Here is a 57,671-nt window from a genome sequence, read left to right on the forward strand (position 1 = left end):
TTTTGCGGTGTAAGAAAAAATAAATATATTGCCGCACTAACCTAATTACACGAACTGCAAGCAAGCAGACTCTTCTATCTTTTACAATTTAAGGATTTCAATTACCAGTGAATGTGGCGGCATAAGATCATATTACCAGTTTTAGCATTACTACTGATAAACATCAATAGTTTTGCCTGGAATGCAAACAGCAGAAATAAAGCCTTGCTTGCACCTGAGATTTATAGTTTTTTAAAAGATGATTACAATGGTGAAAGGCAAAATTGGGACGTTTCAAGCTCAAGCAGTGGAGCCATGTATTTTGCCAATACACTAGGTCTGCTTAAATACGATGGAGAAGACTGGAGCCTTTATAAAACATCCAATACTTTAAGAGCTGTATACTGCTCCAACGATACCATATATGTTGGAGGCAATGGACTAATGGGATACTTCCTGGAAAAAGAGCTAAACAGAGGTTTTCAACCACTAACAGAAATTGAGAACGACATTTGGAAAATATTCCGGCTTAACGAACTGATAGTTTTTCAATCATTTGACAAAATTTACCATGTTAATTCAGATGGCTTAGTTGGCATTGAGCGATTTAAACACGGTAATACAACCTTCACCTACCCTATTGGTGAAAAAATTGTCTATCAAATAAGTTATGGCAAGCTGATGGCCCTTACCCCCAATGGAAATGAGCGTGTCATTTGCGATACACCTGAAATGAGTAAGCTTTTGGTAAAATACATTACTCAATTGAGTGCCGATACTATTTTGATTGGAACACTTGAAAACGGCTTATTTACTTTATCCAATAACAAGCTGACTCCCTTTAACACGCCCATCAATGATTTTATTAAAACCAATAAACTCAATAAGGTAATCAGGATAGACAAAGATAATTATGCCTTTGCTACGATGAATGGAGGTGTAATCATTGGAGATCTAAGTGGTCAAATAACCTATGTATTAAACCGCTCGAATGGTTTATCAAACAACCGGGTACATGCCATTTACAAACAGCAGGATCGTTTTTTGTGGATTGCCACCAATAATGGCATTTCATTAATCGATCTGAAGAATCCAGTCTTATTTTTCAACAATCAGTTCATTGAGTTGGGGTCTTTCTACGATATCGTGATGCTGAACAATAAATATTATGCAGGCACCAACCTTGGGCTTTATGAAATAACGCCTCTTAAAAATCAATCATCAGTTTTTGATATCGAACTAATCAAAGGATCAGAAGGACAAATATGGAACCTTGATGTTATTGACAACACCTTGTGGGTTGGTCATAACAATGGTACCTACTTACTTGAGGGCTCACAACTCAAACAACTATCAAAGGCAGCTGGTGGATACACCATGCTTCAAAGTCGGTTTAACCCTGATATTGTTTACCAAACATCGTATTTTGGGGTGGCTGTTTATAAAAAAACAAACAAGCAATGGCAGCTACACTACTCCATTACCGATATTGATGAACTCACAAGGGATGCTGTTGAACTGAGTGATGGTTCTCTCATTATTACAGGAGCGGCCAATACGCTGTTTCAGATTTGGCCCGACAATGAAAAAAGAAAATATACCTTCAAAAACTTAAGCTTGCTTCCGCAAATGCGCAACACAACCTGGGTGCGTGCGTTTGACATTAACGGTCAAGTGCTAATTACCTCAAACGACACCTCTTTTTATTATGCGGCTGATGAGACAACTCACCCTTGTCCCTCAGCTTTTGACAAGGCAAGTTACATTTCCGAAGTTATTGATGACCACATATTTATTAGAAAGAACAAGCACTTAATTCTGTACAATCTGAAAACCGATACAATTGTACCACTTGCCTATAACCTGAATAACATTGAAGATGACCTGATTTTTAAATATGAAAGAATCACGCAATCTGCAAACGAACAAATAATGCTATGTTTATCGGACCGCATTGCTTATACGAAACTTAACAAACTTAAAAACGCACAAATTAACAGTGTTACCCCATTGATAACCCGCATCCAATGCACCAACGACCGCACAGGTAAAGAAGGTACTTTTAGGGCTGATGAGGCGATACCCTACAAATACAATACCCTGCAATTTACCTTTACCGCCTTCAGCTATGGCCTTAAGTCATCGTACGAGTACATTTTAGAAGGCTACAACAATAGCTGGCAAAGCCGGCAAGATAACCACGCCATATTTCAGAACCTGCGCGAAGGCACATACACCTTTAAGGTGCGCGAAAGAGACGGCTCTCTAATAAACAGCCTTACCTTTACGATTGCGCCGCCACCGTTTCGTTCGAAACTGGCCTATGCAGCCTACGCCGTATTAATAATCATTCTGAGCATTGTATTGCGATATACCTTCAATCAAATACACAAGAAAAAAGCGTACTCAAGGCTTCAAAAGGAGCGAAAACGTTTAAACGATTTGCGCATGTTAAGCTCCCAACAGCAGCTGGGCGAAGAAGTTAAACAGTTGCAAGAGGAAGTAACCAGCAAATCAGACAAGCTTGCCAACCTCCTTATTCAGAACAACAAAAAGAAAGAGATAATTGATAAAATTAACGGGGAGTTAAAACACATCCGTGAGAATCACCGATTTGTTGACGGACGCCAAATTGATCGGCTCTCCAAAATGATTAAAGTGAACTTTGATGAAAAGAAAGACTGGCTGGTATTTGAAGCTGCCTTTTCTGAAGCCCACACAAACTTTTTTAAAAAGCTGCGAATAAAACATCCAAACCTTACTGATTTGGATTTAAAACTCTGTGCATACCTAAAAGTGAACCTTTCGTCAAAAGAACTGGCACCTATTCTTAAAATCACCACTCGCAGTGTCGATTTAAAAAAATATCGACTTAAAAAGAAATTAAACCTAAGTAAAGAGCAAAGTCTTAAGCAATACATCATGGACTTTGATGACTGAAGCATGCAGGGCGAAGCCTTACGGGCCAACGTTGTGCTATTTCAATTCCAGCATGGTGCGATTAGAAGTCACCTTGAATTGTCACTGAGAAAGTGTTATTCTCATTTCAATTCCAGCATGGTGCGATTAGAAGACCTTACGATCTATCCGCATAAGGAGAAAGAGTTCATTTCAATTCCAGTAGGATGCGATTAGAAGGGATAAACGATGAACATGCCATTGTCGGTTTCGTATTTCAATTCCAGCATGGTGCGATTAAAAGTCTTAAAAGGTCACCAATTCCCGTTGCAATAAGGGATTTCAATTCCAGTAGGATGCGATTAAAAGCTAAGCTCGTCCGACTCATAAAAAAAGTATTCGATATTTCAATTCCAGCATGGTGCGATTAGAAGATGATAAAATGTTCTTAAACTCTTCCGCTGTGCTTCATTTCAATTCCAGTATGGTGCGATTTAAAGGGTCTGTGCAGCCGTTTGAGCAGCGTTGGCCTTACATTTCAACTCCAGTATGGTGCGATTAAAAGCGCATAAATTTGAAAAGAGAACGATCTTTACTTGATTTCAATTCCAGCAGGATGCGATTAAAAGTCCAACTTTCTCGGATACGAAGGCGACCAATATATATTTCAATTCCAGTAGGGTGCGATTAAAAGACTTCATTGACTGTTTGCTTTGAAACTGTTTTAAGTGATTTCAATTCCAGCATGGTGCGATTAGAAGTCACCTTGAATTGTCACTGAGAAAGTGTTATTCTCATTTCAATTCCAGCATGGTGCGATTAAAAGAATTAGCTGTATATTTCGCTCCAATCCTTCATAAATATTTCAATTCCAGCATGGTGCGCTTAGAAGCCTGATTCCCTCAAGTCACTCAGCTGAGGTTCAGGGTATTTCAATTCCAGCATGGTGCGATTAAAAGTTCCTTGAATGTAGAGACGCCCGCTCATGGGAGGAAGTTTCAATTCCAGCATGGTGCGATTAGAAGCAGACTAACAACTCAACTTCCATCTGCCTTAACCTAATTTCAATTCCAGTAGGATGCGATTAAAAGACAACGAGGACTTAACGCTGAATCTGATTATCAAATTTCAATTCCAGTAGGGTGCGATTAAAAGTTAATCATACACGAGTTATCAATATATCAAAGAACGGAGGCCCTTATTTTTGCGCCGGGCATATTGGCTATTGAAATCAAGCAGACTAACAACCTTCCGACTAAAGCAAAGTGGCCAACAACTTCTTTATCTGGCGGGTTTTAAAAAGACTTACTTCTTCACGGCCTCTTCCAGTTCGTATACCTCTTGAGCATACTGATGAGCTCCAATCATATATAAATATTCATCCAGTAACAGAAGTTGACCAGCTTCCAGCCTCAACAAGTTGTCCAGGTAAAAATCAGTCAGCGCTTGTTTCATTGCATGATGAATACGGTGTACAAAATGATTGGCCTTCATGTCCCACTCAAAATCTTCCCATACTACCTGGCGCCATTCCTCCGGGTCAACATCCGGATATTCGCGAATAAACTTCTGCACCTGATCCTCCGCATCCTGCGCTGTCAATGGCTTAGGAACCGGACGTACCTTAGGAACCGGATCACCTGTACGCCAATAATATTCAGCGACATTCAGGCATTCCATCGCTTCATGGGCACTGCGAGTCGCCAAGTCCAACAAAGGCTTTTCCATTTCCTCACGATAAGTCTTCAGCTCCGGCCAGTGCGCAAAAACCAAGTCGAACAAATCATGCCGAAGCTTTTGATGAAAAGCCTGCCCATTCGCTTCCATGGCTTTCATCTGATCATCAAAGCGCTTGAAAAAGTGATACAATTCTTCGTGGTTCATGGTGCTATCGTTTAATCTTGGGTTCAGTTGCTAATACGGTTTCCTCCCCCTGACAGGTTTTAGAAACCTGTCAGGCATATAAATTCAGGATAGTTGGTTTTCGTAATCGAACGCCATCATCCGATCGATCAGCTTTTGTTCTGCTCTTTCAAGAGCATCGGCACTTTCGTTTACGGTAACCACGTAATTTGAACACGGAAGACTTACAAAAACATCCGCTCCGGCAGTTTCATCAATGATGGGTTTGGCTTTGGGCCGTTCGCCATCTTCGATTAGTTTTGCACGAATAGCACCCGCCAATTTATTGGCATTGTCGCTGATTGCAACAGCCAGGGTTTCCATCAGACTAAAGGTTCGTGACTGGTTCGATGTAATACGCCAGTTCAACAAGGCACTTGCCAAAGCTGGTATTACTTTTTCACGTTCTTTTGGGGGAAGTACTAAACATTTTCCAAACACATTTTCACTTTCAATCCAACCTTTTGCTTTCAAATCCTCAATCTTATCCGTAGATAATTCAGGCTCATGTTGATTGGTAGAAACAGCAAAGAGAGTGCGAAGGTCAATGGCAATATCATAAACAAAAAGGCCACCAGTACGAACATTGTCCGGAATCCAATTCCTGCGGGGCAATGTCCGGTTGTTGTTTGCCAAAAATTCATCAATTTCTTCATCAGTCATCAGCTGATCGCCCCAACGAACATTCACCGGATGACGGTCGGGTTTATCGCTTCTGTCAAATGTAAGGTTTTCTTTGTCCGTTCCGGCAAGCAAAGGATGAATTGGACGCATAGCCGAAATAGATAATGGACTTCGTCGTTTTACTGTAATTCCATCGCCAGCACGCATCCAGCCCCCTAGCAACTGATCGATATAAGAAGGATCGCAGGGCGACCAAGGCTCTTTATTTTCCAGCTCCTTTTTCGCATTCACTTTATAATTGAATGTAATGGGTGCCATTTGAATATTCAAATTTGATGTGAGCGCATCAAGAATTGAGCGTTTCACCTGCTGTCCACTTGAATAAGCAACAACGCGGTTAAACTGAGGATCGAAATACGTTTTCTGACCATCTTGTACACAAAATACGGTATGATCTGCGTGTTTTAACGCTCTTAAATAGATGTAAGCATTCATAATTATTTGTTTAAAGATTTCTTATTGACTACGGCATATTGAAAGCGGATTAAGGTTAGGAAGTAAGGCACATTATCGACTGGCATCGTGTGGATTATTTCGGCAATATCGGCCAGTTGATCTATTTCAGGACTTCCATTTACAATTTCAATTAATGATTCGATAAACTGCTTTTTATTCACTGAAGCCAACAGGTTTGTAACTTCCTGGCTTTTCACTTTTTTGGCATTTTTTTCGCTCAAAGAGTACGTGTTGAGGGTAATCGCAACCTGCTGCGCTTTTTCCCATAATTGTTCATTGTTCAACATAGCTAATAACCATATTTGATAAGTGTTAAAATTGATTGTTTTTTCTTCATTGGCAGGAGTATATTTAGGCACAACTCCTTTGTCCATACAATCGCGAAACCCTTTGGGCTCAAGTGCATTTACCCCAATAGCTCCCATCTGGCAAGCTTTGGTAAAGCCCATGGCTGTTCCAAACAATTGCTCAACCTGTTCGCGTCTGGTTGTTCCAAAATACTTGTTGTAGAGTTCAAAAGGTTGTCGGATACGAGGCAAATCAAAGGGAACAAACCCTACAGTTGTATTCATTTGCCCCAAACTATAAACATAAGCCATTAGCGATGTTTCGGGATAATTGCGGGCAATACCAACAAGCACTTTTGTCCACGATTGGGTATTTACCTCCATCCCCCCATCTTTCATGGCACCAAACGGATTAAACGATGCTGTTGGGTTCAACTCGTCATAAGTAAGTTGATCGTAACGGTGGGCAATCCATTGACCATTCCATGTGTTGATCTGGTTTCCTCTCAGGGCAGGGGTACTGTTTAAGTAATCGCGATAAATCTGCCAGCCTTCAAACAGATCAAGCAAAATCTGCGGGTTACTGAACAGGAGTGACAAACCGCTTTGTACCCCAATTCCCATACCACTTCCAATCCACGATAAATAAATTTCATCAGTTTTGATGGGCAAATCCAGGCTGGTTACCTGTCCCGACGTAGTGGCTGTTAAATCCAATGATGGAAAACCAATGGCAATACTGGCATCCGCTATACCTGTATCGATCTTATCTACCGTTTTTGTAAAACGTTCATTTCTTTTTGCAACTGTTTCATACGGTATCTTTCTTGTCCTCATCTTATTCCAACTTATTTTGGGATTTTCTAAGGGGGAATTACCGGCAGACATCATGTATTTGTTGTGATTAAAGAAAACTTCGTAATACTTCTCAACAAAAAACTCCTTTGCAGAGTAATTGCTTTTAAATTTCTTGTTGTAAGCATCCAGAAAGATTTTTCCAATAGTTGCTGCTATCATATCAGTTGTATTTTATAAAAATCATCATGAAACATTGTAAAACTCAGGTTTGGCAAGTTCAACCAGAAAGCCCAATTCCTTATCGTATGCCTTCGATGGAATGATGAAGGGTTTCGAGCCACAGGTGGATTTGTCCAACCTCCGATAAGCCACAGAGCGGAAAGAAACCGGTATTTCCATTTTAGACCTCTCTTCATAAGTAGCCGATTCGTATACTTCCTTGTCAGATTCTTCAATGCAGGACACTGAGTCGATATCCAGTGTTTCCAGAAGAGCCGATTTGGAGTTGTGCCATAGTTCTTTAATCATCCATTTTCCTTCCTTAAAAACAGCATTCAAATCAATGTCAATAAATTCAATGGAAGGATAAACGGTATCGATCATCGATTGCGCATCCCGTTCTTTCATCAAATTGCCATCGGGCAAAGCTTCATAAGTGCGTTGCAAAACTTCCAATCCATAAGGCAAAGCATCATTTTTATCAGTGGGCGGAGCAAGCACATAAATGGACTTATAGTGTCCAATCGATTCGTTCGATCGCTTGCGGTTGATCCGGCCAAAGCGCTGAATCAACGCATCAATTGGGGCACATTCGGTAACCATCAGGTCGAAACTAATATCCAGACTCACTTCAACAACTTGGGTTGAAACCACCAAACAAGCCTCGGTGCTATTGTTGTAAATGTTTCGTAAATCGGATTCTAATTGGCTTCGGGTTCCCCTTTTGTACCGGCTATGCACCAACATTTTTGCCACATGAGGATACCTTTCCGACAGATCGTTAAACAGAGACTGAGCCCGTTTCACCTGATTGCAAACCAATAGAATCTTTTGATTTTGGTGAATGGCTTCATCAATAACGTCGCTCAGCGATTCCATTGAATCCGCTTTGTGAATCATGTGCCTGTTGAACGTATCCAAAACCTCATCGGGTAGTTTTACCTCGTAAATCGTGTCGGTACCTCCCAGTATATCAATCAATCGGTCATACAAAACCGATGGCATGGTAGCGGTTCCAATGTGCACACGGCAACCAATGTTGCAGAGTATTTCGACGATCTTTAAAACGATGGCTTGTGTTGTTTCGGAATACGTATGTATTTCATCGAGTATGATATCACAACCTCTAATGTCAGCAATCATGGCTTCGTAGCCTTTTGTCCCAAATACCAACGATGCCATTTGATGTGGGGTTAGTACCTTAACCGAGGCGCCAATGTGGCGTTGAAGTATCTTTTCTTCAACCGTTCCATTTTCCAACTTGATGCTTGAAGCTGCATGTAGTAAACGAACATCGGCCCCGGTATTCTTCAAGTCGGCTCTAATCCGCTCATACATGGCGTTTATCGATGCCTGAAAAGGCAAAGTATAAAACACGCGTCCGGTACAACGACGTAACAAAAAATCGGTTTTCCCGGCTCCGGTTGGAGCTGTAACCAAGGTATGTTTGCGGGTATCGTCTGTCGCAATCAACGATAACGGATAGAGTTCGCTTTTTCGGGAGTGGTAATAGCTCAGATTGGGCAAAACAAAAAGCTTTGCCTCGAGTGGTCTTACGTAACCGCTCATGGCAGAGGCCAGATGGTCTGCGGCAATTAAAACACCCTTCCATTGGGAGTAACCGTACTTTCTGGATTGGCAATAATCAACTACTTCGTAGAAACTCTCCTTAGCTTGATCAACAGATATCGGCTTGGTTTCAATATTGAAATGTTCTAGTATTGATCGGGCATCTTTGCTCCAAACAGCAAACCCACTGATGTGCTTTTCAAAAACCGCTGGTTCGTTTTCATCCAAATCGAGCAACCCTTTACCGCCTGCATCTTTGTATATTGATTTGTGGTGAGCCACAATCATGTCGATTACAGGGGATTTTTCTTCATCATTCAGGATTGAAATGAAAAACAGCGAAGCCAATTCATGCCGGAACAAAAATCCGGGGGGCCGTTGAAAGTTCTTATTCAGCGTTTTTTGAAAAATTGAACTTGCCTTGCCAATATCATGAAAAATAGCCCCCTTCCGGGCAATCGAGGATTCTAACCCAAGATGCTGTGCGACCTTTTCGGCAAGCAATGCAACTTCAGATAAATGCTGAACCAAGGTAAGATGTCCGTTTACTTCTCCTTTGGCTAATATCTGGTTAAGTTTCCCCATCACATTCCACTAACAGGTTTACCTGCAATTTCTAACCATCCGTACATGGGTTTAGCATCGTTGAACCGATTAAAGCCAACGAAAAACGACTTTTCATTTTCTCCAAACCGCAATTCAAATCCGGTTAGTTGGTCAAATTCCGCATCGTCCATGGATTTTATCTCTGGTTCGGGAAACAGCACATCTTCATTACGGCACAGACAAATGTGTTGCTTTGCACTTTTTCGAGCATCTTCTACATTTTCAAATGCGAGGTAAAGCGTCGGATTTATCATTACTCCTCGTTCAAGCACCGAACGTTTACGAACCATGATTTTCTGTTGTGTTTTCTTTTCCCAACCCCGTGTTTGAGTTTGTTCTTGTTGCACGCTGATTGACGAATAGGTCAACTTGTGCCGAACGATGGAAGAAACCTCCAACTTTTGTCTTATTCCCTCAATGATTGATGGAGTAAGAAATTGCTGGCTAAATGTTTTCCCATCTCTTACCGCTGTCCAGGGTTTTATAAAACCGAACGGGCCGGTGTATTTTACGACAAATATCTTTCCCATAATTCTTCATTTTATAGCTCCAAACCCAATTCCCGTTGAATTTCCAAGTCCTACATTCCAGGCAAATCGCTTTGTTTCGGGTTTGCCTTCGATGATTACCGGACACCAACTGGCTCGGTTTTGTATCCCATTGTAGTTTATTTTCTTGGTGCCTGCTTTAGGATATTTATCTTCAAACCAAATTCGTAATGATTCATCATTTATTCCAGCCTTTTTCATCTTTGTAAGCAGAGTCTCCTGAAGACAAGTGTTGGCACGTAGGTCATCATAGGTAATGTGGTCTACCCTTTCGCCATCCTTTCGTTTAATGAAAATAGGGCTTGCGACAAAAAATAATTCGCGGCCCGAAAAGTCAGGATCTTCCTGAAGTATAATCTCCTCTACCTGCAGGCCATGAAACAGACTTGAATCTTTCTGGATTCCTGCAATGAGCTTTTTAATCAATTCTGGTTCATGAGAACTAAAGAAAAACGAAGTTCCTTTATCGAATTTTAATCCATCAGGAGTCGCTCTTCCTCTTTCGAGCCTTGAAAATGAGTATAGTGAAACACGTCCATGTTCGTTATTCCATCCCAACCACTTATGGATAGCTCCGGTTAGCAAAGGCTGATGATCAAATGGAATGAGCTCGCCTGTTGTCTTAATTTTTAAATGTATCCTCATATTTTTTCATTTTCGTTTATTGCGCTAAAAACACATCGCCTGTTGGCCTCGTCAGCCACCCATAGTCAATCGTTTTGTAATTTTGTTTCATATCATTTCTTTATTAATCCGACAGGTTTTAGAAACCTGTCAGGATTAGGTATCATTAAATTTCCAACCATTTTTCGATTTCAAATACATCCACCTTTTGGTTATGCATTGTTTTAAAGTTCGCCTTATCATCAAACCACCCGATCACAGCCTCGCGGTGCAATTTGGTTGGTTTCATGGAAATACAGCTTAGGTAGCTGCTCCAGGGGTATTCAACCGGATGTTCGCAAAAGCCGTGGTGAACGGGGTTATTGTGGATGTAAAGAATGACCTTGCGCAGGTAAGTTTTATTGTCGATAAGTTTTCGTTTAAAAGGCCTTTCGAACAGGGCTCCGCGTGTTTGATGGTATTTATTGAAAGCCTGGGCGTAGGCATTAAATAATTTCGAAAACTGTTGCGAAGGAGTACCTATTTTCAAGGAGTTGTCGTTTTTATCGCTGATAGGGTTCAAAACCCTGTCTGGGGTAGGAGAAGCAACAACTTCCTCTTTTATCCGCACCAATAAGTGAAAATGATTTTTCATCAACACCCAGGCATAAGTCCGGGCTATTGGCGAAATGTATTTATCGTACAAGGCCAAAAAATAGTCGTAGTTGTTGCTATCCCGAAACAGGTCGCGCCCGCCTACCCCATGGTTGTAGATGTGATAAATCCCTCGGCGTTTAAGTTGTTCAAACGGTTGCATCGTTTCCTTTTTATCCTCTCCTTTTTAATCCTGACAGGTTTTAGAAACCTGTCAGGAATGCAATAAACTTAATAATCCACCACAATACGTGCTTTCTCGTAGCCGGCGTAGAGTGCGGGGTCGCGCCGTTTGAAGATTTTCATCAGGTTGTCGAGCTGGTTGGTCAGCAAGTCGCTGGCTTCCGAAAACAGCTCATCTAGGGTGAGGGTAGCCACGCCCGACTTAATCTGGTACTCGCGGGGCAGGCCGCTCAGCTCCAAAAATCGGTCGTAATCGGCCTGCAGGTCGGCAAGTTGTTCGGCCGTAAGGCCATAGCCATCGGTAAGAGCCTGCTGGTGTTCGGTAGCCGCATCTATAATCAGTTTAATTTGCCGCAGCATATCATCGTTCTTCATCTTAAACAGGTCGGAGGCACTTTGCCCCATGGTTTGCTTCAGGGTCTCATCACCGGTCATTACGGCAAACACCTCAACCATGTCGTTCAGAATATCGCCTTTCTGACTCATGGTGCGTTTCAGTTCGGTTTTCATCTTTCCGGCGTTCACCTGTGCCTTTAGCTGTTCGGCAGCAGCCACATCAATGGCCTGACTTACTTCGCTCAGCTTGTTTTTTACTTCGCCAATTTTGGCAATGCTCTGCCATAGCGGCGATTTTTCGTCGAGGTAGCTTAAAGTTGCCTCGATCATGTTCTTACGGTTAATCTGAGTTTGTTTCATAGTCTATTCATTTTAATTAGTAATTCACCGGGCTCCGGGCCTTTCGATCCAGTTAACGGCTATTTCGGTTTCATTAGCAGGCATTTCGGTACAGTCCGCAAATATTTCGGTCCAATCCGACGGTATTTCGGTTCAATCCGCAGGCATTTCGGTTCAATCCGACGGTATTTCGGTCCAATCCGCTGGCATTTCGGTGCAATCCGACGACATTTCGGTGCAGTCCGGATTCGTTTCGGTCCGAACCGGGCAAAACGCCCGTTGGAAGAGGTTCAACCCATCCGAATCCACCGCTACTTTTCTCGCTAATGGAATGAATGGCTTTTTGAAGAATGTAAGCCTCATCTTTCGAAAAATGAAGCAATTGGCTGATCTCGCAAAAATACAGCGAGTCCTTATCAATATAGTAATAACCATCAATTGGTTTAGAAATAATAAATCCGGCCTCTCGAAAACTTTGAATGTAGGGGAAAGCTGTTCATTCGGAGATATTAAACCCATGAAATATTTCAAAAAGCTGGTGTCGGATTCCACTGGATAGAAAATCATCACCTCCAACATTTGCTGTAATTTATGCTGATCGCTCATTCCTATTCAATCTTTAAGTCAGACATTTATGACATTAGAAACATAAATATACTCATTTACACTAGCTACATACAAACAAGCTGAGCGGAACGTACTATGTTTATCAACACGTTTCCAGGCAGTACCTGATTTAAAGCAATAGTTTTACTGGGTCGTTAAATTTTCCGGAATACAGCAAACAATCATAAAGTGGCAATAGGAAATAGTGTTCAACTTACGGGAATCCTTTTGGCCTGCATTCAAGCCCTGAAGTGGCCCTAAAAAAAATTCTTCCCAGTCGTAACTAAGAAGAATTTCTTATAAAAAATAGGGCAGTTGGTTGATCGTTCAATCCGACTTATTCTTTCGCTTTAACTTTGGTTGCAGCCAACTCCATGTCGCCTTCGGAGGTTTTTACTGTTCCGGCCATCTTTTGGTCTTTAATTTTTGCCGTTAGCTTCACATATTCATAATCGACGTACAAGCCACATTTAAAAACACCATCAGTAAAAGTTAAATCTTTCAGCTGAATTTTGTAGCCATCAGCAAATTTAACTTCCCCGGCCAATTCGCTTTCCTTTTCACTAATAACCAAGGTTCCTTTTTCGTACCCATAAGGCGCTGATGGCACCTCGAAAGTCCACTCGCCAATGACTTCTTTAACGGAGGCGGTTCCTAAACTTTTTCCTGACAAAGGAATAATTCCAATCATAAAAATAACAACCAATAACTTTTTCATTTTATTTGATTTAAAAGATTAACTGGTACAAAAGTGACTGGGATTTTTCTTTTATCAAAAAATTAGGGTTCAAGCCCCTTATTTGGGGCTAAATCACCTCCTGCTGGGATAAAAGGTCTAAAAACAGGGGTGAATATTTTTCCGAAACCGGGATAATTTTATCATAATGGCTTAGCTTAAGCTGCAATCGTTTCCCGTTTAGCTGCACCATTTCAATCTGGGTCCAGTTCACAATAAACGAACGATGGCAACGAACAATCCGGTTTTTAGCCAGCATTTCCTCAACCCGCTTAAGCGAGTTCCGAAGCAGCTTTCGTTGTATTTTTTCCTCAGCCAAATAGTATACCGTAATGTAATTATCAGTCGATTCCAGGAAAAGAACATCTTGTGTCCGCAGGGAAAACTTAATCCGATCATATTCATCCTTGAAAACCAACATTTCCTTTTTAACCGGACTGCCAAGCTGGTCTTTCAGTGTTCTTATTTCCGCCCGTTGGTTCTTATAGTAAATAATGAAAAGTGAAAACAAGTAAGGCAGCAAAATGCCCAACAAGGTGTATTTTAAAGAGAAAATAAAATCATTGCTAAAGTTACCTACCGGATTTCCGTACAGAAAAATATACACCAGGCTAATCAATAAGATTTCGATCAGCAGCCAAAGCGCATAACTTTTGATACTAAAGGCCTTTACTTTAAACAATTTTCGCAGTGGAAACTGGGTAAATAGCAACACCAGCGACACCACCAAACCATAACTTGAAAGTCGTAAGAACTGAATGAAGCCCGAATCGGAGAACCAACGGTTAATGTTAAAAGGAACAAATACATTGATATACAAAACACTAAAAACCAAGCAGACTAATATCAAAAGGTACCGATCTGACCTTTGGTCAAGAAGGGTAAACCTGTTATCCAAAAAACTGAAGTGCTTAAACATTACTCCCATCCAAACTACCGTAAAAAAAGTGATGGCTAAATATAACTAAAAATCATCTGCCACACACCTACGAATCATATCCTGCCGAAATTAATACCGTTTAGCAGCTACAACCAAGCCATCCCTGAACCGCATAAGTTCAGGGATGGCAGCCAGCTTAAGTATCATTTCTTCAAGGAAATGATACCAGGATCACCCAAGTTGTTTAATGGCTGCTCCCAAGGCATCCAAGCCAATGGATTGACAAACTCCGTCTTTATTCTGAGGCTTCATTTTCTCCAGGTCCCAGGTCAGCACATCATCTGCAGTTCCCCAAAGTTTTCGGAAGTGCTGAATGTATTTTTTATCATTTTCGCTATTTGTAAATTCCGGTTGAAATTGATTGTTCTCTGCTTGTCTGGTATTCCAAATAGCATTTGCGGTGGCTTTGAAGTTCTCACTCAAAGAAGCGCCCAGCAATGGACTAATCTCCTCATCGCCTAGGTAGCGCATCAAAATTCCACGACCAGCCAGGTAGTCATTGCCATGCACCGGCCCAAAACTCGACAAGCATGGTGCTTCCCGAATAAGCTGATCATCCGGAAAGATCAAGCCTTGCTTCACTCCTTGCCCGATGAGCTTAATCAGCTTTCGAAGCTTGCGCTCAAAAGTCCCCGGATCAAACGCCGGGTCGATTCCAGCCGTTTTCACCCAAGCTTCCAGTTCTTGCCGAATGGCCAATAAATCAGCCAAAGCAGCAATCAACATGCCTTGATCTCCGGTCCACACCCAACCTTCAGCCCAAGGTGGGTGAATCTTTTCCTGATAGTCGGACCCTTCAAAAAATGCCATTGGCCGTTCCTGAACCAATGCTGCAGATTCTGACAGTTTTTTCAGATATTGATACTCTTCCAGCTTGAACCAGCCATCGAACCATTGCCACTGCCGATAAGCCATCTCCAAGTATTTATCCCGATCTGAAACGGATGAATCAGCTAAGGATACCCGATAAATCCGTGAAGACAACAAAAACAAAAGCACATTAGTCACGGTGTTTTTCACCCCTTTGCTGTCGCCATTGGCATCACCATTCCGGCATCCGTGAGGTACAGGCTTAGCTTCCGAGCTAGTATCATAAGCAGTCTTCTTTTTATACTCCCAACACAAACTGGTTGAAAGTTTCCAATATTCATCAGCCAAAGCCGTCTCCCCTGTCCGGAGCAAATGGCTACGGGCATTCAAGGCCATTAATCCCCACCAACCAAAATCATCCGCCCACAATGAGCCCGGGTCAAAACGCTTAAAAAAAAGAAGATTTTCTTCCAACATTTGATTGATATCCAATTGCATTTGTTTCACCTCCGGATCATCCGGCCATTGTTGATACAAGGCGCTGCTGAAAACCAGGCAAGCATCGAAGGTATTTCCCCGTTTCCAGAAATCATTGAAATCCCAAACCACCTTGAAACGCGCAAACGCCTGAATCGAACGTTTTTTCAATTCCTCAGGCCATGAATCGCTCATCGGGTTATTACAAGCCCAGAATGTTCCCGTTCCGGCAAGGGCAGAGCAGGTTCCTGCAATTTTTAAAAATCTTCGTCGTTCCATCTTCTTCAATTTTGGTTGACACCCCAGTATTCTTTACTTATTTAGCTTTTGAAACAGTGTTAAAACGCACCACCTCTACATCATTATCCTGCACTTTCCCGGGGGTGCTGCGGCCACGAACAATCAGCTCTTCCAACAACGCTTTCATCTCCTCTGCCTTTTCAGGATACTCCAATACCAAATTGGTTGTTTCACCGGGGTCGGTCGTAAGATTATAAAGCTGGATTTCCTGATCGCTCTCACCTTTGGTCCAACCACCCGAGCCTGAATCCAGAATCAGTTTCCATTCTCCCTGACGTACTGAAGGCACTCCACGGATAGAGCTATTTACTGCATTATCTCTTACAGGCCGATCATTTCCTTTCAATAAAGATACCAAGCTGAAACTATCTTCGCCTGCATTATCCGGCAGTTTCACACCAATAACATCCGCCAGCGTAGCCATAATGTCGACCTGTTGAACGAGCTGATCACTAGTACTTCCGGCTTCCACCACGCCCGGCCATTTCACAATAAAAGGTACACGATGCCCTCCTTCCCATACATCCGACTTATAGCCACGCCACGGACCACTGGGGAAATGGCCTTTAGTTTCCAATTCGTTTGCTCCAATATAATGGGCACAGCCATTGTCGCTTGTAAAAATGATCAGGGTATTGTTACTTTCGCCGCTTTTCTCAATTGCATCCAACACTCGCCCAATATGAGCATCCGTTTCCATTACAAAATCAGCATAGCGGTTCAGCTTGCTTTTACCATCCCAGGCTTCATTTACAGCCAAAGGCGTATGTGGAGAAGTCAAGGGTAGATAAAGCAAAAATGGCTCGTCTTTTTGAGCGGATTCGGTAATATACTTCGCCGCACGAGAACATAATTCAGGTAAAATATTTTCCAGTTTCCAATCGCTAACGGCGGGCCCAGCCATGCTTGCCATATTGTTTCCCAGTAGTTTTTTAGGAAGAAACTCACTCGGGATTCCAATGGTACGATCATCCTCAATAAAGCAGTAAGGAGGCCAGTTAGGAACATCTGTTCCAAAATAGTGATCAAACCCAACGGTTGTAGGGCCACCATCAATCGGGTTAGCGTATACACTCTGCCAAGCTTCTTTTTGTTCGTCTGTGGCTACAAAGGATTCATCATCCTCTCCTTCGACTGTTTTATTCACTTTCCAAAGCGGACGCATCGCTTCATCAATTGGCCAGTCCCAGCCAAGATGCCATTTTCCAATGCATGCCGTTTGGTATCCCTGCTGCTTGACTAAACCGGCCACCGTAAGTCGATCAGGTGTAATCAGAGGATCATCGAAAAGCCCGACAATTCCTTTCTGGAGCCGTGAGCGCCAATGATAACGACCAGTGAGTAATGAGTAACGTGAGGGTGAGCAAACAGCCGAAGACGAATGCGCATCTGTAAAACTCATTCCCTGTGCTGCCAGCCGATCAAGATTCGGTGTTGGGATTTTTCCACGTTCCGTATTGTAATGTTGAACATCACCATATCCGAGATCATCAGCCAGGATGATAACAATATTGGGGTTCTGAACAGCATCTGGTGCCTTTTCAGTGTTACATGCAACAGCTAAAGCACCGATTGCCAAAGTATAAATATTTCGTTTTCTCATTTTTTAAAGATTTTTGTAGCTATTCGTATTTACTTCACGATACCTCCGGTACCGACCAAACTAATGGATTTTTATCCTAAAAAAGGTCAATCAACGAACTTTCTGTTTCATTCATCTGACCTGTAAACGCAGTCTTTCATTGCACATAACGAACATTGGTAATCCTGAAACTCAACATCCTGACCAATCCCAATTACTCCACTAACCGATTTCACCGGATTCATCAAGGCGGACTCTGTCAACGAAACACCACATGGGTTCTCGTCGAACAGTGAAAATAATTTATGCTGATCACTTACATTCCAATGACAATATCCCGGGCTATATCGGTTCGTTATTTTCGCTCCCAGGGGTAACATTTGTTGTTCAATATGGTGCTGAACTTCGTCAGCAACCGCTTCAGCAATGGCGCTTCCCATAATATCATAAACGTAACCAAACACCGGATCCTCGCCTTTTAGCAATGAGGAAGCTTTTTCACTGATTGTTTTTCCTGCCGTGCAAACAAAGAAAGCCATTTTATCAGCCTTCCGAAGTTTTTGAGCTATTGTTCTTCCAACCTTAAACTCTGCACCGTCTGCGAAAAACGAACGTTTATTGTCTGCAAACTGAAGCTCTTCGCAAATGCGAAAAGCACCACAAATGTCAGTTAGCCCTCGGCAATCTTCCTTTACTTTTTCCAAATAGTCGATAAAAAGCTCTGGAATTGGCTCTTCGGAATACCCTAAGCCTTTCCGAAGTCGATCCATGTCAATGGCAAGTTCCTCAAACTGATAAGTAAATTCAACTTTCATATTCCAACATATTCATCAAACACAACTTGCAGATTTTTCGTTCTGTCAAAATTACCGATCATCACCAGTTCCGCCGGGCCTGCAAAATGACGATGTTCTTCAATTCTTAATTCATCAAAAACGCCCTGCACAAATACCATTTTTCCACCCTCAATTTTTACAAAGCCCTTTATTCGAATACAATCGTTTTTCATTTCCTGTAAAAACTGTTTGAGTCGAACCAAGCTAATTTCCCGACTACTGCGGATAACGCCCGAAGCAATATCCGGACGTCCTAAACCCTTAATCTCGGCAGGGTAAAAGCTTAAGGCTTTTTTTAATCCGTTTAGGCTTACCTTGCCGTATTCCCCCTGTAATAGGCGAGCAAAAGGGTTTATTTCTTGTACCTGAGCAATCACCTCATCTAATTTAATATCAGCCAAATCAACCTTATTAATAATGATCGTATCGGCCGTTCGTAACTGATGGTTCATTCGGAGTTTCAAGGCCGGTATTCTGTTATAGTTACAAGCATCAACTAAACACCAAACATGCTCCAGAAAAACCGTTCCTTTCAACTTTTGCGCCTGAAAAATTTGTCCTACACCAATAGGGTCAGAGAGTCCTGATGCCTCCATGATGATAAGATCCGGCTTTTTCTCCTTTATAAAATCAGCCAGCGAATCGATAAATGCCCCTAGCAGGCAAACACAAAACACCGAACCATTATTAATCTCCAACAGATCGTAAGACGCTGTTTCCCTGAGCTCTGCCCCATCCACATTAACTTCAGAAAATTCATTCTGAATCACTGCAATTTTCCCTTCACCTTCAAAGCTTTTAAGAAAATGCTTGAGAAAGGACGTTTTTCCACTTCCTAGGAAACCAGTTACCAAGTGCAATGGAATACTCATTCGGTCAATTCGTTCTTAATGGCCTCCTCAATTTCTACTTTAGCCGGAATTTGGCTGATAAACTTTACTTTGCCATTGATACAGGTCGTCGGTACATTTTGAACTCCTAAGGCTAACATCATCCTGATACCATCTACGTCTTTTATTTTGTGTTCGTTCACCATCACCCTATCGCCAAAACTCTGCGAAGCCTTTTTTACGGCCTCCACCATGTACTGGCAAGGAGCACAGGAGGCAGAATCCAAGGTAATGATATCAATCACCACTTTGCCTGTTTCAAAATGACCTTTCAAATCAGCCGGCTCTAAAGTCGACTGATGATCCATCTCTTTAGCCACCTGACGGGCATAGTCATCATAAACAATTTCGGCTACCGCCTGTAAGTTTGCAACCGGAGTGTCCATCGGCAGGTCACATCCCGGAGCCAGCACAAATCCGTTATTTCCCCCTTGTTCAAGACAGGCTACCGTTTCTTTTTTTGCATCCATTTCATTACCCAGCAAAAGGACACTGGTTAGTTTCATATTGCCTCCAAAGCTGATGCCTTTCGCAAGTGCCACATTCTTGACATAGTCCAAAGGAATATTTTCATCGATCGACACATTATCTGGCTTGCAATCACACATCACCTCGATGTTCTGCTGAGCATGGCCACACACGAAAAAAGAACTGTACTTATTTTGAGAGCGAACAAATTCAAAAATCTTCGTTGCAAACGGGCTTACAAATGTTTCAAATGATAACGGATCGATTTGGCTTGTCATCGGATCAACAACTGCAATTACATCGCAACCGGCATTCATTAACATTTCAGCGTGTTTAATTCCAACCTGGCTGCAAAACTCCATCAGCTCATTTACGTATTCCGGATCCTCAAACAGTTTCATGAATATGTCGGTCCCCAACAAGTGCAAAGCCAAGGTAAAAGGGCCTGTTATCAAGCCATATAGTGCCAGATCCGGAAATTTTTTACGCAAAGTCATAGCAGCATCCAAAACAACAGGAATACGTCCGTCGGTTTCTTGGGGCAGCTGAAGTGAACTAAGCTCCACCCCTTCGCTTAACGGATGAGAAACCACAGCTGGAGGGTTATCTTTACTCCACACTAACTTGCAGCCCAATACTTCTGCCTCAATTTGCAGGTCGAAAGCAACAGGAATACCATCAGGATGATACAATTCCACGGCCTTACTGATACCAGCAACAAGCTTTTCAGCATCCTTCAAATAGCTTTCTGCATCAACCCCAACTAATTTGCCTCCGTGAACTCCCACAAAAGGAACCCAAGGCGCTCTCTCAAGTTCCTCTAAATGAAATGCCTTCTCAAGCAACTTAAATCCTTCCATGATAACTATGCTATTTTAGTGTTCAAGAAATCGACGACTCCCTGAGGATCAGCCGAGTAATTATCAGCTCCTATTTTCAAGCAGAAATCATCATTAACAGGAGCTCCTCCAATGGTTACCAGTGTTTCCGGAAAGACAGCCTTAATATCCTTTGTTATCTGCTCCATGTTTACCATCGTTGTCGTTAACAAAGCTGATAGGCCAACTGCAGCACCCGGATTTTCCTTTATCGCAGCAATGTATTTCTCAGCCAGACAATCAGTCCCCAGGTCAATGACTTTGTACCCACTTCCTTCAACCATCATGGCCACCAAGTTTTTGCCAATATCGTGCAAGTCGCCTTGAACAGTTCCAATAATAAACGTTCCTTTTTGCTTGGCTGCCCCTGATGTGAAGAATGGTTTTAAATGAACCATCGACATGCCCATGGCCTTTGCCGACATCAATACCTGAGGTACAAAAATTTTATTCTCCCGAAACTTAATTCCAACTTTCTCCATTCCTGGCATCAAGCCTCCCGTTAATATCTCTTGTGCGCCAACGCCTTCATCAAGCAATTGGCTGGTAATTTCATCCGCTCCATCCTCGCCTTTCATTTGCGGTGGATAAAGCGCGGCCTTGTTCGTCTTTCCAAACTCAACACAAGCCGATAGTTTCTTCAATAGTTCATCTTTCATTAGGTATTCAATTTAGATGTTAAATTTTAGATGATCTGGATTTTCAAAAAGACGATATCGCCTGTAAACGATTAGTCTAAATGAAAAACCTCTTCCATATTGGCCCACCATTCACCCTCCGAGCGATTTTTTACCGGTTGCTGCATCGGTTCCATGATGGCCCACCATTCTTGTGTTTTTGCATCTGCAGCCATTTTCTTCATGTCCGCTTCAAAATCATCGCCCGTATATTCGAAGTAGGCAAACAGCTGATTATCCTTGTGGAAAATAGAATAGTTTGAAATATTACACTCTTTGATTTTTTCAAGCACTTCGGGCCATACCTCTGCATGGTATTCACAATATTTTTTGAAGTGCTCGGGCTTTATTCCTATTACTTGTCCAAAACGTTTCATCTCTAAATATTTATAAATTTATCAATCACCGACTGTCCGAAATTTTCATTGTGCAAGTCCTACTTATCCTGCTGTCAATGCTAAAATTATTCTCCGTGCTATCGGTTGTTAAACTCTTGAATAGCATCAAACATAGCAACAATGTTCTGCGGTGGAACATCGGGTAAAATATTGTGCACCGTATTAAATACGAAGCCCCCTCCGTTGGAGAAGGTTTCCAATCGCTCAAGAACCTGCTCCCTGACTTTCTCCGGTGTTCCAACATTCAACACGCCAGCCGTTTCAATTCCACCACCCCAAAACGTACAGTCTTGACCAAATTCTTTTTTCAGAAATTCAGGCTCCATTTGCCAGGCATTGGTTTGTATGGGGTTAAAAATCTCGATTCCCGCCTCAATCAGATCAGGCATTAACGATGAGATGGAACCACATGAATGAATGAAGGTGTGCATCTGACTGTGTTCTTTCACATAATCGCACAATATTTTATGACGTGGTTTAAAAAGCAACCGATAAGTATCAGCATCCATAAACGGACCGGAAGTCATTCCCAAATCATCGCCAAAACGGATAATATCCACTAGATCTCCTACGGCATTGCATACTTTCTCTAAGGTTGCTAAATGACGCTTCAATAATTCATCCAATAACCTTTCAACATTTGCCGGGTCGCACAGCAAATCCATCAGGAAGTTATCCATACGCCGAAGAAAAGTTCCCCATTCAAACAGGTTGCAGCCGCAAACCACCAACAAAGCTTTATCCGTTGTTTCACGTAAACGCAAGGTTCGCTCTCGCAGTTGTTCCCAAAAACGATCTTCACCTGCATGATCCCAGGGGCTATGAGCATCACGCGCCCACATGATCCGTCCCATTTCAGCATCCAAGTTCTCATAGCTATCCGGATAACCGTCGACATACGGAAAATAAGTTTGATCAAAAAAGGTAGCTCCCACAGGCATTCTTGACAGCATTGTTTTACCGTCATCGTCAAACGTTACGTACGAGCCATCTTCCCTTTTTACGGGCTTAAACCATTTGGGGTAAAAAGCAGGCGCTCCATTAGCCAAAATCGTTGGTTCCCAATCCGTCGGTTTTTCATTAAATGTTCGGCCAATATCCAGAACATCAACACCAAACCGATCAAGAATCGTCCTATCCGGTTGCGCCAGCTGTTGCACTACGTCGTATATCTGTACGGGCAGTTCAGCATTTCCGATATGGTTTACCAGATTACTGTACGCAATCGCAGAAATACCAGAACTGGGAGTAGCCCCCAAGTCCACCGGGACCCTGTCAGGAGTTTGGTGGTTGATTGCTGCCAACACTCTTTCCCGTGACGTCATTGATTTTTTATTGCTCATCATATCATTTACTTTATTATTCTGAACCACTAATTCCGATCATAAATGAGGCTGCTATAAGGATTAGCAGCGAACAGGCCATCAATACATATACTTTTACTGAAGCTCCCTTCCATTCTTTTCGGATAAGCCCCCAAACGGTAGCAAAGGCAATTGTAAGCGCCATTAAAATTCCCCACGAGGTGAAGGTAAATGGGCCCATCTTGCTCTTTCCCATACTGAAAAATATGAATTGACTGAACCATAAAAATCCTGCGAGTAGGCCAAAAGCATAGTTTAGCGTTAATACTCGTTTGTTTTTAGGCCTTACATAGTTTTGGAGCGATTTATTCTTCACGCCAAGAAAAACACACCAAATAAGGGTCGTAATCAATGTGCCAACAAGAAAAACAACGTAAACGGGCATCATCGAAAAAAGTGGATCAACCCCAGATTCTTCAGCAATGGTAGCGATTGGCATACCTTCTTCAAACCCAAGAGCCATTGCCGAACCGGCAAAGCCAACCAGCAAAGCTGACAAGATTCCTTTTACAAGGTTAAACTCTCCAATTGTTTCCTGCTTCTTTTCGGCAGACACCGTTCTGTCTTTTAATATTCCGGCCCAGGCCGAAAAAATAATCCCCACTACAGCAACCACCACACCAGCGATAAGCAAAGTGCCTCCCGAAGATTGAAGCATTAACTGTAAGCGGCCATCTAAAAGAGGAGGAATTAAGGTTCCAATAGCCAGCATTAATCCGAGCGAAAGCGCATAACCCAATGAAAGCCCCAGATAGCGCAAAGCCAATCCAAAAGACAAGTTTCCAACTCCGTAAATAGCACCTAATAGAAAGACTGAAAGTAAAACTCCGGATCCGGTTTTAGAAAATACCGAAAACATTCCCGGTGCAAAAATGCAGCAGGCAATCCAAGGGAAGATAATATACCCTCCGAAGCTGAAGATCATCCAATAAGTTTCCCAGTTCCAGCTTTTTATTTTGCTAAAAGGAACGGCAAAGCTTCCAGATGAAAAAGCGCCGATAGCAATCAGCAAAATTCCAAATACCACGCTAGTATTCATCAAGTTTGGTTTTAATTAGTTAGTTGACTAAATTTTTTCTTGGCTCCATGGCTTGAACTCCTTCATTCTATTGCTAGTTTCCTTTCGAAACGGATGATTAAAAGCTTCGAGAGGAACACTTTCGCAAGAAGTCAGCTCCATGGAACTAAGGTTTTTGACTTTAGTTCATAAAATTAAGAACGCAAACAATGATATTACTGCATTAACCCGTCGCTTTATTGCACAAATACGACTTTCACAATCCCACGTAAATTCTGTAATTTTGAAACTCGAGGCTATAACTATTTTATTTTAACAAGAAATGCATATAGAAAAGATTGGGCGATCGATAAATTTTCAACTAAGAAATATTGCATTATTGAAGTTTAGTGCAGATTCGCGCTATAACAATATTGTGAGTCCGTTTACTCGGTTGTATCTTATTACCAAGGGGACTGGGCAGCTGGTTTTGGATAGTAAAAAATATGAACTAACAGCAGGGCACATGTACCTGGTTCCGAGCTTTGCCCCTTGCTCCTATTTCTTTCATAAAGACCTTGCTCATTACTACATTCATTTTAGCATGGAAATGCCTTCCGGACTTACGCCTTACAATTTGTATTCGATATCGAAACAAGTTGAAGCAACTGCTTTAGATGAAGTGTTATTTCAACGATGCGTTGAGTTGAATCCGGGGTCTGAGTTACCGCATCACGACCCAAATGTTTACCAAAGTAAACCGTGGGTAAACAAGCAAATGCGTTTTAATTCGATGGGACACTACCTGGAAACAACCGGAATCATCAGGCAGCTTTTTTCCCGCTTTATCTGCGACGAACTAAATACCGACATCAGTCAATTGACAAACCACAACATGCAGGTTATTCTTAAGTACATACAGGGAAATATAGCCAATGAGATCCCCGTAATTAAATTGGCTGAAATAGCTTGCTTGTCAAAAGATCACTTTACCCGTTTATTCAAATCGATTACGGGATTACCCCCCAGTGAATTTATCATTCTTAAACGGATTGAGAAGGCTAAGTTATTATTATTGACAACCGACTACCCTCTTGATGAAATCATCACGCAAACGGGATTCAAAACATCGGCCTATTTTTGCCGCATATTTAAGCAATGGACCTCATACACGCCCATGGCCTTTCGAAAAAACAGGGAATAAAAGTGTCGTTTTCAATCTCATGCCTTCCCTCAAATATGATTAAGGGCAAAGGCATGAGAAATTAGAACCAATGATTTATGCTAAAAATCAGTAATCAGATTTTTTGCTTGCTGATTACGCATCATGTTGATGGTGCAGTTCTTTTTGGATTGTAGTCCTTGAAGTAACTGCATCAATTGCTCGAAAGTCTTCACTTCCTGTTTGTTCACCCCAACAATCACATCGCTGGTATTAAACCCTCTTAGGCCTAACTCAGAATTGGCGGGAACATCCAGCAACAAGATACCACTCATGGATGAAAGTCCATTAGCCGACTGCTCGCCAAGAGTCTCAACATTTTTCACTTTAGCTCCTAACCAAGTGTAAACCTTGCCGGTAACGGTATTCCCTGATACGATTTCCTGTGGAATATTCGGCGTTTTAGCAATTTTTCTCAGCTTTTCAGAAACAACCCCAAATTGGTCCATATCGAAGTTTTTAAATCCAATCTTCAAGGCCGGAGAATCCTCTTTCACAGTAAAGTTTCCTTCTTTCGGGTTAATAAACATCGGATCGCCAACCATGGAGTTTTGATCACATCCATTAACTTGGAACTTCTCCCGATCTTCCTGGTTGGTTGCAAACAGGTTGTAATCCAATTCCTGTCCCCATTTGCCATCAGCGGCAATTGCCCGCTGCATAACTGCTGGTCGGTATGCGCCAAAAACAATGTTGTGCTTAAACACATCGCCACTTTCAGGATACCAAACATGAGGATGCAAACTGTTATTTATAATGATGTTATTGGTAGCTGTGCGATGATAGCCTTCGCGCATTTTCAAGCCGCCATTCAACAACAGATTATTGTAAATCGTGTACCACGATGAGCCATCATCCAAGTCAATATCCCAGCCATGATCACAACGCCAGCGACTGTTTCGGATCGTATTTGGAGCAAGCATATCGAGCTTGAAAAGATTCGGATCCTTTTTCATTTCTGCATCAGTTTCACGGATATCCGGTGTCCAAAAACGGTCGCGCCCCCATGAGTTAAAGCTACCATGATCTCCGGTTTCCAACACCGTATTGAACACATCACAGTATTCAATAACATGCCCACCAAAGGTTCCTTCACTGATGTTTATTCCGGCACGCGGAACATCATAAATAGAGCAATGGCGAACGGTAATTTTATGCGCCATCGAAATCTGCACAGGTGATGTTTGCTTTTCATCGCGTCCGGTCATGGTTATCAGGCAATCTTCCACCAGACAATCTTCTGGATAGTTATCACCTTTTGGTCCAGGCGTACGATCAATCTTTTCAAAATCCTGCTTTCCATAGCGGAACAACGGACTGCGCACCATAGCCGGATCTCCAACAAATGCAATTCCGTTAGCACCTCCATGATGAATGTAGCACGACTTAAACGAAAGCCGACGGTTGTAGTTATTCACGAAAATGCTGTTCCCACCCAATTGATCAAACTCACAATCCGCCACAGAACAGTCCTCAGCACAATCATAGACAATGGCTCCTCCACGATAAACAGTCCAATCGCTTCGTAGCAACTGCTCTTTATTCTCCATAAAACTACGGGCAGCATGCTTAAATACCACCCCCTGCAGATTAATAAAACGTACAGGACTTTCTTTAGTCCCACGAAATTCAATCAAGTGCTTTAGTCGAACAATTTCAACCTTTGCTGAAGCAAGATTTATTTCTTCTAAAGGATAGTAATAAAGCGTTCCTTCTGCTTGATTGAAAAACCACTCTCCCGGAACGTCCAGCTCTTCAAATACATTTTCAACCATCCGGTAGCGTGGATGCATTGGCGAGGGACGGTTGTTTTGCCAGCCACCTTCCAGGTCAAGCGAACCATCTTCATTCTTTCCGTTGACCAACCAATGCATGTCGCCCCACAAAGCACTATGCATCGCATGGACATAAGCTCCCTCTGGATTGCTCCAAGAGCCAATACGTTCCGGTTTTAAAGGATCGTTTTCAGGATCAGGTTCTTTGGTGTGAATCAATTCCCAGGTATCAAACACATTCTTCCCCTCAATGGCATTGGGAAAACGAGCCATCCGCTGACGCTGTCCATTGATGTAAAGCTGGTCAATATTGACCTCGCAATCAACTGATGCTCGATATATTCCATTCTGATAGGGTTCCCAGTTCAGACTTAGCTCTTTCCCTCCGCTTATAACGGCCCCTCCTTCATGAGCCGCACGAATGTTTATGGGAAATTCCTCTGTCCCGGAATCCTTGAAATTAAATACCAAGGTTTCATTCAAGTAGTAAGTCCCATCTTCCAAAATGATGTTGACTTCTTGTTTCCCGGCATAGCTTGCCGCAAGGTCTTTAGCTTTTTGTAAGGTCTTTATTGGCTGTTCTGCTGAGCCATTCTGCTTATCGTCACCGTTGGGCGAAACGTAAATGTCTAGTGTTTTTGGTTGGCAAGCCATCAGCCCAATCAAAAAAAGAAAAGAAAGAAAATAGATGTTTAGTCGCATAAGTTAGTAGTTTAAAGAGGTAGTACAAGATAGAAAGAAGTGTAGAACTTCAACAAAAAGAAAGTTCCGAAGAAGTTTCCCTGGTATTGCAACCAGCAGAGACTTCTTCGGAACAAAAGGCTTAATCGTTATTTCACGATTTCTGAAAATTCATTAATGAACGTTTAACTGTCCTTTTGAATCAGCGTCTTTCAGGTTGCGAACTCCCGTTGTGCCACCTCCATTCAAGGTAATATCAATTGGTTTGTTCGTTTTCCAAGCGCCACGTGTAAAGTCAGGAATATCAATTGGTTTTGAACCATTGGCAATTGACCATTCACTCAATGGAGTAATACAGCTCCAAGCCGCAGCATCGTATACATCCATATCCATCGGCAGACCGTTACGCAAGCAGTCGATCAAACGCCAGTCCATCATAAAGTCCATTCCTCCGTGGCCACCCACTTGTTTGGCCATTTCGCCTACTCTACGCACGATTTCTGGTTGGTATTTTTCCTGAAGTTCTTTCATTTTAGCTTCATCAGCTACATTGTGACCGAATGCAATGTGTTGTAAAGGCCATTTTTGAGCAAAACACTTGGTTCCGCTTAGCATGTGAATACGCGAGTAAGGACGAGGAGAGCTAATGTCGTGCTGAATCATGATAGTGCGTCCTTTTACGGTACGAATCATCTGCATATCCATATTCCCACGCATCTCTTTGCCTAAAAATTGTTTTAAATCAGGACGCTCTGGAGCCAATTCTTTAATCCGTCTTTCCAAAGTGAAATCATCCGACATCATGGCGGTTAAGTAGTCCAAACGGTCACCACGGTTGATGTCCATTGCCTGACAAATCGGTCCTAAACCGTGTGTTGGATATACGTTGGCTTTACGGGTGTTTTCGTGCAAACGCCACAATTTATCGTAAGCACCATCACCACCTGGCTTATCATCTTTTGGCTTATTGAAATGCCAGTAATCCAGATCGTGAATGTAGGCTCCTTCACCATGAATCAAGTCACCAAAAGCCCCTTGACGAACCATGTTCAAAGTCAACAGTTCGAAAAAGTCGTAGCAACAGTTCTCCAAAATAACACAGTGCTTACGTGTACTTTCCGAAGTTTCCACCATCTCCCAGCATTCATCCATCGTTTTAGCTGTAGACACTTCAATGGCCGTATGAGCTCCACCATTCATGGCTGCCAATCCAACAGGTACGTGCCATTCCCAAGGAGTCGCCGTGTACACTAAGTCCACCAAACCACTTTCACACAAGTCTTTGAAAGCCGTATCACTACCGGTAAATTCCTTTGCTTTAGGCAAACCTGCTTTTACTAATTTCGCTTGAGCGCCATCCAAAGCAGCTTGACGGGTATCGCAGATAGCTGTAATCTCAACGCCTTCGATATAAGTCATGCGCTCCACAGCGCCGATACCACGGTCTCCAATACCAACAAAGCCAACGCGAACTTTATCCAATTTTGGAGCTGCATACCCACACATATTGAATTTCATGTCAGGCACGCGCTCTGCTGATTTCCGAATGTATTTTACTTCTTCTTTCGCTGCAGGAGACGTTGCCGACATCAGCGACGTAGCTGCTACTGCCCCTGAACCCAAGGCAATATTCTTTAAAAATTCTCTTCTGTTATTGCTCATTATCTCTATATTAATGGTTGATTATTTGCGATTGCTGTTTTGGCTTCTTCTGCCAGTTTTAAAATTTGTTTCACCACATCCGGATGTTCCGGAGCCACATTGGTGCTTTCTCCCATGTCTGTATTCAGATCATACAGTTGCGGTGCATCAAAGTTACCTGTCCAATGTTTTCCTCCCAAAATTAATTTCCAGTTTTTATACCGGACGCTCATTAATTGGCCTGTTGCCGTGAAACCATAAACTGCCTCATGTGGAGATTTAGCTCCTTCTTTTCCAAACATTAAGTCCCGGATATCTTTACCATCGATGACACGATCGGTCGGGATTTCGGCCCCTCCAATATGTGCAAACGTCGTGAACAAGTCCATTCCGGTAATCGGCTCATCCGACTCAGTTGCTGCCGGAATATGCCCCGGCCATTTCATGATACACGAAACTTTAATCCCTCCTTCAAATCGCTCTTGATACTTTCCTTCGCGAAGCACATGCTCCCGATCAGGATCAGTGAATCCGAATCGGCCATAGCAGTTTTCAAGCTCCTCATCTTTATGGACCAACGGGCCATTATCCGAAGTAAAAACAATAATGGTATTATCCTCTATTTTCAAGCGTTTCAAAGTATTCAGAATGATCCCCACAGAGGTATCCAGGTATTCAACCGCATCGCCATAAGCAGCCGCCTTGCTCCTGCCTTCAAATCCTTTGGGTACAAACCAAGGCGTGTGCGTTTCAATATTTGCATACTGCAGATAAAACGGTTGGTCTTCCTTCACCGAGCGGTAGATAAACTTACAGGCTTCGCGCGTAAAAAGTGCTGGTAGCTCAGCTAAATCATTATTATCGCATCGTTTGATTACCTGCGCCTGTTCAATTAATGGAATCGCCGGATCGCTGATGCCATTGGGACGCCAACCGGAATTACCGATACGTTCAGGCCCGTGGTCATTCGGGTAAGGAATTCCAAGGAATTCATCAAAGCCATGCACACAAGGCAGGTATTGAGGCAAATGCCCCAAGTGCCACTTTCCATACAGGCCAGTCCGGTAGCCTTGCTCTTTCAACAGCTCTGTAATCGAAACTTCCAACTCATCTTCCAAACCATGTTTTGAATGAGGGAAAAGCACATACAAACCGGTGTTGTTATTAACACGCGGCGCATAACGTCCTGTTAGGAGTGCAGCACGCGAAGGCGTACAAGTTCCATGCGGTGCATAAAAACTGGTAAATTTAATGCCACTTTCAGCCAACGCATCCAGGTTAGGCGTGTGGATGTCTTTTGAGCCGAAGCAGCTCAGATCATCATAGCCCACATCGTCGGCTACAATATGAATGATATTCGGCTTAGGCGGCGTTTGTGCCGCGGCCGAAAAACCCATAGCGGTAAGCGTAAAAACGCTTAGTGTCGCTTTCGTAAATTGTCGTGTAGTAGTCATGTAGTTTTATCGTGTTAGGTTGACAAAATGTTCTTTTTCAGCTTTCAGGCCCTCCTTCTCATTTAGTGCCTCTTCAATCCTCCTGAAGCAGCTCAATGTACCGGGCCAACTTCCTGCGGTATTCCAACAAATCTTGCGGATTTTTAGAATACGTCTTCTCGTCGAAAATGATTCCGGCAGGAAGTTCCAGGAGTTGCTCGGCCTCTTTAGCCAGCTTCTTCTTCTTTTTTCCGGAGGCCTGTTCAATTGCCTTTTTCAACAAAACCAGGTAATCGTAATCTTCCAGGCCATCCCGCAGGATTTCCAGGCGCAAAGACGGAACCGGTCCTTCAATCCAGGCTTTACTTTTTACATTTGGTTCTTTGTTTGGCGGATAAAAAAAGCGGCCGTCACCATTTCCCCAAATCGTTTGTTTTCCTTGTGGCCAGCCGTAACCAGTCACAAAAGACATCGGTTCCTCCCATGGATTCTGCAAATAACCTTTAGGCGAAGCCGACAGGGAGTTCCAAAAGTTGGTTGACCAAATCAGGATTCCTTTAAATTGAAATTTCCACGAAGCCCAAACCCACATTCTGAGGTTGACAGCGTCATGGTCAATAAATTCCGAAATCCAGGGCGACTTGGGCCAGCAACACAAGTAAGTCCAATATTCTAACCCACGTTCATTCAGCTTCCGAGCCTTTTCATGATCCAGTTTATGCCAGATTGTACAGCTAATATCGGTTACATCCGACAGGTCCTGTCCGGCCACATGTTCCGTCAGAAAAGTCGTTAGTTTGGGCGCATATTTTTTGATCATTTCGTTGCCTTCCCTCACAAAAGGGTAATCTTTGACATCGGGCTCATCAAACCAATAAATGTATTCTTTGCCCAACCAACCTTTTTCTTCAAGATGCTGCTCTATTTGAACCAGGTAACGCTGCATAAGCTTTTCATATTCCACAGTTCCCTGTTCAAAGCCTTCAAAAACACCCGGCGTCCGGTCGTAATAAGTACCCCGCCCCATGCCTTTTAGTGCCAAACGAAAACCATTAAACCCAAATTCATCCAGGTAGCGTTCTCCTGCCTGATCAAAATCCGTAAAGTCCAGGTCGATGTTTATTTTTTCCAAATCAACTTCAAAATTTCCGGCCAACAAATGATTCTTCTCATTGCCGTCATTCAATTTTACATCATCAAACCAGCATGTGCCAATGTATTCGCCCGTATAGGAATGAAAAACCGGGTACAGAAAAACCTTCAAAAACCGGGTTTCATCAGCAAGCTTGCTCAAGTTGAACGAATAAGCTTTCCAGGTATCCTCACCGGTAAATTCTTCCATCCGGTTTTCGTAAACCAATAGTTCCTTTTCGGCATTGTAGCACGCCACCTTGACGCAAAACTGCTGCTCTTTTTCCTGTGTTTTTGCCCACCAGGATAATTCATATTTTGCATGGTTAACTTCAATAAAGTCCGATTCAGCAACCGGATCTTCGCTGCGACTTTCATCTTCAACTTTTAGCGCATACTTACCGGCATGCTTTTCCTTACTGTCGAAAAAGCCACCTTGCCAGAAAATTCCTGATACGGTTTCTTTAATTGGCGAAAATTCGAAGGGGTTGTACGGAGCCACTTTATAATTCTTAAACTCCTGCATGTAAAGATCAAATACTTTTTTCGAATCCTCCGGGTCAGTCAACTGATGATATTCGTTAACCGTATTCATATTTAAACCAAAGCCCGAACGCATGCTTGTTATTTTGGGCAGTGCAAAATCCCATACATTCAATTGAATAGGAATACTTAGGTTCCACCCTTCAGCACTTAGATGCAAATTTCCATGGTAAGTTCCTGCCGGGGTTCCTTCCGGCGTTTTGACGGTCACCCAAAATGGCTGATTTTCGGCTCCAAAAAGAGTTACCGGTCCATCAACCAAAGGTAAGGGATCGGGCCACCACCCTTTGAAACTGTAATCATCCGTTGGCTTAGTCACCTTCACATAGTCCACCTTTCGAATACTAGCCTGCTCTGCCTCGACCCGACTTCCATCTTCATTTGTTAAGGAAGAAACGGTCAAGCGAAAGTTCTCTAGCCGTTGATTAGGCTTAATAACCACTAAAAATGATTCATATTCATTTTGAGCAGACCAAATTTTAATGGTGTCACCATCTTGCTCTGGAACAGGTGTATCCCGCATTACCTTATAAGCTCCTTCGGCCCACCAAACGGCACACTGCTCGTTGTTTTCAATTAAATAGCCATAGCCACCCGCATCTCGATGATAAGGGTCAACAATGGTATTTTCCTGTGCCAGTCCTGAAGATGAGTAAGCTACCAAACTTAGCACAAAGCATAAAACATTTAGGTTTTTGAAGATTAGCATGGTGTTTATTCTTTTCTGAAATTGAATTGCTGGGCAGACAAATAGTGCCGGCCAACATCAAAAAACAGTACTCCCGAAACCTTAAAGAGCTCTGGCCTCATCGGGCCATGGCACTATCTTTCCGGTAGCTTTCAGAGTCGGACGCTGAGCATCTACACTTCTTAGGTAATTGCTCAACTTTTGAGCCAGTTCATTGACTTTCTCAGGCTTTGATTCCGCTAGATTTTGCTTTTCACCAATATCCTGAGGAATATTAAACAGTTCAAAATGCTGATCGCGATAGTAATAAATCAACTTCCAATCGCCACTTCGAATGGTACTTGTTGCTCCAATTCCTGGACCAGTTGGCCCCCAATTGTTTGGAAAATGCCAGAAAAGATCGCGGCCATCTGCCGTTGTTCCCTCATTCACTAGCATAGGAACAAAGCTCTTTCCATCGACCGTTTGCACCGTTTGGTAATCATTTACACCAGCCATTTCTAAAATAGAGGGGAAAAAATCTTCAATCAGCAGGTAGTCATCACAGCTTGATTTTGCCTTTACTTTTCCGGGCCATTTAACAATCATTGGCTCGCGGATACCCCCTTCGTATGCTGAACCTTTACCGCTTTGCAAAGGGCTGTTGTGCGTGTGCAATTCTCCTGCTCGTGGACGAAGACTAAAACCACCATTATCGGACATAAACAGTACGATCGTATTATCGGCAATCCCTTTTTCATCCAGATAGTCCATTAAATCGACCAAGCTCTTGTCCATCGCTTCAACCATGGAAGCGTACTTTGCCTCAGACTCCGGCAAGCCCATATCCAGGTATTTCTGATAAAAACGTTGATCAGCATTCAACGGAATATGCACAGCATAATGAGCCATATAAAGGTAGAAAGGCTTTTCTGCAGCCAAAGCTTGATCCATTGCCTTCTTGGCTTCAATCGTCAAAGCTTCTGTAACAAAAATCGAATCGCCATGGTATTTCTCCAAGCCGGGAACTCCCCATGGCTCGGTATGAACACCTTTTTCTTTATTGCCAAAATTCTGCTCACCTAAATAACTTCCTAAGCCTCCGGCAGCATGTCCTGCAATATTTACATCAAACCCACAGGTTAGCGGATTGGCTGAAGGTGTTGTCATGGCTCCAAAATGTGCCTTTCCACAATGAATGGTAAAGTACCCATTGTCCTGCAATATTTGTGGTAGCATAGTTGCCTGAACCGAATTTTCGATACTATCAACCGGTTGCACCCCATTGACATTCCATTCGGGATACTCCAACAGCTTGTGTTGTGCATCAACAGAGGCATTTCGGCGCAATGTCCAGTTGGTTACCCGGTGCCTTGCAGCATTCATTCCACTCATCAAACTTACGCGCGTGGGCGAACACACCGATGAAGCATAAGCTTGTGTAAAAAGCATTCCTTCCGATGCCAAACGCTCCATTCCTGGCGTATGATAACGTTCATTAAATGCTGTTTTTTCTTTCCAAAAAGGCACTGAGGTATCCTGCCACCCCATGTCATCAACTAAGAATAAGATGATATTTGGTTGTTGAACTTCCGGCTCGGAACATCCTGATAACAGTGAGGCTGCTGCCAAACAAGCTCCAGAATAGGCTTTAAGTAGTTTCATTTTGAGTAGTTATTTTGGGTTTAATTCAGATCAAAGGTAGCTAAAACTGCTTTATGATCTGTTGGCCAAATACCTTTTGGGACCATTATTGGGTCTTCTGTTTTATCAGGAACCCGCTCATTTCGCTCGATAGATCCCTTCGGTCCCACAATGGTCACTGCCTTCAAGCTAATCTTAGCATCTGGTTTGTAAAAGATAAAATCGATCCGATCCCGATCATCCGCATCCGGGCTCCAAGCCAATTTGCGAATGTCCACCAACGGATTATCTGCCGGAAAGGTAAATCCAGGATGCGTAATAGGATTGGGATAGACTTCCCGATAAACATCCTTAAATCCTGCCCGTTCCAGAGCTTTCGTATTGTGCCACTCCATGACCACACCATGATGGTCAAACAAATCTTTTGTCGCTTCTGTCCAGTCGAGATGAGAAGGCTCATTAAAATCGCCTCCCAGCATAGCCAGGCGTCCATTTCTTTGTTCCTTTTCAGCATCTTCAATGACCGCCCGGATCGCTTCATCACGCATTGATTTCAGGTTGTATTTAGCAATCACCGCCGTATCGGTAACAATTGCATCCAACTTTTTCCAAGTTGACCCATCATATCCACGGGGCAGGTAAAGGCTACAATGCCTGTAATCGAGATGGGCACTATAAAATGCGATTTCGGTACCTTCCACATCAATGATTGCCTTGGTTACTGATCCCTGATCATTTTTAACCGGAAATAAAGCCTCTTGCTTAACAATTGGATAGCGCGATAAAATACCCGTGTCCTGGCTTCTCTGAGAATAAAAGGTATAGCCACGATCTTCCAAATCCTTGACTAGCCGTCCTGCTAAACTGATGTCGTCATAGTTTCGAACCTCACTTAGTGCAATCAGATCAGCATCCAGTCGAATCACTTCATCCAAAATGGCAGGGTAACCATTTTCGACCACAGTACCTTCCTGCCAAATATTAAATTGCAAGACTTTCAGTTCTCGTCCTTGAGCGGTATTTAAATACCCGCTCAAGGCAAAGAACAATAACAAAAAGAATGTTTTTATATTATGAGAAGCAAACCATTGTTTTCTCCTCGAAGAATCTATTTTTTCGAACATCTCCCAAGCACTTACTTCGTTTTCAAAAAGTCAATTTCGGCAATCGCTGCAGCTTTATTTCCTCCGGCAATAACCCGAGATTCAATTCGGAAAAAACGTGTAGATACGGACGCATTAAAATAATGAGTCCTGGGAGTCGGATCATTGATCAAGTTCCCAAACTTGAAGGGTTCAAGCGTTCTCCAGCTTTTACCGTCCGTGCTTGTTTTGATCAGTCCTTCTTCAATCATGCCATCAGCATTGGCTGTTTGAGGCGTATAAACGAAACCTGTCAGGGTTTGTTCCTGTCCCAAGTCAATGGCTAAAAAGTGAGCGCCATTTCGTGTCGAAGTCCAGTAGGTTTGGCTATTTTCATCGAAAGCCATTGTGCCAACATGCCCGTCAGCTTCCTGATCAGTACCAACCAGTTTCCAGTCTTTCTTGATAATACCGAAGGTTTTTTCGGCCACACTACCCGACTGGTCTTTGGTAAATGAGCGGGCTTTTACTTGTCCTGACTCATGTAAGAATGGAGCGGTATACAATTTTGAAGTGTTGGTCGGCTCACTTCCATCCAGAGTATAACGAATTTCCAGGTCACTATTGATATTTTTTGAAATGTCCTCACCATGAGGTTTCCAACCAAAATCATGTTTCTTCGGCTCAATGGTCAACTGACCATCAATGCTCCGGGTGAAAGCGAGTTGTGGTGGACGGTTTTTATAATAATGAACGGAAATTTTGGCAATAGCTGGGGCCATACGCGATTCTAAGATTCGCAAACGCCATTTTGAAGTGGTCACTGTTGGGAAACGTAAGATACGTTTGTAGCCCACATTGGTCGCCGATGCAACTTCTTGCCATTGGTTATCAATCCAAGCATCCAACGCGTGTTTCTCAATACGCTCGCTATGGCTGGCAATGGCCTCCTGAATAACAAAGCGGTTAGCTTCCACTTCCGAAGGCATGGTAATTTCAATGGCCTTTTCATCATCTGCAAGCAATTCGTATGAGTTTGGATCATTATCCAACACCTCTGCAGGACCTTTAGCTCCTTTTAGCAGATCGGTGCCATAGGTTTGCTCAATGCGTTTCCCAACTTCCTCCAAAACCTGAACATCTTCGTCTGAAAAACGACCTTGACGATTCGGCGGAATATTGAGTAGGAAAATGGAGTTTCCACCAACTGAACGCTCGTACATGTCAAACACATCATCGGCACTACGCACTTTTTGCTTGGTGTCATCTCGATAGAACCAACCTTCGCGAATAGATGTATTGGTTTCTGCTGGTTGATAATGCAAAAATTTACCTTTGACCAGATCATCACGGCTACCCAATGACGTTGCCGTAAGATCGCCAAAACTCCCCATCTTATTAGGATCTTCCTGATAAGGAATCACGTTCCATTCGGTATCACGCGTTTGTCCGGCTTCGTTCCCACACCACCGGATATCTTCACGACCAAAAATAACCGCTTCCGGGGCCAGTTTATGAATTAACTCTTTCCAAGCCATATAATCGTAGGTTTGACCGCCTTTACGCTTGGGGTGGGCCCCATCAAACCAGACTTCATGAACCGGACCATACTCAGTCAGCAACTCGAACAATTGGTTCAGAAAATATTCATTGTAATCGTCCACCGTGAATTTAAAGGTGGTTTTATTTTCGAACGGGCGTCCTTCAACCGGGCGAGGAATGACACGCTCCGTCTTTTTACTCAGGTTTCCATACAATCCTTCCGGGTTTTCAATCTGAAATAAATCGGCAGGAGAAAGGTAGACGCCTAACTTCAAACCATATTTTTCGCATGACTCGGCCAATTCTTTTAACACATCGCCTTTACCATCTTTAAATGGAGAAGACATGATTCCATGCTCGGTATATCGGCTTTGCCACAGGCAAAAACCATCATGGTGCTTGGCCGTAAAGATCACTTTAGTCATTCCGGCAGCTTTCATCGCCTTACACCATTGGTCGGTATCCAGTTCCCGAAGGTCAAAAACCTTAGGATCTTCCATGCCATTCCCCCACTCCATTCGGGTAAACGTATTGGGACCAAAATGGATAAACGCAATGAATTCATCACTTAAGGCATCCATTTGATTGGGTGTTGGGACAACATGAGCAGCTTTAAGGATAATTGAATCCTTGGTGTCATCAGCATCAACTGCAATTGTGTTGGCTGTCTTCATCATCAGCCCCGAGGGCTTTGTACAGCCCAAAACCGCAGCTAATAGAAAAAGAGAAATGGTTCTTTTCATTGAGTAGTTTTTTAATTGAGTAGTTAAAATTTATTTAAGCCTATAAAACTATTGTTCTATTTTTAATTTTCAAAGATGAAAGAAGGAACTTTCCCAATCCAGGCAGCTGGCTGTTCACATTGAAACAAATTTGCGATTGTTGCAGCAGTATTCACGGTATTGTTGGGAGCTGTCATTTGCGCACCTCGCTTGATTCCCGGACCAGCAATACACCAAGGGACTTCCATCTCTGTTGGGCTTACGCCACCATGGCCATTCCCTCTTCCGCCGTGATCTGAAACAAACAGGAAGTGAGTATCCTCATACAATCCTTTGGCTTTTAATTCGTCCAGGAATAGGCCAATATTTACGTCCGCCTCCTCAATGGATTGAATGTATTCAGGCGACATCCAGCCATGGCGATGTCCGGCATGGTCAGTATGGACCGAGTATAGAAACACACAAGTTGGCTTCTCCTTATTTTCATCGATGAAATCCAAAGCTTTCTGATAATTCTCCACATAACCATCGTTTTCTAAAAAGCTAACTTCATCAATATATTCCTGATTATACGGAAATACCAGCGGCCCCCAGTTGTAGTAAAAAGCCGTTTTGGCTTCGGGAAGTTGTTTTTTCAAAACTTCAAAAATTGAAGGATAATAACCCGCATTGTCCTTCTGAACGGCAGGCAGTTTAATGTTTTCCAGCGTCCAGTCGTTTCCAACAACACCATGTTGCTCGGGGCCACTGCCCGTTAAATGGCTGGTCCAGTTTGGAAGTGTTACCGATGGCATGACAGCACGTGTTGATAGAGACAGCACCCCTTCTTTGGCTAAGCGGTCAATATTCGGATGTTTAGCTGTTTGATAGCCTTCAATGCTAATGCCATCCAATGCAATCATCACCACCCGCTTTGCTGCGGGCTGCTTCGTGCAAGAAGTCAGTATTGCTATACCGACCAGTAGTAGTAAAATAGTTTTTGTTCGCATTTGATTTGTCGTTTTAGTACTTAATTTTTCGATTAGATATTACCGGCACTACAGGACTGTTTTTCGCCTGCTCGGGAAAGCCCAATTCGTCCGGACCTGGGCCTATAAACTGGCTTTGAACACCTTCAATTTGAATCTTCCTTTTGTCAAGCTCAACAAAAGCAAACAAAGGTTTCTCGTATGGGGCCGTATATTTTATCCAGGGATATTTTTCATCAATTTCCTGGCTATAGCGAATCGTTTGATAATCGCCTCCCAACCAGCTGTATGACATGCTGTTTATCTGGATATAATAAATTCCATTGATGGTGCATGCATAGTCGGTATGGTGGTGTCCACTGAAGCAAGCAATCACTTTATCAGCTTTTTCCAGAATAGCCCGAACCTGCTCTTGATTTTCAATGCCCAAGTCCTCATTCTCAAGACTCTGATGAGATAAAACGATACAGGGCAAATTGGTTGCTTTCAAATCATTTCCCAGCCACTGAAGTTGCTCTTTCCCCACAAAACGGGCATAGCCCTTCGCCTTATCAGGAGATGGGTTTTGATCATTTCCATCCAGTACAATAAAATGATAACCATTCTGATCAAACGAATAATATTTGGAGTCAGCACCCCAAAAATCCAGTACCTGCTCACGCGAAAAGCCGCCATCCATATCGTGGTTGCCAATTACATGGTACTTTGCTCCATCGTATTCATTAAAAATACCAAGGAACTCCTTGTTTTGCTCATAAGGACGGCAAAAATCACCCAACTGAATAATAAAATCCAGGTTTTGTTTGGATGCCTCATCAATAAAAGTTTGCAAGCGCTCGTCTGCGTCATGCATGATGTCTTTGTGAACATCGGCACACACACCAAATCGAACACGCTTTTTAGAGCCACTTGTCATTGCATTTACTCCAAGAGGCAGCATGAGAATACCTGCTCCTCCAAAACCATATCGTATAAATTCTCTTCTTTTCATGTGTTTTAAAAGATATTAGCTATCGGATATTAGACTGTAAATAATCGAACCTTCTTCGACTTGAAAATCAACTCATCTGTCATATTATCCTAAGTGTTCATTTCTTCGAAATTAATCTGCTCATTGATTGATTTAAACTAGTCCAACTCAAAGACAGTCAACACCGCTGCATGGTCGGAAGGGAACATGATTGGGTGGTAGTCGATCACTTTGGATTCAATTGGGTTTAAATTACCTTGATAATAGATGTAGTCGATACGATCACGCAAGCCATCTCGCTCAGAGGATGTGGCAGCACGTGGAGTCCACGTAAAGCCAGGATCCAACAAAGGGTTAATGTGAAGTTCACGGTAACTGTCTTTAAATCCGGCTTTCAACATTTCCTGACTAACCGGCCATTCAACCGTGTAATCGTAGTGCAGCTTTTTAGTGGCTTCTGTCCAATCGAGATGAGAGCCACTATTAAAATCGCCCAACATGATCACCGGCCGTTTTGATGCTTCAGCATATATTGGCTTAATTTCCTTCAGAATACTTTTTACTTCAGCATGCCGCGTTTCGCCCTCCGCTTGAATCAGTTGCTGAGAAGACAGCTCCATTTTAGCTACATCGGCACAATAATCGGGAAGATAATGCAACCAGGTATCCAGAACAGCTAACTCTCGGTTACCGCCAAGATCAAGGATGGCACCCCCGAAATTAAATGGACGAAAAGCTTTCACCGTTTCTTTGATCGGAAACCGGCTCATGATGCTCAGGTTAGAACTAATCAGGTAAAAATAATACCCCAGCGAATCGGCAATCGCCTCCCCAGACCCGTAAGTCTCAATCAAGCCAACCACATCGGGCTGAGCCTGCTTAATCGTCTCAATGACCCGCTCCAAGCCAACATGCTTGCCATAGCGTCGTCCGCCATGCCAGATATTCCATACCATCACCCGAATTGGAGCGATGAGTTTTTCTGGACATTCTAAAGTTTTAAAGCGACTATAATCAGTCTGAATTGTTTCAACAGTCATCAATTCATTGTCGATCACCACCTCATCCAAGTGTCCGTTAAAAGCCGTCCATTGGCCAAAGGAACCAGCTTCCCAATACTCATCGGTTCCTCCAACCACAGTTCTGTTCGTATTTTCCAGGCTTCCAATTTCCGGAGTATTGTAGATAGCCACATTTTGCCCATCCAGAAAAAACCAAAGCTCCCCTTTTTCCCGGTTTAGGCAGAATGCCAGTTGGTGCCATTCGCCATCGTTAATCGCCTGACGAGGAATATTGGGCTGATAAGTGTAGCTGTTCTTTCCATCAGAAATTACAGCCCCCCAAGCTCCTGTTGGCTGAGTAAAAATACTCCACCCCACTCCTTTCAAATCCCCGTCTGCCTTGTTACCGATAATCGTTGCTCCCTGCTTTGCTCCGGGCAAAGTTTTCACCCACACACAAACCGACAAATCATTCGATGCACTATAATCCGGCGTCTCCAGACTATCGACGACCAAAGGCTGACGAAGCATTGCTTTTTCAGATAAATCAAGCGCACGACCGGATACACCAGCAGCCCATGCTGGTCGCTGCAACTCGGTAACATATACAGCCGCTTCCTTTTCAACTTTGGGATAGTACTTTTCGGCATCGCCTTCAAAACCGGAGTAAAAGCGTGTTTGAGCCAAACAATACAGGCCCATTGCAAACAGAATCGTTGTAAAAAGTAGCTTTTTCATTCTAAGTTAGATTTTAGAACCTCAATAGGTCATAAGATGTTCAGATTTCATACTGCCAGACTTTTGCATTGACTCACTAATTTACAAAACATTAAAAATCAGCAAATATGAAATTTCGACGAATTTCTTAGAATCACACCTTAGTCACCTCATTCTATTTTTTAGTTTGCCTGGAAGCAATATACATTTCCGGCAAAATCGCAGATATAAAACCTTTTTCCATCCACGGCTGTCGATGTTACCACCGGTGCTCCCAGTTCCGTTTTCCACAATAGTTTTCCGCTAGTTGCATCCAAGGCATAAACCCGACCATCCATCGCGCCAAAAACCAATTTATCGCCAATCAGCATAGGTGTCGATTCGATACTCTGCTGACGATCGGCATAATATGAAGGCGTGTAAAGCAAAGCCGACTCGACTTCGAACCGCCAAAGCTGTTCTCCTGTTTCGCGGCTAACAGCAGCAATTCCCGGATGAGAACCAGCAACAATAAAACGATCCTTCAAAATAATTGGTGCTGATGTTCCACTTTGTTGCATGCCTGTTTCATAGGTCTGAATTGTTTTGCCGGTTTTCAGTTCCAACTGGTGCAAAATGCCAGGAACCGCTTTCTCCGTTCCCTTTCCGCTTACCCAAAGCGAACCATCTTTATAGCTCAAAACGCCATCGCGAAAGCGCAAGCCTGCATCGCCTCGTTTCCACAATAATTCGCCCGTGTGTCGGTTGTGGGCATAAATAGCCCCCCATTGGCTCGATGCAATCAATACATCATCAGCAATGGTCATGGTTGGCGTTGTTCCGTTACCACCACCCCATGCTTCATTTGTCCATTGAGGCTTACCCGTCAACACGTTTAAGGCAGAAAGTGATTTCCCGAAACCGGAATAAACCAGTTGTCCATCGGTCACGATACCGTTGACAATCCCCGGCAAGCGATTATGATTCAGATCACGCTTCCAACGAAGTTTTCCGGTTAAAACATCAACCGCGTAAGTTACTCCCAGCATATCTACCGCAATGGCAATTCCCTGTGCCACGACTAGCTGATTTTTCACACTGTTTTGAGTCGGATAGCGCCACCGCTCAACTCCGGTTGTTGCATCCATTCCGACCAGGTAACAATTTTGAGTATCACCATCATCAAAGCTTGCCGTAACCAGCATGTTTTCATACAATACCGGTGAACTCATGAAAATGTTACTTCCAACGTTGCTTGTCCACTGCAATTGGTACGGCATTTCATGTTCCTCATCAACCACTGGGCTGTGAGCCGGATTTCCGGCTAAGTTAAACCATTCACCATTTACATTGGTCTTTTTCGGTTGTTCAGCCGAAAAAGAATGCTTGGCATTGAGTATTTCGCCACTGTGCAAAAAAGCATTGACCACCAGGGTATAGCTGTCGCTTTCTTCGGGTTTTAATGTTGCCGCCCAGGTCCAGTCCGATTTTTGTGCCATTGGCTTCCATCTGCTTCCATCCAACGATGAGTTCCAGTTAAAACCTTCATCACCATAAATAGCATAGCGGACACTATCCACCGCAACACCCGTATGATAAATATTGGCAGCCAGCTGAAGTTGCCCATCAGTAGTTAAAACCGCCATTTCTTTTTGTGGACTGATTATTTTGATCTCCCGGTTAAGGCTTGTCCACTTAAAATGCGAAGAGGTGTTTCCTTGCTCATCCACATCAACCACCCGGAATCCTGATGGAGAATGATCGATACCTCCGGCAGCCAAAGTTGATGTGCCATACGACATCACACCTGACGTGCCGTGTTCTTTGGCCATGTTGGTATGCCAATGCCCATACAGCCAAGCTTTCAGGTTGGATTCATTCAGGCTGATTACTTCCTGATCATTTACTTTAAAGTCAAACGCTTCACCATTAGTCAATAAATCGTGGTTGAAGAATATTTTGGACTGTTCTGCTGGATAAGCTTTCAGAAGGTTTTTCAACCAGGTACCAATTTCTTCCCGGTTGAAGGAAGGTTTGTAGTCTCCTCCCATCATCGGTGTGACAACGAACAGGGTGTTTGCTTCTTCAAAAGCATACCATGCCGGCCCAAAACACTGTTCGAAAAATTGCTCACCATAATCGCCTTTGATCATGTCGTGGTTTCCCAAACAATAATAAACAGGCACTCCAAAGGATTTCTGATTGACATGTTCTGCATGCCAGGCCATCCCACTTTGGTAGCAAATATCGCCGGTATGAATGATAAAATCAGGCTGATGCACCTGGGCATATTGCTTCAGTTGATCCACCCAATCCCGATATTCAAATGTTTCGGTATCGGAAATATGGACGAAACTTGCTTCTTGCTTTCGTTGGCGGGGGCTAATGGCAAACACATAGTCCTGCACACCTGATTTTACGGGCAAATAGGTCTGCAAACAAGTAAAATCGGCCGCGGGATAAAGGGTCACAAAACGTTGTTTTTCCCACCCGGGCAAACTAAAATTCCCCTTCTTGTCCGTCTTTACTACATGGAGTCCGTCAGACACGACACAGTCTTTTGCGCCACGCTCACCAGCATCCATTTTTCCATTGTTATTCGTATCGACAAACACACGCCCATTGAGTTGTGCCCTCGATACGAATACACTCAAAAGGATCGATAAAAGTGTTAGAATTATTGCTGAAAGTTTCTTCATGATCTGATTATTTATTATGTAGACCTGGCATATTCAGATGCTCAGATTGTCAGTTTGAAACGATTTTAAAACGGGCAATCCTAGCATCTGTTTATCTAAAGCTAACTACTTAGAAAGGCTCTCCAATGTTTCTTTACCGTCCTTCATCAACTCGTTAAAATCAGCAGGCCGTGCGGTAACATTGCAGCGTGAAAGCAGCTCATTCAACTGTCTTAGTTTGTCTTGAGACTCCGCCGATGAATTGTTCTGAAATTCTTCGCGCAACAAGCGGATTTTTTCAGCATCCTGAATACCTTCACGCAAACGCTCGAACCGGATTGAACTACGGGCATCAGGATAAACAATGTAAGTATCGCCAGCAGGCCAGGTCCGGAAACGCGAGTCAATCAACGGGTCTTTTACCCAGCTGTTATAGGCCCAGCGCAAGAAACCATCGAAATCAGCAGCCAGGGTGTACCAACCAATAAACACAGCTTCGGCAGGCTCTGAGAAAGTAAAAACATTTGGAAAAACATCCGAACAGCACACATACCAGGTTGAAATATGCCCTTGATCTTTGCGGTATTGCCTAATTTCTGGTTCAATTTCGGCACCAAAAGCAATGCTGAGATCGGTCAGTTGATCCGGGAATTTCTTGTAATTATGATGATTGTCTGCAAAGCCAACACCAAGCTCCGGTGCTTGCTCTTTAAGTAACTTCATGGTAGCGCTCATTTCGGCTGGTGACCGTTCATCCATCGCCATACAAGCAATTTCCTTCCATCCTTTTTGTTCCAGGTGATTGAGAAAATCCTTCAGGAAAGGAGTCCAGACTTCTTCAAACTCTTTGGTTCCGGCTTTAGCCACCATTTTTACTTCTTCACCACTGGCAACATCAAAATAGTAAAGCTCATTTCCCCAGGGTACCATTGAATAGCAGCTAATTTGCTTATCAATTCCCAGATCCAACATGAATTGCACCCACTGATCAAAGATGGTGTAGTCGTAAGTCCAGCTTCCGTCAGCCTGCTTATTCCAGGCAATCATGGAGCCAAAAGCGTCTTCGGTCTGTCCTCCCCACGGACGGTTATTTAAGGTTGCTGTAATCACTTTCTGCCCGGCGTCAGCCAGCATCTTCATCAGTGGTTTCAGCAAAGCCCAGTGCTCAGCAGACCAAAGTTCCACATTATGCACACGAGCCACTGCGTATGGGTTTTGCCATAAATCCAGGTGGAATTTCCATTCCGATGGTTCTGGCAGAATGCGGTCCCCCACTTCAAGCTTAAATGTAAACTTACTGTGTTTTTTACCATCCAGCTTTACTTTCAGGGTGGAAGTGTAAGTTCCGGGGGTAGCATCGGCAGGAACATCAAATGTAAGCCACACTGGCCGGGTTGATTGGCCTTCCATTTCGAAAGCAGGAAGCGGGTCAAGTACATCCGCCCTGGTCAGGGCAATAAAATCTTCGGGTTTGCGATACCCACATCCAGGGCCAAACTCGTCAGTTAGTACGTAACGAACAAAACGGGCCTGAGCAATTTCTGCTGGCAACGTTTTCCCATCTGCTGATTTGAAATCAGAAAATTGGCACTCCACAATTCCTGCCGGTTCATTATTCCACAAAACCAGTTGTGCCGAAATGACTTCATTGCGCCAGGCAAATCCATTCCAGGTGGTTTTCGGCTCCAAGTCCGGAATCAAACTTTTATTGTACCGATTGTCGATCGAACCAATTGTTGCATGCAACCCCGGCTTAACCACACTCCAGTCGGTCAGGGTATCGGCCGAAGGGTCAGGCGCCTCCGCATAGGTTTTTGGGGCCTCTACTTTTCCGGGAGCTGAACATCCCAGAATGAAAACAAAAAATAAGGCAATTAAAGATAGATTCTTCATTATTGTATCGATTTTAAATTAGTCATTCTTATCCTATTATTTTTCCTCAGTATTAAGTACTTTTTGGATGAGTATCTTGAAAAGCCACTCCTTCCATTCAATTTTCAAATTCTTTCAATTGATCTGGAGAAAACTGCAGCCCTTTCATTTCCAAAGGAATAAATGTAAACATCCAGTTCTGAAAATCCGTTTTATAAGGAATCTTAACCACAATTCGATTCCAACCTTGTTTCAGGTTCACTTTTGCCGGTTTACGCAGCCAGTAAAGCTCTTCGTCAGTCCACGGGATCTCTTGCTCATCAGGAGTTCCCCACCCCGTTTGCTTACTCGAACGCCACCCGGGATTCTCCCATTCCGGCCCCTTTAGCTCGACTCCATTTACCCACAAGCTTCCACCGCAATTATCCCATGAGCCATTTTGGGGTATTCCGGAGTAAACACGATTAGCCCGCAAAGGTGTTTCGAAATTGATCCAGGTATCTACTTCCTGATTGCGATCACTGTATAGGTATGTTTGGGCATAAACAGTTTGTCCGGCCTCCGCTTCAGGGAAATAACCATCTTTCAACCACCGCTGTTTCAGGACAAGCGTATTGCCTGTGGCTAATTTCCAATTGAGCTGCTTTTGTTTCAAAAATTTATCCAGCTTTTGCGTTGTTCCGGCAAATGCCTTGTCAGCTTCATCGCCATCAAAGGGGCCAGCTAACTTCCAGAATTTATCCGTTTGTTTCAAATACGGGAAAGGGTTATGCTGAAAATAGCGCTGTTTATGATCGAGTAAATAACGCTCAAAAGCTTTAAAGTACTTGAAAGCTTCAGTGTCTTTCTGAGGCAAAACAAGCATATATTTCTCCGGAGCTGTTTTCACATCAGCCGTCCAGCAAGCCCAGGAGTAAGTTAGCAGGCCACTAAAAAACGGGTTTTCGGAGAATGCGTCTTTTTCGAATCGTAAATTGACATCGGGCCAAAGACAAATAATTCCGCCTAAAATTTCGTTATCTGATCCTCTGCCCAAAGGCCGAAAAAACAAAGTTGAGATGAACGACATTGGCTCTCCTGCATTCATGTAGCTCTTTCGGGAATCGATTTCTTTTAAGTTGGCTCCTTTGGGCGGAACAGCTCCCCCCCAGGTTTGGCGAATCACGCTTTTGGGTGCTTCCAAGCCCGGGCTCCAAACAATCGCCTGTCGATTATTGGATTCAACCACCTCAACCATGCGATTAATAAACTCTTCGGGATTGTTTATATGAATTTCATCTGAGCCAATATGAATGAGCGGAGCCATATCCTGAGGAATTTCTTCAAAAAACTCAAGAAGAATCGCTTCCAATGCAGTCATTCCCTCTGCTGATTCCATTTTAAAACCCATTGCCTTGGTAAAAGAAGTGCTATGTCCGGGCATATCAATTTCGGGAATAACCTGAATTTGTTTTTTACGGGCATACCGGATTAACTCGCGGATTTGCACATAAGAATAAAACATTCCCGGATCACGCGTTGGACGATGATTTTCGGCTGCTGTCAGTTGTGGATAAAGCTTACTCTCAATACGCCAGGCCGGATAATCCGTCAAGTGCCAATGAAACGTATTGTACTTATAAGCGGCCATGACATCAATCAAACTCTTTAACGATGACGTGCTTTGAAAATTACGCCCTACATCAAGCATAAAGCCACGAACAGCGTGCGCCGGGCGATCATCAATTGAGCAGTATGGAAGTAGTTTTCCCTCTTCATCCGGACTCGCCCGAATCAGCTGCCTCAAGGTTTGTAGCGCATAAAAAAAACCGGATTCTGTTGAAGCTACAACCTTTACCAAATTATCAGTAACGTCAAGTTTATAAGCTTCTTTTAACAAGCTTACATCATACTCAAACGCTACAAGATCTTTTGCAGACCAGTCAATTTCAATCCCACGAGAGTTCGAAAGCTCATAAAACTCATCAACAATATTTTGGGGGAATTCCTTCGGAAAAATTGGACGCCAAGATTGAATACATACATCATCTTTTCCCCAGCTAACCTTTTCAGGATATGGAATGAGCTTAACCTGTGCTTCCTCAAGATCAGATGAAGAATACCGGGCTTCAAATTCCACCTCAGCATCCTTTTTATCTATCAAAGAGACAACATCCTGCGTATTGCCTTTTAAGCAAAACAGAAATAGGAAGAATATGAGTAGTAAAAAATTCTTTTTCATTCGTCTAGAATTGTTTGTTTCGATGGTAATTCATGTAACTCGTATCGTTAGAATTTTGTGTATGAAAGGGCTTTTTATTAGGTTCGTTTCATCGCATTACCAATTCTTAGTCAATTGCCGGAAACGGATGAACTTCAGAACGCTCATGCTCCTGCTTCATAATCTTCTCAATCTGTGCGACAATTTCCGGGTGCTCTGAAGCAAGGTCCTGCTGTTCCTGCGGATCTGCTTTCAGATTGAATAGTTGAATCGTTAAGTTACCATCATTCATTTGAGATCGATAGCCTTTCCAATCTCCCATTCGTACCGCTTGTTGTCCGCCATAGGCTTTCATCGGAAATTCCCAATAAAGAAATTCTTTTTCGCTTTGTGCCTCTCCTTTTAGTGTAGGCAAAAAGCTGATACCATCAGTCTCCACAGTTGTTTCGAGACCGGCAATTTCATTCAAAGTAGGCATCACATCCCAAAAAGCAAATGGGCTGTTGGTTTCTGATCCGGGGGCTACCACTCCGGGCCACGAAACAATTAAAGGAACCCGGATTCCACCTTCCCGCAGAAAGCCTTTTCCCCAGCCCCATTCGCTTTTAAAAGGCTTAGCGCTATCGAAAAACGGAGAGTCTGTTCCGCCGTTGAAGGTTGGGCCATTGTCGCTGGTAAACATGATTACTGTATTTTCATAAAGTCCCTCTTCCTTCAGTTTGTCAATCAGTTTTCCAACCTGCATATCCAGGTAACTAACCATCGCAGCATAAGTTGCATGTGGTGTCCGGTTAGGGAAATATCCTTTTTGCCCCAGGTAAGGTTCTTCGTCATCAAACTGCTCCTGGTAGTAGTTCAGGAATTCAGAATCAGCTGGCACTTGCAGCGGTGCATGTGGCAAGATTGGAGCAAAATACAGGAAAAACGGATTGGCTTTGTTCTGCTCAATAAACCGTAGTGATTCGTCCAGCATCAGGTCAGGAGCATATTCTTTGGAAGTATACTTTTTATAGCTGGCCGGATCATTCGGATCACTCCCTTTGTCTAAAGAAGTCCAAACCGGGGTGTACTCATTATCTAACAATACCTGTTGATCATTTTTCCATAAGTGCAGGTTGTAATAATTATGCCCTTGCCGCTGACATATGTCTCCATAGAAAAGATCAAAACCCTGTTTATTGGGATGACCTTCCGTTTGAGGGCCTCCCAATCCCCATTTTCCAACGCAGGCCGTGCGGTAACCAGCTTGTTGCATTAACTCTCCCACCGTCACAATCGTATCCGGAATTGGCCGTTGTCCTTCCAGCCTCGGATCCTTGATCACTTTCCGGAAATCCCAGTTCTTCTTTGTGGCTCCCATCTCATCGTTGTTCCTGACATACGCATGGCCGGAGTGCCTGCCCGTAAGCAATACACCCCGTGATGGTGCACAAACCGGGCTTCCACAGTAAAAGTCAGTGAAGCGAATTCCCTGAGAAGCCAGCTGGTCAATATTGGGTGTTTTAATTTTTTGCTGACCGTAAGCCCCTAGTTCGGCATAACCTAAATCATCAGCTAAAATAAATATGATATTGGGTTTAGTCTGCACCTTTTCCTGCTCAGCACAAGAGCTTGTAGCCAAGGCCAAAGGCACCATCAATAAACCGAATGAACTTGCTTTTTCTAATTTCACTTTTTTTTTGTTTTATATGGTTCGAGGAAAATCACCGCTAAAAAGCAGCGCCTTTCCCCGGAAAACTTTTTTATTGGTTATTCCCAGCTAAAATCAGCTTCAATTTCGTCTTTCATGCCAGGGCCAATATCAATTCCTTTTTCCCTCAACACGGGATACTTTTCTTTCACAACGCGATAGAACACATCAAATGGCATGCGTTCTCCCCTGCTCCACATTTGTTCAGCCAAGACAAATATCCTTGGGAAAACCCGCCGATCAACCATGTGTTCGTACACATACCAGTCCGTCCATAAAGCACATCCCATACCTAAAACCAAGGAATCAGGCTCTTTTATGTCTGATGGATTATTTTCGTAAACCGTGCGCATGTCAAATGTCCGGTCAGCGAAGTAGTTTGACCATGGGCTTACCGGAAAATTTAAATAACTGTAATAATTGGTATTGGCGATAACCTGATGTCCATTTCGAATAGCGTTCTTTAAAGCCAAATCTTTATGTCCCCGCCAGTTCCACCAATGAACAATTACGTTGTCCGGTAACTTAAAATCATCCTGGTAAATTACATCGCCCCAAAAGATAACCTTTTTATTTTTTGTTTTCATATAATTGGCCAGGCGGGATGAAAAATACATTTGTAGTTCATGCGAGTTCTTTAGTCCTTCCTCTTCTATTTTCCCCTGACAATCCGGACATTTATTCCACTTTCCCTTAGGAGCCTCGTCCCCTCCCAAATGAATATAGGGCGATGGAAACAACTCACAAACTTCATCCAACACATTTTTAAGGAAAGTGTAGGTTTCTTCCCTTCCCCCACAATATAGTACGTCTGAAAAACCCATCACTGTTTTGGGAGCCTCACCGAAGCAGCTCAGTTCCGGGTAGGCTGTTAAGGCAGCCTCCGAGTGCCCGGGAACATCGATTTCAGGAACAACGGTTATGTGCAACTTGCGGGCATAAGCAACAATATCTTTAATTTCTTCCTGAGTATAAAACCCTTGCTGTTCTTTTCCTTCAGCCACCTTCGATCCAATCACGGTTAGCTTGGGATATTTCTTAATTTCAACACGCCAGCCTTGTCCCTCAGTCAGGTGCCAATGAAAAACATTCATTTTCAGCATGGCCATGTGATCCAGGTAACGCTTGATAAATTCTGGCCTTTGGTACTGCCGGCCTGAGTCGAGCATGAAACTGCGCCAGGCATATTTGGGTGAGTCGGTAACTTTTATTCCGGGAATACGATAGCCGGCCAACGTAATCGCTTTTCCGGCCTGTATTTCCTTCGGAAGAAGTTGCAGTAAGCTTTGAATGCCATAAAAAAGGCCGGTGGAAGTGTTGGCAGTTACTTTAATTTGTTTTCCGGACACCAAGAGTTGGTAAACTTCATCACCCAAGTTGTTGGGAAGCGCAGCAACCTGCAAATGAATATCGGCTTTTCTTTCATTCGCTTTTTCTATCCGGACATTGTTTTGGAGCCGTTGGATTAAATAATTGGACTCCTCTTGCTGCTGGCTGGCACAGGCTATTGTTAGCTTATTTCCAATGCGAAAGGAACCAGCCGTTTTTTCAACTTTAAAAGGGGTGGGCAGAATAGTCTGGCCCTGAATTGCGAAGGAGCTAAAAAAGAGACTTCCAATCAAGAATATCCCTTTGATTGCCTGCTTTCGCAATTTCAAGAAGCAATCTATAATCGACCTGTTTTGTTTAGGATACATTTGTTTATCTATTTAGAATTAATCAACCATTTCAACATAGATTATTAAACATAGCAAAAGGATGAGTCTAAAGAGCTCCTCCTTAATTCCGGTATCGTTTGCTCAACCAAACAATACTGACTCCACCCCTATCTAATCATCAATACAGATTAAATTACTATCAAGCAATAATACCTATAAGCTAAAGAGGACTTAAAAGCCCTCTTTAGCTTTGAAGATTTACTTATCCCAGCCCGGGTTTTGCTCCAGTGCAGGATTAAGCGTCAATTCGTTAGTAGGAATTGGGTTAAGATAATCGCGCTCAGGTTTAAACTGATAACCTGAAGGAATTACTTTCAGATAAGGATCAATGTAGCCATCGCCATCAACCAGCAAGGTTTCACCAATCACAATATTATATTCATTCTCCAAGTCGCTTCCAATAAATTTGAACCCTTTCAGGCGTTTTCCAACAAAAAGCTCGTGTGCACGCCAACGCATCAAGTCGTCAAAACGGAAACCTTCGCAGGCCAATTCAACTCTCCGCTCTCTTCTGATTTCATTGATAATCGGACTCAATGCCGGGAATTGCCAGTTTGGATCATTAGCAATATTAGCCAATTGCAGGTGTGGCATGTTTACACGATCACGCAGTTGATTCACGGTCAGATCCAGGTCAGCCTGAGTAATTGTTCCCAGCTCAGCTTTGGCTTCCGCATAAATCAAAAGGATTTCAGCATAGCGATAGATGATTGCTGCTGTGGTTCCAATTCCTCCGGCCTTTTGCTGTTCGAAGTCTGGACTCCCGCCTTTTCTCAACTGAAAACCACTGGTATTTCGTGCACTTCCCGTTAAATCCAGGTCAGGTTTTTCAAAAACAACAGTCAACTCGCCATTTTTGATTTCTTTGGCAGCTCCGGGCAAGTAAAGCGTTTGTGCCAGGCGTGGGTCACGATTGGCAGCAACATCTTCCAAACTTCCTTCGCCAGCATATAAGTCACTTTGTGAGATTGGTAATCCGTCAGTAGCCAGGTAGCTATCGATCAATGATTTTGACAAGCCGGTATTTCCACCAATGCGGGGGATGTAACGATGAACATTGTGTGTTACGCCCAAATCAACGTCATACTTTTTCCAGAAGATTACTTCACTATTGGCCGACAAATCAACCTGGTTAAACAGAGAGTAGTACGTATCGTTCACATCGCCACTATTGTACAATGCATAATGGCCTTCGTCGATAATCCGTTTTGCAGTCTGAGCAGCTAACTCCAGGTATTCACTGCCATCAGATCCCGCCACTTCGAAAGCTGTTCCGGCATGGTATTTTTCCCATGTTCCTTCGAAAAGGCAAATACGTGCTTTCAGAGCCAGCGCAACATCTTTGTTAACACGGAAAGCTTCTGCTTTATCCACAGCCGGAAGTTTAGTAATGGCAACATCTAAATCCTTGATAATAGAATCAACAACAGCCTTACGAGGAGTGCGGGCCATATAAAGTTCTTCTGAATCAGTCGATAAGGGTTTGCTGCAAAATGGCACATCTCCAAATGTCTGTACCATGTTAAAATAATGCAGTGCTCTGAAAAAATATCCTTCACCTGCGTAGTTGTCAATTAAAGTCTGATCGCCTTCAACGGTAGACAAATTATTCAGGAAATAATTTACCGAACGAATGCCCCCCCAACTCCAGCCACCACCTGATGAAGGGATGGTCCAGTTACCAGCCAAACGGCTGTTATAAGTTCCGGGAATCATGTTGTCACTATTATTATCGAACCAAAAGATTCCACCACTCCAACCACTGTGAACCGGAAAAGCACCATAAAAGCTATTGGCATACAATTTCAAATCGTTGGGTGTTTTCCAGAATGTTTGCGGGGCAATCTCATCCAGCGGATAACGATCTAAATAATTTTCGTTACATGATGACATGAGTGCCATAACCGCTACAGCCAAACATATATATATTCTAATTCTTCTCATAATAATCTGATTTTTCAAAATTAAAAGGATACATTCATTCCAAAGGCAAAACTTTTCTGTAACGGATAAATTTTACCAGCTCCCCAGGAACCACCAGTCGTTTCCGGATCGAAAATATCGATCAAGTCCGTTAGAACGAACAGGTTTTCTCCGGTAACATAGAAGCGTACTTTGGATAACTGCAACTTTTTCACAAACATTTCCGGCAATGTATAGCCCAGTTGAACATTCTTCAATCTTAAATAAGCGCCATTTTGCAGGTAACGCGTTTGAACTTGCTGGTTTTTACCACCATTGGTCAAATAAGGACGCGGATAATATGCATCAGGATTGTCTTCAGACCAGTAATCCAGGTGAGCCTTAAACCCAGCCGATTGCCAGACACCTCCGGTACCGCCCCAGAAATAAGAACCGCCAATCGCCAGGTCACGTTTAGCAACACCTGTCCAAAGCATGGAGAAATCAATTCCTTTCCATTTTCCTCCTGCTGAAAGAGCAAACTGATACTGAGGCGTACTGTTTCCAATAATCTTCTTGTCTCCCGGATTTTCGACAGTGTTGTCTCCCCAGTCAATCACTCCGTCATCATTCAGATCCTGATACATAATATCACCGGCTCTCCACTCCTGTCCGCTAATTTTTGACTGATCATACCAATCATCAAAAGCGGCATCATCCTGAGCAATGCCTTCCGTAACATATCCCCAAATTTCGCCTAGTTCCTGCCCTTCATAATAGGTTGTTAAAATTCCGGTTGGATTGCGGTACTTCGCTACTTTGGTTTTGGCATTTGAGAGTGTGGCTTTAGCATGGTAAGAAAATTCATTGATTTTATCTTCCCAGCCAATCACCAACTCAAATCCATTCGTTTGCAACTCGGTATTGTTAATTTTTGGAACACTTGTTCCCAGAACACCAGGCAAGGCTTCTGCTGGTCCAGGCAGGTCGCTGGTATAGCGCTCAAAAACATCCAATGAACCGGTAAGTTGGTTGTTAAAGATTCCCCAATCAACTCCAACGTTTTTGGTTTTCACTTTTGCCCAAGTAAGTGTCGGACTGATCAATCCAGGTAAAGAAGCATAGTTTGGTCTGCTATCTCCCATAATCCACCAGTTATTGGTACTAACCGGAATTGTTGGAACATACAGGTAAAGATATTCATTCTTATTTCCAAGCTGATTACCCAAAGCTCCCCACGATCCGCGGATTTTTAATATATCAATTTGCTCAACATTGAAGAAGTCCTCACGGGCCAGATTATACCCTACCGATACCGATGGGAATAGTCCCCAACGCTCATCTCCCGGAAATTTTGAAGAACCATCGTAACGCGCATTCACCTCAAGAAGGTATTTCTCTTCAAAGTTATAGTTCAAACGACCAAAAAATCCACGGGTTGCCCAATGCCATTTGCTGTCACCTACGTCATCCTGCTCGCTTGTTGCTGTGCTGATTGAAGGAACTTCATCTGTGATCAGCCCTTGTTTTGAAGCATACAACCATTCGTACTGTTCCAATTCCTGCTGAAAACCAGTCAATACTTTAAACGTATGTCCTGAGTCAAATTCTTTTTCATAGGAACTGTAGATATTCGGAGAAGAATACGTTTTCTTACTGGCGCTGGCAGAATAACTGGTATTAGGGCGTTCCGTATAAGTAACTCCTTCCGGTCCATGCAAAATAACAGATCCATAATGGTTGTTACCAATATTGCTTTGAACAGTCCAGTTATAGTCAAAATTAATTTTCCAATCTTTGATCGGCTCCAGAATGGCTCCCGTTGAAATCAGGAAGTTGTCCGACGTGCTGTTGCTTCTTCCGGACAACAGGTAAGGAATCTCCGAACTTTGATGATAATCTCCATCAGGCGTGTATAAAGGGTTAGTAGGCCACCGGCGAGCAATATTATGATAGAATAAATATCGGTCATAACTAGGACGATCTGTAACGCCGCGAGTATACTTAACATTAGCCCGAAGCGACAAGTAACTGTTTACCTCGCTTGAAACTTTCGAGTTCATCGTGTAACGCTTATACTCATCATCTCCGTATTTCAACAGGCCTTTCTCATCGTAAAAACCGCCTGAAACGTAATAGTCAACTTTGTCCTTTTTTCCTGAAACACTAACAGTATGTGTCTGACGCGGTGTCCAGTCTTTATAAAATACATCAAACCAGTTGGTGTTGGCATTGGCAGTCATATAAGCCCCCCATCTGTCCGGATTTCCTGGCTCAGGAAATGTCCCATCAATACTGGTAGGATCTTTCATGTATTGCTCAATACGCCCCATAATTTCATCAGAAAAAACAGGAGCAGAATCACCGTCATTCAAGCCGGCCTGATTAAAGTAATTGGCAAATTCCAGCGAATTCATCATTTCAGGCAATTTGAGCGGTGCAGAGTAAGTAAATACATTTGAATAACTTACATGAACTCCCTCCTTACCTCCTTTGGTAGTAATCAACACCACACCGTACGCTGCACGTGCTCCATAAATAGCAGCCGAAGCAGCATCTTTAAGCACTGAAATACTCTCAATATCATTGGGGTTGATATCGTTAATGCTGTTAACAGGAACACCATCAACAAGAATATAAGGAGCATCGGTTCCATCCAATGAACCTACTCCCCGAATATTCATAGCCATGGATGAGCCAGGCTCTCCTCCTGTACTACCAACTGAAAAGTTCATACTCGGTAAAACCCCTTGAATGGCTTGCTGAACGTTGGCCACCGGACGATCTTCCAATATTTCGGAGGTAACCTGTTCCACCGCACCTGTCAGATTTACCTTCTTTTGCACGCCATAACCAACGGCAATAACCTCCTCAATACCAAAGGTTTCTTCTTCCAGAATGACATTAACAACAGCGTTTGACCCAACAATGGTTTCGTAACTCCGCATCCCAACAAAGGAAAACATCAAAGTTACTCCAGGTCTTACTTCTTTTAGCGTATACTCTCCGGCATCATTGGTAATTGTTCCGGTAGTCGTTCCTTTCACCATAACCGTTACTCCAGGCAAGGGCAAGCCTGCTCCATCAGTAACAACCCCTGAAATCTCTTTGGATTGTTGAGTAGATAACCAGGCCTTTTCTGTACTTAGGGCTATTTGGCGGTTATTGATGATGTAAATAATGTCTGAATCAAGAAACAACTCATCCAGGACTTCTTCAATTGTTCTGTTATTGACAGCAATCTGAGTTTTCTTGTTAACATCCACCTTACTAGCTTCATACATGAAGTAGTAGTCCGTTTGATTTTCAATTTCATTCAACACATTTCTAATGGACACATCAGCCATCTTCAGGCTTAACCGATTGTTTTGTGAAAACGAATCGATGGCAAATGTTTGACCAATAAAAATGAAAAGCAATATCAGCATTGTTCTCATTACCTTGCACGGTTTAGATGCCCAGAAACTTCGTCGTTCCGGGATCGGTAAAAATTCTTTTTTTTTCATAAATTTGTTACGATTTGGAATAATAATTCAAATTGAGTGATGCCTTTTGTTCGTTCAAAAGCTAAAGGCACTACGAAATCAAGAGGAGGTGTTGGCGCATCTCCTTTTTGTTGTCTCTTCTTTTTCACATAAGCAAATTAATTTAAGTATTAGTACATTGTTATTTGAATTGGGGTATCGGGGTCGTTACTTAAAACAATATCGTAATTGATGGCGCAGCTGAATTTGATCAGTTCCATGATATCCTCAATGTCTTCATGCAGAATCGTTGCATTGAATAGCAGGTTGTTGATTTGTGGATTTTTGACTTCAATGGAGACATTATACCAACGCTCCAGCTTTTTGACCACCTCACTCATGGTGGCAT

General features: G+C 43.0%; 40 protein-coding genes and 1 CRISPR repeat array (1 of these 41 only partly in view). Of the genes, 2 read left to right on the top strand and 38 right to left on the bottom strand.

Translation table 11 applies throughout. The features are described 5' to 3' along the window. Positions 1 to 111: 111 nt before the first annotated feature. On the top strand, positions 112 to 2,919 hold the full coding sequence (locus ACRD6K_RS15010; protein WP_430973909.1) for a triple tyrosine motif-containing protein: 2,808 nt from the start codon (positions 112 to 114) through the stop codon (positions 2,917 to 2,919). Between the two features lie 39 nt (positions 2,920 to 2,958). Then, a CRISPR array of direct repeats spans positions 2,959 to 4,028; the repeat unit is 25 nt; unit sequence TTTCAATTCCAGCATGGTGCGATTA. 154 nt (positions 4,029 to 4,182) lie between these two features. Here ACRD6K_RS15010 and ACRD6K_RS15015 read toward each other — a convergent pair. The 20 genes from ACRD6K_RS15015 to ACRD6K_RS15110 form a co-directional block, all read right to left on the bottom strand. Beyond that, the gene (locus tag ACRD6K_RS15015; RefSeq protein ID WP_430973910.1) at positions 4,183 to 4,761 is read right to left on the bottom strand and encodes a hypothetical protein; all 579 of its coding nucleotides are present in this window, start codon (positions 4,759 to 4,761) and stop codon (positions 4,183 to 4,185) included. Positions 4,762 to 4,845: 84 nt separating this feature from the next. Beyond that, a complete protein-coding gene (locus tag ACRD6K_RS15020) occupies positions 4,846 to 5,898 on the bottom strand; it encodes a hypothetical protein (RefSeq protein WP_430973911.1) in 1,053 nt (350 codons plus the stop codon). Between the two features lie 2 nt (positions 5,899 to 5,900). Next, positions 5,901 to 7,223, bottom strand: a complete 1,323-nt coding sequence (locus tag ACRD6K_RS15025) for a hypothetical protein (protein ID WP_430973912.1) — start codon at positions 7,221 to 7,223, stop codon at positions 5,901 to 5,903. A 24-nt stretch (positions 7,224 to 7,247) separates the two neighbouring features. After that, complete coding sequence (gene cas3 / locus ACRD6K_RS15030; protein WP_430973913.1) at positions 7,248 to 9,377, bottom strand: CRISPR-associated helicase Cas3'; 2,130 nt, start codon at positions 9,375 to 9,377, stop codon at positions 7,248 to 7,250. Further along, on the bottom strand, positions 9,377 to 9,928 hold the full coding sequence (locus ACRD6K_RS15035) for a hypothetical protein (RefSeq protein ID WP_430973914.1): 552 nt from the start codon (positions 9,926 to 9,928) through the stop codon (positions 9,377 to 9,379). Before ACRD6K_RS15035 ends, cas3 begins: the two co-directional genes overlap by 1 nt. A 6-nt stretch (positions 9,929 to 9,934) precedes the next feature. Next, on the bottom strand, positions 9,935 to 10,591 hold the full coding sequence (cas6, locus tag ACRD6K_RS15040) for a CRISPR-associated endoribonuclease Cas6 (RefSeq protein WP_430973915.1): 657 nt from the start codon (positions 10,589 to 10,591) through the stop codon (positions 9,935 to 9,937). A 145-nt stretch (positions 10,592 to 10,736) separates the two neighbouring features. Further along, entirely contained in the window at positions 10,737 to 11,366 is a 630-nt protein-coding gene (locus ACRD6K_RS15045) for a transposase (protein ID WP_430973916.1), read from the bottom strand. Positions 11,367 to 11,434: 68 nt separating this feature from the next. Next, positions 11,435 to 12,082 carry a hypothetical protein gene (locus ACRD6K_RS15050; RefSeq protein WP_430973917.1) on the bottom strand — a complete coding sequence of 216 codons (648 nt, stop codon included), beginning with the start codon at positions 12,080 to 12,082 and terminating at the stop codon, positions 11,435 to 11,437. Between the two features lie 73 nt (positions 12,083 to 12,155). Further along, on the bottom strand, positions 12,156 to 12,443 hold the full coding sequence (locus ACRD6K_RS15055) for a hypothetical protein (RefSeq protein ID WP_430973918.1): 288 nt from the start codon (positions 12,441 to 12,443) through the stop codon (positions 12,156 to 12,158). A gap of 561 nt (positions 12,444 to 13,004) precedes the next feature. Further along, positions 13,005 to 13,385, bottom strand: coding sequence for a hypothetical protein (locus ACRD6K_RS15060; protein ID WP_430973919.1), 381 nt, complete (start codon positions 13,383 to 13,385; stop codon positions 13,005 to 13,007). Between the two features lie 88 nt (positions 13,386 to 13,473). Then, positions 13,474 to 14,253, bottom strand: a complete 780-nt coding sequence (locus ACRD6K_RS15065; RefSeq protein WP_430973920.1) for a LytR/AlgR family response regulator transcription factor — start codon at positions 14,251 to 14,253, stop codon at positions 13,474 to 13,476. A gap of 261 nt (positions 14,254 to 14,514) precedes the next feature. After that, complete coding sequence (locus tag ACRD6K_RS15070) at positions 14,515 to 15,909, bottom strand: hypothetical protein (RefSeq protein ID WP_430973921.1); 1,395 nt, start codon at positions 15,907 to 15,909, stop codon at positions 14,515 to 14,517. Between the two features lie 37 nt (positions 15,910 to 15,946). Further along, positions 15,947 to 17,533, bottom strand: coding sequence for a sulfatase family protein (locus tag ACRD6K_RS15075; protein ID WP_430973922.1), 1,587 nt, complete (start codon positions 17,531 to 17,533; stop codon positions 15,947 to 15,949). 107 nt (positions 17,534 to 17,640) lie between these two features. Then, on the bottom strand, positions 17,641 to 18,327 hold the full coding sequence (locus ACRD6K_RS15080) for a vitamin B12 dependent-methionine synthase activation domain-containing protein (RefSeq protein ID WP_430973923.1): 687 nt from the start codon (positions 18,325 to 18,327) through the stop codon (positions 17,641 to 17,643). Next, positions 18,324 to 19,220, bottom strand: a complete 897-nt coding sequence (locus ACRD6K_RS15085) for a CobW family GTP-binding protein (protein ID WP_430973924.1) — start codon at positions 19,218 to 19,220, stop codon at positions 18,324 to 18,326. Before ACRD6K_RS15085 ends, ACRD6K_RS15080 begins: the two co-directional genes overlap by 4 nt. Then, on the bottom strand, positions 19,217 to 20,566 hold the full coding sequence (locus ACRD6K_RS15090) for a uroporphyrinogen decarboxylase family protein (protein WP_430973925.1): 1,350 nt from the start codon (positions 20,564 to 20,566) through the stop codon (positions 19,217 to 19,219). Before ACRD6K_RS15090 ends, ACRD6K_RS15085 begins: the two co-directional genes overlap by 4 nt. 5 nt (positions 20,567 to 20,571) lie before the next feature. Continuing rightward, entirely contained in the window at positions 20,572 to 21,243 is a 672-nt protein-coding gene (locus ACRD6K_RS15095) for a cobalamin B12-binding domain-containing protein (RefSeq protein WP_430973926.1), read from the bottom strand. Between the two features lie 71 nt (positions 21,244 to 21,314). Continuing rightward, positions 21,315 to 21,638: an L-rhamnose mutarotase gene (locus ACRD6K_RS15100; protein WP_430973927.1), complete on the bottom strand. Its 324-nt coding sequence runs from the start codon at positions 21,636 to 21,638 to the stop codon at positions 21,315 to 21,317. A 98-nt stretch (positions 21,639 to 21,736) separates the two neighbouring features. Beyond that, on the bottom strand, positions 21,737 to 23,005 hold the full coding sequence (locus ACRD6K_RS15105; RefSeq protein WP_430973928.1) for a uroporphyrinogen decarboxylase family protein: 1,269 nt from the start codon (positions 23,003 to 23,005) through the stop codon (positions 21,737 to 21,739). Between the two features lie 13 nt (positions 23,006 to 23,018). After that, positions 23,019 to 24,062 (bottom strand): L-rhamnose/proton symporter RhaT, encoded by a 1,044-nt coding sequence (locus ACRD6K_RS15110; RefSeq protein ID WP_430973929.1) that lies wholly within the window; start codon positions 24,060 to 24,062, stop codon positions 23,019 to 23,021. A gap of 358 nt (positions 24,063 to 24,420) precedes the next feature. Between ACRD6K_RS15110 and ACRD6K_RS15115 the strand changes: the two genes are divergently transcribed. Continuing rightward, entirely contained in the window at positions 24,421 to 25,224 is an 804-nt protein-coding gene (locus ACRD6K_RS15115; RefSeq protein WP_430973930.1) for a helix-turn-helix domain-containing protein, read from the top strand. A gap of 80 nt (positions 25,225 to 25,304) precedes the next feature. Here the strand turns inward: ACRD6K_RS15115 and ACRD6K_RS15120 are convergent, their stop codons facing one another. The 18 genes from ACRD6K_RS15120 to ACRD6K_RS15205 all read right to left on the bottom strand — a co-directional run. Further along, positions 25,305 to 27,719 (bottom strand): hypothetical protein, encoded by a 2,415-nt coding sequence (locus ACRD6K_RS15120; protein WP_430973931.1) that lies wholly within the window; start codon positions 27,717 to 27,719, stop codon positions 25,305 to 25,307. A gap of 153 nt (positions 27,720 to 27,872) precedes the next feature. Then, positions 27,873 to 29,360: a Gfo/Idh/MocA family protein gene (locus ACRD6K_RS15125; protein WP_430973932.1), complete on the bottom strand. Its 1,488-nt coding sequence runs from the start codon at positions 29,358 to 29,360 to the stop codon at positions 27,873 to 27,875. 5 nt (positions 29,361 to 29,365) lie between these two features. Beyond that, positions 29,366 to 30,793, bottom strand: coding sequence for a sulfatase family protein (locus tag ACRD6K_RS15130; protein ID WP_430973933.1), 1,428 nt, complete (start codon positions 30,791 to 30,793; stop codon positions 29,366 to 29,368). 73 nt (positions 30,794 to 30,866) lie between these two features. Then, positions 30,867 to 33,155 carry a DUF4091 domain-containing protein gene (locus ACRD6K_RS15135; protein ID WP_430973934.1) on the bottom strand — a complete coding sequence of 763 codons (2,289 nt, stop codon included), beginning with the start codon at positions 33,153 to 33,155 and terminating at the stop codon, positions 30,867 to 30,869. Positions 33,156 to 33,236: 81 nt separating this feature from the next. Continuing rightward, the gene (locus ACRD6K_RS15140) at positions 33,237 to 34,778 is read right to left on the bottom strand and encodes a sulfatase (RefSeq protein ID WP_133466994.1); all 1,542 of its coding nucleotides are present in this window, start codon (positions 34,776 to 34,778) and stop codon (positions 33,237 to 33,239) included. 20 nt (positions 34,779 to 34,798) lie between these two features. Then, positions 34,799 to 35,812: an endonuclease/exonuclease/phosphatase family protein gene (locus ACRD6K_RS15145; protein ID WP_430973935.1), complete on the bottom strand. Its 1,014-nt coding sequence runs from the start codon at positions 35,810 to 35,812 to the stop codon at positions 34,799 to 34,801. Positions 35,813 to 35,892: 80 nt separating this feature from the next. Continuing rightward, positions 35,893 to 38,124 carry an alpha-L-fucosidase gene (locus ACRD6K_RS15150; protein WP_430973936.1) on the bottom strand — a complete coding sequence of 744 codons (2,232 nt, stop codon included), beginning with the start codon at positions 38,122 to 38,124 and terminating at the stop codon, positions 35,893 to 35,895. A gap of 62 nt (positions 38,125 to 38,186) precedes the next feature. Beyond that, on the bottom strand, positions 38,187 to 39,092 hold the full coding sequence (locus ACRD6K_RS15155) for an alkaline phosphatase family protein (protein WP_430973937.1): 906 nt from the start codon (positions 39,090 to 39,092) through the stop codon (positions 38,187 to 38,189). A gap of 13 nt (positions 39,093 to 39,105) precedes the next feature. Next, entirely contained in the window at positions 39,106 to 40,062 is a 957-nt protein-coding gene (locus ACRD6K_RS15160) for a metallophosphoesterase family protein (RefSeq protein WP_430973939.1), read from the bottom strand. 137 nt (positions 40,063 to 40,199) lie between these two features. Then, entirely contained in the window at positions 40,200 to 41,780 is a 1,581-nt protein-coding gene (locus ACRD6K_RS15165) for an endonuclease/exonuclease/phosphatase family protein (protein WP_430973940.1), read from the bottom strand. 161 nt (positions 41,781 to 41,941) lie between these two features. Then, positions 41,942 to 44,437, bottom strand: coding sequence for an outer membrane protein assembly factor BamB family protein (locus ACRD6K_RS15170; RefSeq protein WP_430973941.1), 2,496 nt, complete (start codon positions 44,435 to 44,437; stop codon positions 41,942 to 41,944). Positions 44,438 to 44,542: 105 nt separating this feature from the next. Then, positions 44,543 to 46,309 (bottom strand): DUF4091 domain-containing protein, encoded by a 1,767-nt coding sequence (locus ACRD6K_RS15175; RefSeq protein WP_430973942.1) that lies wholly within the window; start codon positions 46,307 to 46,309, stop codon positions 44,543 to 44,545. 97 nt (positions 46,310 to 46,406) lie between these two features. After that, positions 46,407 to 48,509 carry a family 20 glycosylhydrolase gene (locus ACRD6K_RS15180; protein ID WP_430973943.1) on the bottom strand — a complete coding sequence of 701 codons (2,103 nt, stop codon included), beginning with the start codon at positions 48,507 to 48,509 and terminating at the stop codon, positions 46,407 to 46,409. 106 nt (positions 48,510 to 48,615) lie between these two features. After that, the gene (locus ACRD6K_RS15185) at positions 48,616 to 50,160 is read right to left on the bottom strand and encodes an arylsulfatase (protein WP_430973944.1); all 1,545 of its coding nucleotides are present in this window, start codon (positions 50,158 to 50,160) and stop codon (positions 48,616 to 48,618) included. Between the two features lie 77 nt (positions 50,161 to 50,237). Beyond that, positions 50,238 to 51,800 (bottom strand): beta-N-acetylhexosaminidase, encoded by a 1,563-nt coding sequence (locus ACRD6K_RS15190; RefSeq protein WP_430973945.1) that lies wholly within the window; start codon positions 51,798 to 51,800, stop codon positions 50,238 to 50,240. Positions 51,801 to 52,094: 294 nt separating this feature from the next. Then, positions 52,095 to 53,840, bottom strand: a complete 1,746-nt coding sequence (locus ACRD6K_RS15195; protein WP_430973946.1) for a RagB/SusD family nutrient uptake outer membrane protein — start codon at positions 53,838 to 53,840, stop codon at positions 52,095 to 52,097. Positions 53,841 to 53,860: 20 nt separating this feature from the next. Further along, positions 53,861 to 57,235 carry a TonB-dependent receptor gene (locus tag ACRD6K_RS15200; RefSeq protein WP_430973947.1) on the bottom strand — a complete coding sequence of 1,125 codons (3,375 nt, stop codon included), beginning with the start codon at positions 57,233 to 57,235 and terminating at the stop codon, positions 53,861 to 53,863. 218 nt (positions 57,236 to 57,453) lie between these two features. Beyond that, positions 57,454 to 57,671 carry the 3' portion of a FecR family protein gene (locus ACRD6K_RS15205; RefSeq protein WP_430973948.1) on the bottom strand. 796 nt of this gene lie beyond the right edge of the window, so the window shows 218 of its 1,014 coding nt (coding positions 797-1,014); the start codon falls outside the window, past its right edge; its stop codon occupies positions 57,454 to 57,456.

The sequence above is a fragment of the Sunxiuqinia rutila genome (genome assembly GCF_050589705.1).
GTDB classification, from domain to species: domain Bacteria; phylum Bacteroidota; class Bacteroidia; order Bacteroidales; family Prolixibacteraceae; genus Sunxiuqinia; species Sunxiuqinia rutila.

Excerpts from the sequence above, each read along its gene's own strand:
- ACRD6K_RS15155 (WP_430973937.1), bottom strand. The coding sequence starts at position 39,092 with ATGCGAACAAAAACTATTTTACTACTACTGGTCGGTATAGCAATACTG.
- ACRD6K_RS15125 (WP_430973932.1), bottom strand. The coding sequence starts at position 29,360 with ATGAGCAATAACAGAAGAGAATTTTTAAAGAATATTGCCTTGGGTTCA.
- ACRD6K_RS15075 (WP_430973922.1), bottom strand. The coding sequence starts at position 17,533 with ATGAGAAAACGAAATATTTATACTTTGGCAATCGGTGCTTTAGCTGTT.
- ACRD6K_RS15060 (WP_430973919.1), bottom strand. The coding sequence starts at position 13,385 with ATGAAAAAGTTATTGGTTGTTATTTTTATGATTGGAATTATTCCTTTG.
- ACRD6K_RS15080 (WP_430973923.1), bottom strand. The coding sequence starts at position 18,327 with ATGAAAGTTGAATTTACTTATCAGTTTGAGGAACTTGCCATTGACATG.
- ACRD6K_RS15100 (WP_430973927.1), bottom strand. The coding sequence starts at position 21,638 with ATGAAACGTTTTGGACAAGTAATAGGAATAAAGCCCGAGCACTTCAAA.
- ACRD6K_RS15010 (WP_430973909.1), top strand. The coding sequence starts at position 112 with ATGTGGCGGCATAAGATCATATTACCAGTTTTAGCATTACTACTGATA.
- ACRD6K_RS15035 (WP_430973914.1), bottom strand. The coding sequence starts at position 9,928 with ATGGGAAAGATATTTGTCGTAAAATACACCGGCCCGTTCGGTTTTATA.
- ACRD6K_RS15160 (WP_430973939.1), bottom strand. The coding sequence starts at position 40,062 with ATGAAAAGAAGAGAATTTATACGATATGGTTTTGGAGGAGCAGGTATT.
- ACRD6K_RS15150 (WP_430973936.1), bottom strand. The coding sequence starts at position 38,124 with ATGAAAAGAACCATTTCTCTTTTTCTATTAGCTGCGGTTTTGGGCTGT.
- ACRD6K_RS15180 (WP_430973943.1), bottom strand. The coding sequence starts at position 48,509 with ATGAAAAAGAATTTTTTACTACTCATATTCTTCCTATTTCTGTTTTGC.
- ACRD6K_RS15135 (WP_430973934.1), bottom strand. The coding sequence starts at position 33,155 with ATGCTAATCTTCAAAAACCTAAATGTTTTATGCTTTGTGCTAAGTTTG.
- ACRD6K_RS15090 (WP_430973925.1), bottom strand. The coding sequence starts at position 20,566 with ATGGAAGGATTTAAGTTGCTTGAGAAGGCATTTCATTTAGAGGAACTT.
- ACRD6K_RS15070 (WP_430973921.1), bottom strand. The coding sequence starts at position 15,909 with ATGGAACGACGAAGATTTTTAAAAATTGCAGGAACCTGCTCTGCCCTT.
- ACRD6K_RS15200 (WP_430973947.1), bottom strand. The coding sequence starts at position 57,235 with ATGAGAACAATGCTGATATTGCTTTTCATTTTTATTGGTCAAACATTT.
- ACRD6K_RS15025 (WP_430973912.1), bottom strand. The coding sequence starts at position 7,223 with ATGATAGCAGCAACTATTGGAAAAATCTTTCTGGATGCTTACAACAAG.
- ACRD6K_RS15120 (WP_430973931.1), bottom strand. The coding sequence starts at position 27,719 with ATGCGACTAAACATCTATTTTCTTTCTTTTCTTTTTTTGATTGGGCTG.
- cas3 (WP_430973913.1), bottom strand. The coding sequence starts at position 9,377 with ATGGGGAAACTTAACCAGATATTAGCCAAAGGAGAAGTAAACGGACAT.
- ACRD6K_RS15110 (WP_430973929.1), bottom strand. The coding sequence starts at position 24,062 with ATGAATACTAGCGTGGTATTTGGAATTTTGCTGATTGCTATCGGCGCT.
- ACRD6K_RS15095 (WP_430973926.1), bottom strand. The coding sequence starts at position 21,243 with ATGAAAGATGAACTATTGAAGAAACTATCGGCTTGTGTTGAGTTTGGA.
- ACRD6K_RS15045 (WP_430973916.1), bottom strand. The coding sequence starts at position 11,366 with ATGCAACCGTTTGAACAACTTAAACGCCGAGGGATTTATCACATCTAC.
- ACRD6K_RS15085 (WP_430973924.1), bottom strand. The coding sequence starts at position 19,220 with ATGAGTATTCCATTGCACTTGGTAACTGGTTTCCTAGGAAGTGGAAAA.
- ACRD6K_RS15140 (WP_133466994.1), bottom strand. The coding sequence starts at position 34,778 with ATGAAACTACTTAAAGCCTATTCTGGAGCTTGTTTGGCAGCAGCCTCA.
- ACRD6K_RS15020 (WP_430973911.1), bottom strand. The coding sequence starts at position 5,898 with ATGAATGCTTACATCTATTTAAGAGCGTTAAAACACGCAGATCATACC.
- ACRD6K_RS15175 (WP_430973942.1), bottom strand. The coding sequence starts at position 46,309 with ATGAAGAATCTATCTTTAATTGCCTTATTTTTTGTTTTCATTCTGGGA.
- ACRD6K_RS15195 (WP_430973946.1), bottom strand. The coding sequence starts at position 53,840 with ATGAGAAGAATTAGAATATATATATGTTTGGCTGTAGCGGTTATGGCA.
- ACRD6K_RS15050 (WP_430973917.1), bottom strand. The coding sequence starts at position 12,082 with ATGAAACAAACTCAGATTAACCGTAAGAACATGATCGAGGCAACTTTA.
- ACRD6K_RS15130 (WP_430973933.1), bottom strand. The coding sequence starts at position 30,793 with ATGACTACTACACGACAATTTACGAAAGCGACACTAAGCGTTTTTACG.
- ACRD6K_RS15105 (WP_430973928.1), bottom strand. The coding sequence starts at position 23,005 with ATGATGAGCAATAAAAAATCAATGACGTCACGGGAAAGAGTGTTGGCA.
- ACRD6K_RS15165 (WP_430973940.1), bottom strand. The coding sequence starts at position 41,780 with ATGAAAAAGCTACTTTTTACAACGATTCTGTTTGCAATGGGCCTGTAT.
- ACRD6K_RS15170 (WP_430973941.1), bottom strand. The coding sequence starts at position 44,437 with ATGAAGAAACTTTCAGCAATAATTCTAACACTTTTATCGATCCTTTTG.
- cas6 (WP_430973915.1), bottom strand. The coding sequence starts at position 10,591 with ATGAGGATACATTTAAAAATTAAGACAACAGGCGAGCTCATTCCATTT.
- ACRD6K_RS15015 (WP_430973910.1), bottom strand. The coding sequence starts at position 4,761 with ATGAACCACGAAGAATTGTATCACTTTTTCAAGCGCTTTGATGATCAG.